The organism is Porticoccus sp. (genome assembly GCA_023261185.1).
GTDB lineage: Bacteria > Pseudomonadota > Gammaproteobacteria > Pseudomonadales > Porticoccaceae > Porticoccus > Porticoccus litoralis.
Map to the genome: position 1 here is coordinate 1 of JALRJN010000062.1, position 41,531 is coordinate 41,531.

Sequence of the window (41,531 nt, forward strand, 5' to 3'; positions counted from 1 at the left end):
TAGGAGAAATCTGCCAGTCTGATAAAGTACTGTCGATTTTTTCAATCTGACTGTGGGTCAGGCGTTTCACTGGTTCATTTGTCCAGGCATTCATCTCGATGAAGGTCTGCACCATACGTTTTGGGTAGTATCGGCCAAGCACTGTGGAGAGCTGAGCATCTGGTGAATCCTTCTGCGCCTGTGTGAGATATTCTGCGGCGCTTTCCGTTGGCTGCAAATCAATATGTAGCGTGTCTCCTGGATGCCAGTATGAAGACACCTGTAACATGGAAGGACCACTCAGTCCGCGATGGGTAAACAGCATCGCCTCACGAAAGGATTTATCGTTACAGGTTGCTGAAGTATCGACAGCAATCCCGCTCAGTGCCTCCAGTGCCTGTTTATCACTATCGTGAAGAGTAAACGGCACCAGCCCGGCACGGGTTGGTAACACTTTCAGACCGAACTGTTCAGCAACCTTATAGCCGAACGGCGTAGCGCCGATTTTTGGCATGCTCAGGCCGCCGGTTGCGATGACCAGGGACTCGCAAGCATAGTCACCCAGAGACGTTTTCACTGTAAAACCGGTTTCCGTTTTCTCGACATTCAGGACTTCGCAGCGGGTGGTAATGATTGCGCCAGCTTTCTCACACTCGCTAACCAGCATATCGACGATATCCGAAGCACTGTTATCACAGAACAGCTGCCCCAGTGTTTTCTCGTGATAAGGAATGCCATGCTCGGCCACCAGCGCGATAAAATCCCACTGGGTATAGCGGCTCAGCGCCGACTTGCAGAAATGGGGGTTCTCGGACAGGAAGTTATCGGGCTCCGTATAGAGGTTTGTGAAATTACAGCGCCCGCCGCCGGACATCAGGATCTTCTTGCCCGGTTTATTGGCCCGCTCCAGCACCAGTACCCGGCGGCCGCGCTGTCCGGCCACCGCGGCACACATCAAGCCAGCCGCGCCTGCGCCAATGACAATCACATCCCAGGGTTTCACATCAGTGTCCACAAAAATCTCAAAGGGCGCATTCTATCGACCGCGCAGTGCGGGTACTATAGCGGCGCAATTTTTACCCAACCTGTTGAGAGCATCTGCATGTTTAAAATGAACGAATATTTTGATGGCGCGGTGGTTTCCATCGGCTTCCAGACCGAAACCCTGCCCGCCACCGTCGGCGTCATGGCACCGGGCGAATACGAATTCGGCACGAGCAAGAAAGAAGTGATGACCGTGGTGAGCGGTGCACTGACTGTGAAACTGCCCGGCCAAGACGACTGGCAGACGTTTAACGCCGGCGACAGCTTTGAAGTGGCCGCCAATCAATCGTTCCAGTTACAGGTGGCAGTGGATACGGCTTATCTTTGTACTTATGAGTAAACCCCAACAGCCTGTCTGAAAGCGTTTTCGAGGCAGGCGATACAAGGCAAGAAAAACGGAAAAGGCGGAGTTTAGCGGGACTCTTCAACAGACCTATTGAGCACATTGAGGTTTTTCTTAACGCCGTAGCGGCCACGCAGAAAGCTTTTCAGCGGGCTGTTAAAGAAATTTCTGCACATACCAGCAGGTTGCTCTCACACTGAGCCCTTGCTGGTTTGCCCAGTTCAGTCCGGCGCGCACCAGTTTTTCCGCTAAGCCATGATTGCGGTACTCCCCCGGCACATAGGTACGGGAAAAATTTACCGTATTATCAGGCAATAACTGGTACTCCAGCACTGCCCGCCCCTGTTCAAGCTCAATCAGGAAACACCCTTGCTGGTCATCGTGAACAATTTCAGCATCCATCTTTCGAGCCCTCCGAAATCAGTGCCAGCTTTTGCTGTCGCCCCAATTGCTTGATAGCCGCTTCCCGTTTCGAAGCCATGCTACGATCCTCTGCGGGTTCAACGTACACCACCTTTTTTGGCTGGCGCCCATTGAAGTAACGGGCACCCAGCTTGCCATCCCGATGCTCCGCAAAGCGGCGCGTCACATCGGTGGTAATACCGGTATAGAGAGAGCCGTCGCTGGCCTCGATCATATACACAAACCAACTCATTCAGGCCACCACCAAGTGGTTACCGCACTGACGGCAGAGATAACGGGCCTCGCCACGTTGAATCTTTAAGTGACGTCGCGTACCTAAACGGTGAGGCTGGCATCCACAGTGGTAATCAAACTGCCTCTCCCGACGCACCGGGATACCCTCCAGGTCAAATCGGGCGGTGGCGCGGCCATCGACGCCAAAGGCATCCATAATTTTGCGCCACTCGGGGCCGTGAGGTTTGACCCGACGAATGCCGTAGACGCAGTCCACCAGATAATGGGCCACCTCATGGGGCACAGTCACGTGCAGCCCGTCTTCGAAATACTTGGCAAAAATCCAGGGGTTGTAACGAATTAGCCGTTGCCGACCCTTAACGCGATACATGCCAGCGGTACGCCCTCTGAGGTCGAAAGCCACTGGCACATCGGCAAAACGACGGTCCAGCAACTCGCTTCCTAGCCCGATAAAGTGTCGGGTCTGTTCCAGTACTTGCTGTTGACGCTCTTTACCAATGGGGGTGATCGTTTCCATGACCGCAGTATAGCGGCTCGCGCCCAGCGGCCATACCAGCTCCCGGGACTACACGCATCCAACACCGACCTTGGAAGGCGCTATAATGTCCCGTTGTTCCCCACAACGGCCCACAATGGATTGCCACATGCTTTATGACCTGCACTGCCACAGCACCTGCTCCGACGGTTCCCTCGAGCCGGAACAACTGGTGCAGCGGGCAACCGATGCAGGGGTGGAGGTGCTGGCCATCACCGATCACGACACCACCGCAGCCTTCGGCCGATTACCGCCATGCACAAACTCACCCATACAGGTGATTCCCGCCATCGAGTTCTCCACCACCTGGCGGAAAATTGGCGTGCATATCGTCGGCCTGAATATCGATCCCGACAGCGACGCCATGCGAGCCGGCTGCCACTACCAGCAACAGGCCCGCAAACAACGTGCCGAGCAGATTGCCGAAAAGCTTCACCATCTTGGCCTACCCGACACTTTAGAAGGAGCAAAGGCACAGGCTGGCAGTGATATTGTGGGGCGCCCGCACTTTGCCCAGCACCTGATAGAGATCGGGGTGGTCAGCAATATGCGTCAGGCCTTCAAGAAATACCTCGGCTCCGGCAAGCCCGGCGATGTCAAACAACTGTGGGCCACGCTGCCACAAATCATTCAGTGGATTCGCGATGCCGGCGGCACCGCCGTGCTGGCTCACCCAGACAAATACAATCTCACCCGAACCAAGCTACTCGCCCTGGCAGATGACTTTATGGCAGTGGGAGGTCAAGGCATGGAGGTGGTCTCGGGTCGGCAACCCCCACCACTGACCCGCGATCTGGCCAAGATCTGTGAGCAAAAAGCACTGCTGGCTTCCTGTGGTTCAGACTTCCATCAACCGGGTCAGCCCTGGGCAGAACTGGGCCAGTTCCCCGGTTTACCGGATATCTGCCGCCCGGTATGGGATCACTGGTAGAATGGCTTATGACCATGGCAAATAAACCACCCTTGAAAAAACCACCAGATAAGTCCCAGCTACGCAGAGAACTGCAGCAGCAGATACAGGACTACCTGACCCATGGAGGGGAAATTCACAAAATCCCTCGCGGTGTCAGTGGCCGGGACAACCCCCTTGAGGGTTTGCCCATGGCCTTTTTCAACCAACCAAAAGCCGAGCGCACGCCTATCCCTGAAGTGGTCGCTGCATTGGATGCCCGACGCCAGAAAACATCCACGTCGGGAAAAACAACGCCCAGTAAACCGAAAGAAAAAATTATCTACGACGACTTCGGAGAACCCATCCGCAAAATCTGGGTGGAGGAATAACTACCGGGCCTTGCTCGCCTCACCACCTGGGCTATGATCAAATAATCTGACATGCGCTTGATTGGCTGCATGTGCGATGTGAACTGATAGCGGGTTTTTCGGGACTGGCGATGAAAATAACAAAGAAAAACCTGGATGCCGCGGTTCAGGAAAACATTATCAGTAGCGAACAGGCAGAGAAATTATTCCTGTTCCTGAAGGATAACCCCTCCTCTGGCCCCCGATTTGATTTTACCCATGTGCTCTATTACCTGGGCGGACTCATTGCCATCAACGCGATGACCCTTTTTATGACCCTGGGGTGGGAAATGTTTGGGGGCTGGGGAATCCTGGCAATGTCTCTGGCTTATGCCGTTCTAGCACTCAAATTGACCCACACGTTTCAGCAAAAAGGTTACCCGGTTCCTGCGGGAATCTGCGCCACGTTTGTAGTAGCCCTCACCCCACTGGCTATTTATGGCCTGCAGCAAGGGCTGGGCATATGGCCTGATGATACTGCTTACCGTGAATACCACCGCCTGATCAAATGGCACTGGCTCTATATGGAGTTAGGCACGCTGGCCGTGGGTGTTATCGTGGCATGGAAATACAAGTATCCGTTTCTGATCATGCCGATCGCGGTCACCCTGTGGTATATGTCGATGGATATTGCCGCCATGCTCGCTGCTGGCAGCCCGGACTTTGAGCTCAGAGCGATCGTATCCATGTACTTCGGCCTGGCTTTTGTTTGCCTCGCCTTCTGGGTGGATATCCGTGCCAGAAATACCGCAGATTATGCCTTCTGGCTTTATATCTTCGGGGTGATGACGTTTTGGGGCGGCATGACCCTGCAATATTCCGACAGCGAACTCGCCAAGTTTTTCTATTTCTGTATCAATATTTTCATGCTGGGCATTGGAGTGGCATTGGTGCGTCGTGTTTTTGTGGTATTTGGTGCAATTGGCTGCTGTATCTATCTGGGACACCTGGCCTACAGAGTCTTTGAAGACAGTTGGCTATTTCCGATCATGCTAACGGTTCTGGGATTCACCATCATTTATCTGGGCGTGCTGTGGCAGAAAAATGAACCTCGGATTACCACGAAAATGCACAGTGTTTTACCCCTACCGCTAAGAGAGCTTCTGGAGGCAAGATCCCGATAATCGGGCATACAGCAGCCTGGAAAATCGCACCTCAAGACCTAATAGAATTTATCATCCCCCCCCCCGACAGCCCCCACTTCTAACCCATTTTCTCTGAAGACAGGCAGCCTGTTCTGTATTGTCAGCCTGCCCGGCGTTCAGCTTTGGCCTCTGCAGAGTTAAAGGACTTGGGGCTCTAGAACACCTGTCATATTGAAGGAAGGTTTTCGGCGTGGGAAAACCCCGGTGGAGAAACCTCTGCAAAAGACGCAAAGTGGGTACAGATCGTGTCTGGCAATCCGGGTGAAATCGACTAATATCAAAAAGTCACTTTCCACCAATACACCTAAAAACCGCCGTCCATAATAAAAAAGGGGACACACCATGGAAGAGCAGCAGAAGCTCCAGTACCTGAAAACCGCCCTGCTAATATTTGGCATTGTGTTTGTCGTTGGCGTACCGGCCATGATGATGTGGGTCTGGCCCTCCGGGTGGAGCTGGACACCACGGCAACCGGAATACGAACAAATGATCATGGGAATTTATGCCACCCTCGGGGTATTCCTGATTCGTGCCGCCAAAAACCCCCTCGCCCATGCCAGCCTTATCTGGTTCACCATCTGGTCGAGTATTGTTCACGCCGGCATTATGTTGGCCCAGGCCCTGGCCGATCATTCCGAACACGCCAATATGATCGGTGATATTCCCGCATTATTCCTGGTGGCAGCCGTACTCTGGTTCCTGATGCCAAAAAACATTCCGGCCCAGTGATGGACTTTGGGAATTAACGCCCTCGTTAACCCATAAATGTTGGGGTACCATCTGTGGTTTCTAAATTCTGAGGAGCTGCCACCGTGAACTTCCGGTTAACATTGATCCTGCTGAGTCTGCTGGTCACCAGCGTTTCCCGAGCCGAACAGACCGCCATGGCGGATATTAAAGCACCCACCGACCTCGACAATATTCACGTGGTGAAGCTTTACAGCGACAAACACGCCTCGGACTTTATTGTCTTTGTGAAGAAATCAGTCCCATTGCACAAGCATGCCTTTCACTCCGAGACCATCTACATTCTCGAAGGCACCGGCATCATGCGACTGGGTGATGAGACGTTTGAAGTCAAACCCGGCGACTTTATCAAGGTTCCTGAGAGCACTCCCCACGCAGTTAAAACAACGTCCGAGATGCCTCTGAAAGCACTTTCTATTCAGGCTCCCGAGTTCTTCGGCAAAGACCGGATACCTGTCAAATAACACAAGCCATACAGACTGTTTACCCGCAGCGGTCATCGACATTGTTCGCATTGCGGCAGTCTGCAAAGGTATACTCTGGCGAAACAATAATCACAAACCATTAAGGGGTGGATAAAGCGTGTTAAACACTTTGAAGGGCGTCTTTGCGCGCCAAAACTATACGGCCGGTCTGCTACAACTTTTTATTGCACCACTGCTGATCTGTCTGGCGAGCCCGTCATTGGCAGGGTTGAAGCTGGAACACAGTGACACCCTTTGGATTAGCGTGGGTGGCGGCACACGCCTGCAACAAACCTCCCGGAACAATGATGCCGACGGCAGTGACGAGTTCACTATCAACAGCCTGCGGACTTACTGGGCTGGCCAGATACACGAATACATAAAGTGGAGTATTAACACGGAGAAATATGAAGGCGACTCCGTGATGATGATTGATGCCATTCTGCAATTTGAACTCGATCCTGCATTCAAACTCTGGGTAGGCCGCACCCTGGTCCCCACCGACAGACCGGGACTGAATGGCCCCTACACGGGCATGAGCTGGAACCAATACCGTCAGCCACTATTTCCCGCAGACTACGATGGTCCTGCAGGGCGACTCGGCCGCAGCGAAGGTGCTGTGGTATTTGGCCAACTGGATAAACTGCAATACCTGGCAGGGATCTTTGAAGGCACCGACGATTATGGCAACGACGATGACAACCTGCTGTATGCCGCACGCTTTGCCTACAATTTCAAGAATGTTGAGCCGCTGGTGGGTTACTACACTGCCGCCACACACTTTGGTAAGGCTGGCGATATTCTGACAGCCGCCGTCACGGTGCAAAGTCAGAAGGATAGCAGTGGCAGTGAAATTGACCCCGGTGATTTCTTTGGCTATGCCTTCGATGTGTTTTCCGAAACCGTGCTGGATAACAATGCTGTACTGACACTGGAGACGGGTTACAAGAATATGGATGGCGACCGAACGTGGGCCTCGCCACCCACAGATGGGCTGGAGGAGTGCTTCTGTCTGTTTGAAGGGGACTCGTACTATGCTACCGCTGGCTACCTGTTTGCCAAGAAAATCGGTCCGGGGCAATTCCAACCCTATGTCCGCTATATGAAAAATGACCCAGTGGATGCGGACACCAGCGACACCACTGAGTGGGGACTGAACTACGTGATCAACGGTTATAAAGCCAGCGTCAACCTGCATTACGTAACCGGCGATGCCAATGCACTGGGTTATCCGGGTAGTGATACCGACATTGTTTCAATGGGTGTCATTCTACAGTACTACTAAAACGCAAAACGGGGGTTGAGCCTGCCGCTCAACCCCCGCCATTTCCGGCACCAGTGCCGTTATTTTTTCACTTCCCGCAGCCCTTGTCCCCATGAACATGGCCGTGGTCGCGCTCTTCCTGCGTTGATTCACGCACATCCACAATTTCCACCTCAAAGGTCAGAGTCTTACCCGCTAAAGGGTGGTTGATGTCGATATCCGCATTGAACTTGCCTACCTTGAGGATAGTCACCGGGCGCAAACCTTCTTTGGTACGCAGGGGAACCGTCATGCCAGGCTCCAGCTTGCCTTCATAATGCAGGTTTTTCAGCCCCACACGCATTTCGTTGTCAGTCAACAATCTTCCATAGGCCATTTCAGGCGGCAGGGTAATGCTGTACTTGTCTCCCGGCTCCTTGCCCAGCATGGAGGCTTCGAGCGGTTCAATCATATTCCGGTAGCCGCAAATAAAGGTCGCAGCTTCCTCATTCTGGGAAGTCTCGACGACTTCGCCATTTTCGTCAGTCATGGTGTAGTGGAAAGCCACCACAGCATTGTCTTGTACTTTCATAACGTCAGTAATCCTGGATCGGCAAATCGGCGCACATTATGGTGGCCTGTGACTAGGCTGGCAAGACCTGGTAAAAACCGTTAGAGATACTGACGGTCAACGGCATATCAAACAGCGACGACAGATGATTGTCAGTCAGCAGGTCGGCTTTGTAGCCATCGGCCACCACACTGCCATTGGCGATAAAGACCACACGCTCAATTTCAGGGGGAATCTCGTGAATATGATGGGTAGCGAGAAGAATGGTTTTTCCACGCTGTAACAGTTCGCGGATGCCATTGAGATAATGATAGGTGGCATTCAGATCAAGCCCGCTGGTGGGCTCATCGAGAATCAGATGCTCAGGATTGTGAATTAGAGCGCGACCGAGCAAACAGCGGCGCTGCTGACCCGTGGACATCTGCTTGTAGGGTCGTCCCGCCAAGTCGGAGATTCCCAACTCTTCCAGCACCGCCCTGCCCCGGGTCAATTGCTCGTCCGTTACATCCTGATAATGAAACAGGCCAATGGAGTTGTGCAGACCAGACACCACCACACCGAGCCCACTAACATCCGGCACAAAACCCTGTTGCAGGTCGGCGGACACCAGGCCGATTTTTTCCCTCAATTCCCAGAGTATGGGGCGATCATGGCCCAGGATTCGCACGTGGGACTCATCATTTACCACCGGGTACAGCTCACGGGTCAGCAGTTTAAGTAAGGTGCTTTTACCGGCGCCATTGGGCCCGATAATGGCCGTGCTCTGCCCCTGCTCTACCGACAGTGAAAAGCCATCGAAGACTTTTTTATTGTCGCGGTAAACCGTGGCGTTATGAATATCAAGAAGCCTGGGTATTTTCATTTATTCTGATCCAGCGCTATACAGCAAAAGACTGCCGGCTATTTAACCTGTTCGCCCTTTGCCTGTTTGTCGGCATGGTAGGAAGACCGTACCAGCGGACCTGAAGCGACTTGGCTGAAACCGATACTGTGGCCATATTCCGCATACTCGGCAAATTCATCCGGGTGCACGAAGCGGTCTACGGGCAGATGGTTTTTGGAGGGCTGCAGGTACTGCCCAACGGTCAACATATCGACATCGTGGGCGCGCAGATCATCCAGCGTGCGCATCAGCTCGTCCTTGGTTTCACCAAGCCCCACCATCAGTCCTGACTTGGTAGGTACATTGGGGTTCAGGCGCTTGTATTCCTGTAGCAGTTTCAGGGACCAGGCATAGTTGGCACCCGGACGCGCCTCTCGGTACAGCCTTGGCACGGTTTCCATATTGTGGTTGAAAACATCCGGTGGCGTGGCGGTAAGAATCTCCAGAGCAGGGTCCATACGACCACGAAAATCCGGTACCAGAATTTCGAGTTTCAGCGCCGGGCTGAGGAGTCGGGCTTCCCGAATACAATCGGCAAAATGCTGGGCACCACCATCGCGCAGATCATCACGGTCGACAGAAGTGATCACCACGTAGCTTAACTGCATTTCGTGGATGGCCTTTGCCAGATGTGCCGGCTCTTCTGCATCCAGGGGGTTGGGTTTACCATGACCCACATCGCAGAACGGGCAGCGACGGGTACAGATTTCCCCCATAATCATGAAAGTTGCCGTACCGTGACTGAAACACTCGCTGAGATTGGGACAGGCTGCCTCTTCACATACCGTCGCCAGCTTGTTCTTGCGCAGTATGTTTTTGATTTCCTGTACCTTGGGGGACGATGAGACCCGGATACGCATCCAGTCGGGCTTGCGCTGGATTTCCTCTGTGGGGATCACCTTCACTGGGATCCGTTCCACCTTGTCCGCACTGCGTAGTTTCTCGCCCTGCTGAAGGCGGCGAGTGCGTTTTGGCGGAACTACGTTGGTATCAGTCATGACAGCGGCATGCCTCAAAGATTCGTTTCAGGATGCAGGCGCCTGCTGCGAATGCAGCAGTGGATGGTCGCCTTCCACACGGTGCGTATTATACCCCAGCTTGCTGGTCAAAATATCAGCAAGGTACTCTGACACCTCTTGCAGGGTGACCTTGTTCTGTAACAGATCGTTCATCTGGGTCATGGGCACGCCGAGCCCGCAGGGATTGATGCGAGCCCAGGGACTGAGATCCATATCAACGTTGAAATTGAGCCCGTGGTAACTGCAACCGCGACGCACCCGCAGTCCCAGAGAACCGATCTTGGCACCATTTTCAACGTAAACACCAGGGGCATCAGGCCTTGGGGCGGCTGTAATGCCCCAGTGTGCGAGTGTTTCCACCAGCGCAGCTTCAATGAGCGAGACCAGATCGCGCACCGTGATACCCAGTCGTTTCAGGTCAATGAGCAGGTACCCGGTAATCTGGCCCGGGCCGTGATAGGTCACATGGCCACCGCGATCACTCTGAACCACCGGAATGTCACCAGGCATCAGGATGTACTCCTGTTTCCCCGCCTGCCCCTGGGTAAACACCGGCTCGTGCTCAAGCAACCAGATTTCATCCGGTGTCTCGGCATTGCGTGTAGAAGTGAGCGTTTTCATCGCTTCGAAGGTATCGGCATAGGCACGACACCTCAGGTAGCGGATGATTAGAGGCAAGTCAGGTACTGTCGACATATAAACGGGTTGGATTCCAGCTCTTACAAGACCATCTGTACCAGCGGGTGATCTTTCAGGTCGGCAAAGATGGCCTGAAGCTGTGTTTCCCCGGTTGCAGTAATCGTGACAGTGATGGATTGAAAATTGCCTTTACGGCTGTCCCTTACAGTTATCGTCGCCTGATCAAATCCCGGCGAGTGGCGCTCCATAGTTTCAATCACCAGGTTGTGCAGTTCGCCACCGGCACTACCAACCACCTTGATGGGGTAATCACAGGGAAATTCAATTTTCGGTGCTTCTGGTGTCGACATCAGGAAAAGATACCTATGAAGAATCGCTTAATGGCATCCCAGAGACGGGAGAAAATTCCCGCTTCCTCCACTGACCTGTCTGCCACCAGCGCTGTTTCCAGCAGGGGTTCCCCCTCAAAGCTAATGGTCAGACTACCCAGCGACTGGCCCCCAGTAAGCGGCGCTTCGATGTCCTCATCGGACACCACCTGGGCTTCCAGTTGATCTTTTGAGCCGCGGGGGATCGTCAGGTACAGATCCTCAGGCACAACCAGGTTGACGCTGTCTTCTACGCCGTACCAGACCCGGGCGCTTTCTTTCAGAATGTCGCCAGCACTGTAGACTTTGCCGGTTTCATAGTAGCGAAAGCCAAATGACAGCAGTTTTTGTGACTCCCTGGCACGGGCCTCTTCACTGCTGGTTCCCATCACCACTGATATCAGGCGCATGTTATTGCGCACGGCCGAAGCCACCAGGCAAAACCCTGCCTCTTCGGTATGGCCGGTTTTCAGGCCATCCACCGAGCTATCCCGCCACAACAGGCGGTTGCGGTTGGGTTGTTTGATATCGTTGTACTCGAAATATTTCTCAGCATAGATATCGTAGTGTTCCGGGTAATCCTGTATCAAGGCACGTGCCAGCAGAGACAAATCGCGAGCCGTTGTTAGGTGGCCGTCTGAGGGCCAGCCAGTGGCATTGTGAAAGGTTGTGTTTTTCATACCCAGCAACTGGGCCTGCTGGTTCATGACATCGGCAAAAGCACTTTCACTACCTGCCAGGTACTCCGCCAGAGCCACAGATGCATCGTTACCGGACTGAATGACCACACCACGCAGTAAGTCCATCAGCGGCACCTGTGTCCCCTCACGGACAAACATTTTTGAACCACCCATTTTCCAAGCTGTGACGCTGATGGGGACCATGTCCTGTTCCTTGATTTTGCCGTTGTGCAATTCAGCGGCAACGATGTAACTGGTCATCATCTTGGTCAGGCTGGCGGGGGGCAATTGCTGATCTGCGTTGTGCTCCACCAGGACTTTCCCGGTGTTGGCATCCATCAGTATCCAGGCGGAAGCAGCCAGTTCCGGTGGAGCCGGAATAAGAATTTTGGCTTGAGAGAAAGCCGGTAACAGGGACAGTAACAACCCGATGGAAAGAATTTTCTTCAGCATAAGCAACAGTTTTTTAATTGGTGTAACGATGGATGGATGAACCGGAAAGGAATACGGAAATTCTAGCACGAGGCCCGCCGGTCTTTCAGGTAAAGTTATTCGTAGACCACAAAGGGACTGATATTCTCCCGCTGCTGCAGCAAATTGCGCAGATTCAACAGCGTGTCATTATCGCTTAACGGTCCCACCAACACCTTGTACAGGGTTGTTGGTTGGCTTTGCTGCCTTACCACCACGGGAACCTCCGTTAGGCTCTGCACTTTCTGCGACAACGTCGAGGCGGCCGTGTGTGTGGAAAAAGCGCCCACTTGGAGGTAAGTATTACCCGGCAGACTATAGTCATCGGCACTGGCCACCGGCTGCGCCGAAGGAATCACGCTGGGCTGACTGTAGATATGCGGCTGTTCCACAGAATTTTTCTGGTACTTAAGCGGATCGATCGCTTCCACAATTACCTTTGCCGTACCCCTGTCTGAATACCCCAGCTTCTTTGCGGCAACATAAGAGAGATCAATAATGCGGTCGCCGTGGAAGGGACCGCGATCATTGACCCGGACAATCACACTGCGACCATTTTCGACATTAGTGACACGTACATAGCAGGGTATCGGCAAGGTTTTATGTGCCGCTGTCATTTCGTACATGCTGTAAGGCTCACCATTTGAGGTATTGCGGCCGTGGAACTTGTTGCCATACCAGGAGGCCATACCCTGCTGCCTGAAACCAAGACTGGAAGGTAGCACTTCGTAGGTTTTACCAAACACGGTGTAGGGGCTTTTGTTACCAGCCTTGGTAACCGGCTCTACCTTCGGCACAGCATCGGGAATATGTGCGACGTCCACATCCTTAGGCGGAGGACCATCACCATACCCGTACCCGCCTTTACTACTGCCGCTACCGCCGCAACCCTGAAACAGGAGCACAGTGACGGCCAGCACAGCCCACGGAGTAAAACGTCTAGAGATTGCTTTCACCAACACGCTCCAGAATCAGCTGACTCAGCTGGTGTACCGCCATGGCATACATGGTACTGCGATTATAACGGGTGATAACGTAAAAATTATTCAGCCCCAGCCACAGCTGCTCACCGTCCTCAGCTTCCAGCGTAAAAGGCAGGGCTTTGCTGTCTGCGGGCAACTTATCTTCGACCTGTATTCCCAACTGCGACCATTCAGCCAGGGTTTTATCCAGCGCCAGCTTATTCAATAACGTGTTATCCAGGTCACCCTCGGCGCGCGCACGGGCTACTACGGGCTCATTCATGACCCAGCCATGTTTGGCAAAATAATTGGCGACACTGCCGATGGCATCGGAGCGATTATCCCAGATGTCAGCGAAGCCATCGCCGTCAAAATCCACAGCGAAACTGCGATAGCTGCTGGGTATGAACTGACCATAACCCATGGCGCCAGCATAGGAACCGGTCAATTTGAGGGGATCCTGGCGCTGCTCACGGGCCAGCAGCAGAAACTCTTCCAGCTGACGGGTAAAAAAGGCGCTGCGAGGCGGGTAATCAAATGACAATGTCGACAGGGCATCAATAACCCGGAACCCGCCCTTGATCCGCCCATAAAAAGTTTCCACGCCGATAATGGCAACAATCACTTCCGGTGCCACATTGTACTGTCGCGACGCCAATTTAAGGGCTTCACGGTTGTGACGCCAGAAATCAACCCCTTCCGTAATACGTTTCTCGGTGATAAAAATTTTGCGGTAGTCCTTCCAGGGTTTGACCTTTTCTGCCGGCCTCTCCATGGCATCAATAATGGACTGTTTCTTTTCTGCATTATCGAGCAGCGCATCGATTTCACCGCGATCAAAACCGTGTTCTGCCACCATACGATCAGCAAAGGCTTTGGCCTTGGGAGAATCCAGATAACCGGCTTGCACCGAAACAGACAACAATACAGCTAACGCAAAAACCACTCTTTTTTTCATATTTTCATCAAGGGCTAGGCCCTTACCCCTCACCAGCCTCAATTATCAAATGGATCGTTTTTTCTCTGTACTAACCGCCATCAGCATACCAAACCCTAACATCAGGGTCACAATGGAAGTGCCACCATAGCTCACCAGAGGCAAGGGCACCCCCACCACGGGCAAAATGCCGGAAACCATTCCCATATTCACAAACACATAGACAAAGAAAGTCAGCGTAACACTCCCCGCCAACAAGCGTCCAAACATGCTCTGGGCCCTCAAGCAGATGATGATACAACGGACAATGATCAGCAGATACAGTCCCATCAATAGCATCACACCCACCAGCCCAAACTCTTCCGCCAGCACCGCAATAATAAAATCCGTATGGCTTTCCGGCAGGAAATCCAGTTGCGACTGGGTTCCCAGCATCCAGCCTTTGCCGTGTACACCACCCGAACCAATGGCAATGGTCGACTGAATAATGTTCCAGCCGGCACCCAGTTTGTCTGCTTCTGGATTAAACATCGTCAGAATACGCTGACGCTGGTAATCGTGTAGAACGTAATACCACATTACCGGCAGCAGGGCTGTCGCCGCCACACCCGCAAATGCAAGATACCGCTTTGGCAGCCCCGCCAGGAACAGTGCAAAAAAACCCGAAGCGGCAATCAAAATGGCGGTGCCCAGGTCTGGCTGTAATATCACCAGGACCGGCGGCAGGGCAATGAATATCAGCGCCGCTATCACATGCATGAAACGTGGCGGAATTGCTCTCTGTCCAAGGTAGCTGGCAAGCATCAAGGGCACCGCCGCCTTGAGGATTTCCGATGGCTGAAAGCGAATGCCACCAATTTCCAGCCAGCGCTGGGCTCCTTTTGCGCCGACCCCCATAAACAACACCGCCAGTAGCAACAACACACCACCGAAGTAGGGCAAAAAAGCCCATCGGGCCATCAGTCTTGGCGGCACCTGAGCGGTCGCCACCATGACAGCGCAACCCACCGCGTAGTTCACCAGCTGGTGCTGAACATAATAGAGACTCTGACCACTGGCACTGTAGAGAATAAATAAACCAACCGCTGCCAATAGGGTTAACAACAGGAACAGCGGCACATCCAGATGCACCCTCTGCCATTGGCTAGGCGCACCATAAATGGCGGCCCCGCCGGAACCCATACGGCGAACAAAATCACCCTGACTCATCGGCCACCTCTTTCACCAGAGCATCCGGGTAATAGGCCATGTAGGCGTCGATTAACTTGCGCGCTACCGGGGCTGCAGTACTGCTGCCGTGCTCACCATTTTCCACCAGTACGGACACGGCAATTCGTGGATTTTCAACAGGTGCAAAGGCGATGAACAGGGCGTGATCGCGATTGCGTTTGGCCACTTTTTCCGCATCGTATTCCTCATCCTGCTTGATACCGATCACCTGGGCCGTACCTGTCTTGCCAGCAATATGATAGTTCAGGCCCTTATTGATGCCCTTGGCTGTTCCCCGCAAACCGTGCACCACTTCCTGCATAGCCGTGTGCACGTAGTTCCAGTTATTTTCCGAGGCCTTAATGATCCCCGCGGGTGGGGGAATGCTGTGCTGTTTTCTCACCAGTTGCGGAGAGCGAATCTCGCCGCGACTGGCCAGACGTGAGGTAGCCACGGCCAACTGCATGGGTGTCGCCAAGGTATACCCCTGCCCAATGCTGGTATTGACCGTATCGCCGGGATACCAGGCAATCCCCTTGGCAGCCCTCTTCCAGGGCCGGGATGGCATGATACCCGCGCGCTCTGAGGGCATATCCAGACCCGTTTTCTGGCCCAGCCCAAAGCGTGTGCCGTACAACGCCAGGGTATCAATAGTCATTTTGACACCCACATCGTAAAAAAAGGTATCGCAGGACTGGATGATGGCATCACTAAGATAAATGCGGCTGCCATGCCCACCCTTTTTCCAGTCCCGGTATTTTCTTTCATCGTTTTTAAGTTGGTAAAAACCGGGGTCATAGATGCGGTAATCCTGGCTGATGGTGCCACTCTGCAATGCCGCCAACCCGTAGATAGGCTTGACCGTTGATCCAGGCGGGTATTGACCCTGTAGCACACGGTCAAACAGCGGACGATCAGGGGAATCCAACAGGGCACGATAACTCTCGACACTAATCCCGGTAACAAACTCATTGGCATCAAAACTCGGGGCACTGGCCATGGCGAGGACGCCACCTGTGGCCACTTCAATGGCCACCACCGCCCCTCGCTCACCCTCCAGGCTCTCGAAGGCAACGTGCTGAAGGCGACTATCCAGATAGAGGTGAAGGTCCTTGCCGGGCTCGGGAGCAGTCTGCTCCAGTTGTCGCATCACCCTGCCCCGGGCGTTGGTTTCAACCGTCTGGTAACCCACTTGTCCCAGCAACTCATCTTCGTAGAATTTTTCCAGACCGGTTTTACCCACCACTAAGGTGCCACTGTAACGCACAGGGTCCAGGTCCTGGATTTCCTGGTCATTGATACGCCCCACGTATCCCAATACGTGAGACATCTCCGGTCCCAGGGGATAGTGGCGCAGCAACTGTACGGTCACCTCCACTCCGGGCAGGCGATACTCGTTTACCGCGAGCACACCCTGTTCCCGTTCATCCAGATTAACCTTAAGGGGCACTGGTTCGTAGGGGCGTCGACGGCGTTGCATTTGTTTCTGGAAACGTTCCAGTTCGACCTCGGACACACCCACCAGCTGATCCAGCTCAGCAATCAGGGTATCGAGATCCCCGGCACGCTCCTTGACGATGGACAGGTTGAAACTGGGACGATTGTCCGCCAGCAGAACACCGTTGCGGTCATAGATGAGGCCTCGGGTCGGCGGCATGGGCTCCACGAGAACCCGGTTTCGATCTGACAGGGTCACCAGACCTTCGTGTTCCAGCACTTGAAGATGGTAATAGCGCCAGAGTAATACCCCGGCCATGATCAACACCACCAGCAGAGTAAACAGCAACCGTCCCACGTACAGGCGGTATTCCTGTATCGGGTTCTTGATGGCGCGATCTTCATTCATGGACAGTGATTGTACCCGCAAGTTGTCATCTATCGACAACAGAGATAGCACTGAGTGCCTACGCTTTTGTCGGCGCACAAAAAAACGGGGCACAAGCCCCGTTTTTTATCGCTATTGAAGGTATTACTCGTTGGGCTGAGCAGCATCTTCAGCCGACACCTCGGCAGCGGTTTCCCCTTCATCCTCGAGGAGTTCTTTCATGGACAGTTTGATTCGGCCACGGGCATCAACATCGAGCACCTTAACGCGAACCTGCTGACCTTCCTTGAGGTAGTCAGAGACATTTTCCACACGCTCTTTGGCAATCTGGGAAATGTGCAGCAAGCCATCGGTTCCCGGCATGATGGTCACAAAGGCACCGAAGTCGACAATGCGCGCCACAGTTCCTTCGTAGACCTTGCCCACTTCCGCTTCGGCAGTGATTTCCTCAATGCGGTAGATCGCATCCTTGAGGCTATCACCGTCGTCACTGTAAATACGGATCGTGCCGCTGTCATCGATATCGATAGTGGCGCCGGTTTCCTCAGTCAATGCACGGATTGTTGCACCACCTTTACCGATCACATCGCGGATTTTATCGGGATCAATTTTCATGGTGTGGTAGCGAGGTGCAGACTCAGCCACTTCCTCGCGGGCTTTATCAATCACCTTGTTCATCTCACCCAGGATATGCAGTCGGGCCTGCAGAGCCTGACCCAGGGCGATATCCATGATCTCTTCAGTAATACCCTCGATCTTGATATCCATCTGCAGTGCGGTCACGCCTTGGGCAGTACCGGCCACTTTAAAGTCCATATCGCCGAGGTGGTCTTCATCACCGAGAATGTCGGTGAGAACTGCAAAGCCGTCGGGCTCTTTGACCAGGCCCATGGCGATACCAGCAACAGGTGCTTTCAGGGGCACGCCAGCATCCATCAATGCCAGGCTGGAGCCACACACGGAAGCCATGGAGCTGGAGCCATTGGATTCAGTGATTTCAGACACGACGCGGATGGAGTAGGGAAACTCTTCCGTGTTAGGCAGCACTGCGGCGATACCACGGCGAGCCAGACGACCATGACCGATTTCCCGGCGACCGGTGGCACCCATGCGACCGCACTCGCCCACCGAATAGGGAGGGAAATTGTAGTGCAGCATGAACGGGTCTTCACGACGACCTTCCAGGGCATCAATCATCTGTGCATCACGCATGGAACCAAGGGTGGCAACGACCAGCGCCTGGGTTTCACCGCGGGTGAACAAGGCCGTACCGTGGGCTCGGGCCAGAACACCAACTTCAACATCAATACCGCGAACGGTTTTGCCATCACGGCCATCAATACGGGGTTCACCACGAATAATGCGACCACGAACAATTTTCTTTTCGAGCTTTTTGAACGCATCGCGCACGTCTTCTTCAGACACACCAGACTCTTCATTGGCCAGTGAAGCGATAGCTTGGCTACGCAGGCTGTCGAGTTGTGCAACACGCTGTTGTTTATCAGTAGTCCGATAGGCTGCATCCAGCGCTTCACCAATCTGTGCCTTGAGAGCATCGGCCAAAGCTTCGTTGACAGGCGCTGCCTGCCACTCCCAGCGGGGTTTGCCTACTTCGAGGGCCAGTTCGTCGATGACTTGAATTACGGCCTGCATTTCCTGGTGAGCGTAGAGCACAGCGCCCAACATGATATCTTCGGGCAACTCGCGGGCTTCGGACTCAACCATCAGCACAGCTTCGCGGGTACCGGCTACCACCATATCCAAATCGGAGTCTTCCAATTCAGAATAGGTCGGGTTCAGCAGGTAACCTTTTTCACGGTTGTAGCCCACTCGGGCACCACCGATGGGGCCGTTGAAAGGCACACCGGAAATCGCCAGCGCAGCAGATGTACCGATCATGGCCACAATATCGGGATCGACATTTTTTTCCGCTGACATCACGGTACAAACAACCTGCACCTCATTTTTGAAGCCATCGGGGAACAGCGGGCGAATCGGACGATCGATGAGGCGAGAGGTCAGGGTTTCTTTTTCAGTCGGACGACCTTCACGCTTGAAAAAACCGCCGGGGATCTTACCGGCCGCATAGGCTTTTTCCTGGTAATGCACACTGAGAGGGAAGAAATCCTGCCCCTCTTTTGCGTCTTTGGCACCAACAACGGTGCAGAGTACTGCTGTCTTGTCCATGGTACACATCACTGCACCTGTGGCCTGGCGTGCAATCCGCCCGGTCTCCAGCGTCACAGTATGGTTACCGTATTCAAATGTTTTAATTACGGGATTCACTATTTTCACCTATTCCTTACGCATGAACGGCTCCCGTAGGAGCCGTCAGCAATTCTATTAACGACGCAGTCCAAGCTTTCCAATCAGCTGAGTGTAGCGGTTTGCGTCCTTACTTTTGAGGTAGTCCAGCAGTTTACGACGCTGGTTTACCATGCGGATCAAACCACGACGAGAGTGGTGATCCTTTTTATGATCACCGAAGTGACCTTGCAGTTTGTTGATATTGGCAGTCAGTAGCGCCACTTGTACTTCCGGCGAACCGGTATCGCCCTCAGCCTGGGCGTGTTCTTTAACAATGGCTTCTTTTTCAGCTGCAGTTAACATGGTTTTTTCTCCAATATGCGGGTTTCGATTCGGGGTGCCCGTGCATATTTACAGGTACCCTAGTAATAAAGGCGGGTGTCAATCACTGCTCCCCGCCCAACAATTGCTCTCAATGAGCAAATTCCACCGTTGTCGTCCCCAAAGGGCTCAATAACTAAAATACGACCAGTCGTTTGGGCGCCACTCGCCCGTCGTCGGTGACCTCCGCCACCCCCAGAAACAGGGCACTGGTATCACCCGGGGATATGCCCCCATTTTCGTCCCTGTTTTCAAAGACGCGCACTATATCGCCTTCTTCGGTCTGTTGATAGACCTGCGGCACCATTACCGCTTGCCCCTGACGGAAGTAAAAGGCTGCATCTTCTGACAGCCCGATCGCCGTCAAGTGCCTAATGCCAGCGTCCATGGTGAGCAACCGTGTATCCAGGGCCTGTTCACCCTCACTCTCGCGCAAAGCCTCAAGGTCCGGCAGACTGATGGCCTGGGATTCATCAAAAGGACCGGCTGCCGAGCGATGTAAGCTGGAAACGTAGGCTCCACAGCCAAGCCGCCGCCCAATATCTTCTGCCAGTGTGCGCACATAGGTGCCCTTACTGCAGTGAATCTCTACGTCCGCTTCGGGAAACTCACCTTCCCTGAACGACTTGAGGTCTAGCGAGAAAATAGTTACCGGCCTCGCCTTGCGTTCAATCTCAACGCCCTCGCGGGCCAGCTTGTAAAGCGGTTGCCCATTATGCTTCAGCGCTGAATACATGGACGGCACCTGTTCGATGTCGCCCCGAAATTCGGGTAGCACGGCCAACAGCTGTTCTTCTGTCAAATCAGGTGCGCCATCCTCACTCACCACAGCACCATCTGCGTCACCACTGGCAGTGGCAATGCCAAACCGGAACGTTGCCCGATAACACTTATCTGCATCCAGCAGAAACTGGGTAAACTTTGTGGCTTCACCCAGACACACAGGCAATACCCCGGTGGCCAGGGGGTCAAGACTCCCCGTGTGTCCTGCTTTTGCCGCACCAAACAGGCGACGGACTTTTTGCAGCGCACTATTGGATGATAGTCCCAACGGCTTATCCAACAGCAAAATGCCGTTAACCGGCCTGCCCTTACGACGACCCAATGGTTATTCCTCCCCGGAAGAATCCGGGTCGCGGTGTCGTTGTTTATCGCTGTTCACGGCGTACTCAATCAGTGCCGATAATTCCTGGCCGCGTTTACCGCTGAGGTCATAGATAAAACGCAATCGCGGGGTCACCCGCAACTGCATACGCTTGGCGATTTGGGAACGCAAGAAACCGGCTGCACCGTTGAGCAACTCGGCGGCTGCCTCGCTCTCTTGTGCTGACTCGGCACCCACCAGATTCACAAACACTTTGGCACTGGACAGGTCACGACTGACCTCGACGGCAGTGATGTTGACCATCCCCAACCTCGGGTCGCGCATTTCATCGCGAATCAGCTGTGCCAACTCCCGTTGAAGCGCATCGGCAACCCTGTCATTACGGGTAAATTCTCTGGGCATAAAATCAGTCGACCTGAAGTTACCGGTTAGCGACTACGGCAACCGTTAAAGTTGGCGCGCCACTTCCTTGATGTCATAGACCTCAATCTGGTCGCCATTCTTGATATCGTTGTAATCTTTAACACCGATACCACACTCCATGCCGTTACGTACTTCGTTCACATCGTCTTTAAAGCGGCGTAGAGACTCGAGTTCACCTTCATAAATGACCACGTTATCCCGCAACACACGGATTGGCTTGTTGCGATAGACAGTGCCCTCGATCACCATACAGCCAGCCACGGAGCCAAACTTGGGCGAACGGAATACATCGCGCACTTCTGCAATACCGACAATCTCTTCCCGTTTCTCCGGAGCCAACAGACCACTCAACGCCTGCTTCACATCATCGAGCAGGTTGTAGATAACACTGTAGTAACGAAGGTCAACATCTTCTTCTTCCGCCAGCTGACGGGCAGCGTTATCAGCACGCACGTTAAAGCCAATCACGGCGGCGCCTGTTGTAATCGCCAGGTTAATGTCGGATTCATTGATTCCACCAACACCTGAACCGACCACATTGACTTCCACTTCGTCAGTGCCGATATCGGCCAACGCTGAGAGAATCGCCTCCAGGGAACCACGCACATCGGTCTTCACCAGCACCTGCATGACACCTTTTTCTTGCGCTTCGAAGGTGGCAAACATGTTTTCCAGTTTCGATGCCTGCTGACGTGTCACTTTTTCCTGGCGCGCTTTTTCCTGGCGCATTTGCGCCAGTTCGCGGGCCTTGCGCTCATCTTCAACCACCAGGAATTCCTCACCGGCGGCGGGAGGCACATCCAGACCGAGAATTTCCACCGGGATAGATGGTCCGGCTTCCGTAGCAGGGCGGCCAGCTTCATCAGACATCGCACGAATTCTGCCAACACTCTCACCAGCCAACACCAGATCACCCTTGCGCAGGGTTCCCGCCTGAACCAGCGCCGTTGCCACCGCGCCGCGGCCTTTTTCAAGGCGAGACTCAACGATCACACCTTTACCCGGGCCGCTTCTCTGGGCGGTCAATTCCAGCAGTTCTGCCTGCAGCAATACCGCATCCAGCAAGTCGTCAATGCCCTCACCGGTGTGGGCAGAGACTTTCACAAACTGTACGTCACCGCCCCACTCTTCAGGGATCACATCTTTAGTAGCCAGCTCATTGATGACCCGATCAGGATCAGCGGCTTCCTTATCAATCTTGTTAATCGCCACCACAATAGGCACACCGGCAGCCCGGGAATGCTGAATGGCTTCCTCGGTTTGTGGCATCACACCATCATCGGCGGCCACTACCAGGATGACTACGTCGGTGCTCTTGGCACCACGGGCACGCATGGCCGTAAAAGCGGCGTGGCCAGGGGTGTCGAGGAATGTCACGGTACCCTTGGGAGTATCTACGTGGTAGGCACCGATGTGCTGGGTAATCCCCCCCGCTTCCCCAGAGGCCACTCGGCTTTCACGGATGTGGTCCAGCAATGAGGTCTTACCATGGTCGACGTGTCCCATGACCGTTACCACAGGTGGGCGAGGCTCAAGATTTTCTTCTACTTCCGCCTGCAGGGCCCTGATCATCTTCAGCTCAGCCTCTTCCTCAGAGACTGCTACCGGGGTGTGACCCAGCTCTTCAACCACCAGAATAGCGGTATCCTGATCAATCGCCTGATTGATCGTGGCCATGGTGCCCATCTTCATCAATTCTTTTACGACAACAGCGGCTTTCACATTCATGCGCTGCGCCAGTTCACCCACCGATATTTCTTCTGGCACCTCTACTTCGTGGATGATTTTGTCTGTGGGCTTCTTGAATTTGTGCTTGTTCTCAACCCTGATAGGAACCGGTGTCGCAGAGCGCAGGCGTGGTTTTTTCTGGTCGGCGGTGTCGTCAGACTCGTCCACCACAGCCTTCAGGATATCTTCTTTCTTGCGTTTCGGGTCCTTGATAGCGCCCCGCTTCTTGGCCTTTTTGGGCGCCTCCTCAGAATCGTCGGCTTCGTCACCTTCTCTGACGTGCTTTTTAACGTGCTTGTGGGCGTCAGTAACCACAGGTTCTACCGCGGGCTCAACGGCCTCAGGCTTCGACTTCCCTTCCTGCTTTTCTTCCACAGCAGCTGCTTCCTGCTGTTTGCGTGCAGCTTCTTCCTCAGCCTTCTGGCGCGCTTCTTCCTCTGCCTTGCGACGGGCTTCGATAGCAGCCTGACGCTGCAGTTCCACATCATCAACAACGCGGCTGACAGGGGCCTCTACAGCCGCCGGTGCTTCCTGCCCTGCATCTGTTTCGGATTTTTCTTCTGCAACCTCTTCCATATCACGTTTCACGTAGGTGCGTTTTTTGCGCACTTCTACATTCACGGTCTTGCGTCCCGCACCGGTTTTCAGGGTACTTACGGTCTTACGCTTTAACGTGATTTTTTTCGGTTCGCGGGTTTGCTCGCCGTGCAACCCTTTCAGGTATGCCAGCAACTTCTGTTTTTCCTCATCGCTGACAGGTGCGTCAGGAGAGTTGTGGGGCAAACCTGCCTCCTGCATTTGACTCAGCAGGCGGTCGACGGATGCTCCGACAACCTTGGCAAGTTCGCTTACAGTGACTTCAGCCATCAGTGTTCCTCGATTTTCCGCCGTATCGTTTAGTGGTCGCCCTCATCGGCGAACCAGGGTGCCCGTGCTGTCATAATCAGTTCAGCGGCGCGTGCCTCATCGATATCAGCAATATCCAGCAGGTCTTCTACTCCCTGCTCAGCCAGATCTTCCATGGTCACCACACCCCGGGCAGCCAGTGTGTGAGCCAATTCATCATCCATCCCTTCCATGGAAAGCAGGTCTTCTGCCGGCTCCGAAACCTCTTCCTCAGAGGCCAGCGCCATAGTCAGCAGTGCATCTTTGGCGCGGGCACGAAGCTCTTCGGCAACGTCCTCATCAAAACCTTCGATGCCCGCCAGCTCTTCCAACGGGACATAGGCCACTTCTTCTACGGAAGTAAAGCCTTCTTCCACAAGCACCATACCCACGTCTTCATCCACATCGAGACGCTTCATGAAGGTAGATACCAGTGAACTGGATTCTTCCTGTTGCTTGCTTTCCGCTTCGTCGGTGGTCATCACGTTGATTTTCCAACCAGTCAGCTCGGATGCAAGACGGACATTCTGTCCATTGCGGCCAATGGCCATGGCCAAGGATTCTTCTGCCACGGCTACATCCATGGAGCGGGTTTCCTCGTCCACAATAATGGACTCGACTTCTGCCGGGGCCATAGCGTTAATCACCAGCTGTGCCGGGTTGTCGTCCCACAGCACAATATCGATTCGCTCGCCGTCGAGCTCATTGGATACCGCCTGAACACGCGCACCGCGCATACCCACACAGGCTCCCACGGGATCGATGCGGCCATCATTGGTCTTCACCGCAATCTTGGCACGGGAACCGGGGTCACGAGCTGCCCCACGAATCTCAATCACCTGCTCGGCCACTTCCGGCACTTCGATGCTGAACAGTTCAATCAGCATTTCCTTGCACTTACGGCTCAGATAAAGCTGCGGACCACGACTCTCGGAATTGATTTCCTTGAGAATGGCGCGAACCCTGTCGTTGATACGAAAGACTTCGCGGCCAACCAGTTCTTCGCGGGGCATCACTGCCTCGGCATTGTTGCCAAGATCCACAATAATGTTTTCACGGGTCACTTTTTTGACAGTGCCGCTAATCAGGCTACCCACCTGGTCGCGGTATTGCTCCACCACCAGAGCACGCTCGGCATCGCGAACTTTCTGCACGATGACCTGCTTGGCCGTTTGGGCAGCGATGCGACCAAAACCGATGTTCTCCACCTGCTCTTCAAAAACGTCACCAGCTTTGAGTGCCGGGTCTTTTTCGTGAGCCTCTTCCAAGGTGAACTGGGTGCCTAATTCCGCGAGGGTGTCGTCATCCATCACTTCCCACCAACGGAAAGATTCGTAATCGCCGGTATCGCGGTCGATGACGACACGGATGTTTGCATCTTCGTCATAGCGCTTTTTGGTCGCCGTGGCCAGGGCCTGTTCGATGGCCTCAAAAATCACGTCCCGGGAAACACCTTTCTCATTGGAAACGGCTTCCACTACCATCAAAATTTCTTTGTTCATTCAGTCAGCCTCACAATCGCCCTCAAAATCGGGGTACGACATTTGCCTTTTCAACGCTATCCACAGGAAACAGGTACTCGTGATCATCGACGACCAACAGAATATACTCTCCCTCAACACCATTCAGGCGACCCTTGAATTTTCGCCTGCCTTCGTAGGGGAAGCGCAGCTTAAGTGCCACCTCTTCACCGACATACCTTTGGAACTGCTCCAAATTGTAAAGGGGCCGCTCCAGACCCGGGGATGAAACCTCCAGGGTATATTCTCCACTGATGGGATCTTCAACATCCATTAGACTGCTGACCTGGCGACTGACTTTTTCACAGTCCTCAACCGTCACGCCTTCCTCAGCCCGATCAATGTAAATACGCAGCAGTGCCGAGCGCCCTGACGACAAGTATTCCAACCCCCAAAACTCACAGCCCAGGGCTTCCACCACCGGGGCGATCATTGCTTTGAGCGTTTCCTCTTTTGTCGCCACGGCAACCTCATGATTTCACAATCAAAAAATGGGCACACGGCCCACTTCATACTGCTTTTTTGGTACCTAACAAAAGGCCCCTAAGAAGGGGCCTTTTGACAGCGCCTAAAGCTGGCGCCCGGTATCAGCAACATTCGCTGACACCCATAATTGGTAGCGGGGGCAGGATTTGAACCTACGACCTTCGGGTTATGAGCCCGACGAGCTACCAGGCTGCTCCACCCCGCATCAAACTGCATGGCTTTTCAGCCGTGGAGACTGAGCAAGTCTCCTGCACCCACCAGGTCATAACTCCTAGTTTCGCCCGAAGCCTCCAATTGGCTGCTTCAAGGGCCGTGAATTATAGGGATGCCCCCACATGCGGTCAAGGACAATCACGCCTATCAAGCCTCTTTACTTAAGATTGTGTTAAGAGTGCGTTCGTATAGTGGGCTGCAAATCTGACAGACCTTTGGATTCAGCCATGCGACACGTTGCGACCAAACATCCCATACTCTGGGCTTACCTGTTTGTAGCCTTATTTTCTCTCAGCTACCAACTCCCGATCTATGCAACCGGCATGTCCGGATTCCCCGGTTTACGTGACGTGTTTTTAGCCAGCTTTGCCTGGCTGATACCGATGTTTCTGGTGCCCCGCTATAGCCGCATATGGCTGGCACTGGCGGGGCTCATCATCTGGCCGGCAGCCCTGGTCTCGTTATTTTACTTTGTCATTTACGGGCAGGAGTTTTCCCAGAGCGCCATCTTTATTGCTTTTGAGTCCAATGTCGCTGAAGGCAGCGAGTTCATTCTTTCCTACTGGAAATGGTGGTTCACCCTCTTGCTGATCGGCTTTAGCGCCATTCCCGTTTGGATGTGGCGACAGACCCAACCCCTTCAGATGAGCCGCCGTGCACGTATGACCTACGCAATAGTGTTCACCCTGATCGCTTTCTGGCCGTTTATTGGCACCGTGCTGTTTGATCCCGGCAAAACAGTACACAACGCCCTGGAGCATCAGCTGGCCAGGGTCGAACCATCCGCCCCCTGGAACCTGGTTGTGGGTTACACCAAATACCGAGAACAGATGGCTGGTATGGAAGAACTGCTGGCCCAGAACCGGGAGGTGAAACCACTGCAGCACCTAGCCACTGATAGTGACAAAGTGTTGCCGGAAACAGTGGTACTGGTTATTGGTGAATCCACCAACCGCCAGCGTATGAGTCTATATGGCTATGAGCGCCAGACCACACCACGTCTCGACGCCCTACGCAATGCCGGTGATTTGCTGGTGTACCAGGATATTGTCACCCCCCGTCCCTATACCATTGAAGCGCTTCAGCAAATTCTTTCATTTGCCGACTCAAAGCACCCGGAACGCTTTTTTACCCAACCGACACTTATCAATATGATGAAACAGGCGGGCTACGACATCACCTGGATCACCAACCAGCAGACTCAAACCCGCCGCAACACCATGCTCACCACCTTTTCCCAGCTGGCAGATCACCAGGTATACCTGAACAACAACCGGGAACAGAATGCCAGCCAGTATGACAGCGCAGTGCTGGAGCCCTTTACCGAAGCACTCAACACGTCTGCCGCGAAGAAGTTAATCATTGTGCATTTGCTCGGCACCCACCGCGCATACCACTACCGCTACCCGCAGGAAGAAGCGGTATTCAGCGGCCGGGAAGATGTCCCCGAATGGATTACCCCGGAACTGATGGATGAGTACAACAGTTATGACGACGCCATTCTCTTTAACGACAAGGTGGTCTCGACGCTGATCGACGATACCCGCCAGAAAGGTGGCAACAGCCTGCTGGTGTATTTTTCCGATCACGGCGAAGAGGTCTACGATAACCCGGACGAACTGTTTACCGGCCGCAATGAAGGTGATCCTTCCTCGGCTATGTACACTGTTCCTTTTATTGTCTGGGCCTCCCCGGAGTTCAGACAACAGCGGGATATGGCATCATGGCGGGCAGCTGAAAACCGCCCCTACTCCAACGCCTACTTCATCAACACCTTTGCAGAAATGGTGGGGCTGAGCTTTGACGAACTCGATCACAGTGCCAGCCTGATTTCTGATCATTACCGGCCAATGCCTCGATGGATTGGCGATCCGAACGATCCCGGCTCGCTGCGTGATTACAGCAGTATCGAAGACAGCGAGAACCAGCTACAGGTGGTTAAAAGACATGAAGAGGAGTCTATCAAAGCGCTCTAATGGCGCTTTGATCAGGAAGAGATGAATAAAGTGACTGAGATTGAGTATCAGGGCGCAGGCTTGGCCGGCAATTCGTAACTGACCTGATACTCATTGAAAAGCGGCGCCATCTGTCCACCATCGATCATGGCCATCACCGCGTCATCCACTTTGTTGGTCAGCTCCGGAAAGGTAGCTTTAACAGCAATGCCGATATCCCAGGCGCGGCGGGGCCAGCTAACGATGCTTTCATCGGAGATAGCAAACTTCTGGCTATCCATCTGCCTATCTAAGTCGTCACCCGAAGCCTTTACAGACCATTCCACCTGACTGCGCATACCGGCAACCGCATCAATCTCGCCCTTTTTCAAGGCGCTCACCGCCTCATCGATGGATAAAAAGTGCGTCACCTGCTCGACCAGGCGGCCGCGCAGTGCTGTGGTGAGGGTCAGGTCTGGAACACTGTCTACTTCAACGCCAACCTTGTGGTACATAAATGGTGCCAGGTTGACCAGCTCAGCCAGTTTTTCCGTGTTCCGCGCTACCGTCCATCGCTCTTTGTGATAGGGGGCAACAATACTGACCTTGTCATTATCGTAATTGATGTCGTAGGGAACGCGCAGCATGATATCTGCAACGCCACCACCCATGTAATGACCCTTCCACACGGCATTGCGCAGGTCATCATCCAGGGTTTCATCCGCGGTCAGCCAAAACCAGGCTGGCTGCACACCCAACTGCTCAGCAATCTTTTTGCCGACTTCAACGTCGATCCCCGCTGGCGAGCCTTTTTCCAGATAGGAATAGGGCGGAAAGTCCCGGTACACGGCGATACGTAGAAAACCAGTTTCCTGGATATCCTCCAGTGATCTCGCCTCAACAGAAACTACCGCAAATAGCAGAAGAAAAACCGCTAACAGGGACTTCATAGCCACCCCTTACAAGTCAGGATCGTATTGGGTTTCCAACCAGGCACGGATGGCCCAGAGCGCTTCCTGACTGAGGACTCCCTCAAAGGACGGCATATAGGGAATACCATTGCGGGTGGCACCGTGGCGTACCCTGTAGGTAAACCACTCGTCGCCATCGATACCGGGCTCCAACTTGCGCAGATCCGGGGCGATGCCACCGGAAATGGCTTCAAGGCCATGACAACGAGCACAGTTCTGGTTATAGCCAGAAGCGCCAATCTCGATGGCAAGATCATTGCCGGAATATGGATTTTCCTCTCGCCACTCCTCTCCCAGAGGCTCCAGGCCACTGGCATCAACAGCCTGCGGGGTCACATCACCGTGGGCAAAGACAGAACTGCTTGCAGACATCAGCAAGCCCCAGGCCCCGACGGCCAGGGCAAATGATTTGTAACTCATAACTCGTACCCTCAAAAATGATTCTGGCCTTTTTATACAGGCTCAAATTAACTATAGGAGACTCTGATAGCAAAGATAATAGATTCACCTTTTGCGGGATATCTGACTTAGGTATGAGTCCGTTAGGCATTTCGTTCCATACTTTCGATGGAGATCGCTAGACTAAAGTAGGTCAAACAAACCATTGCCCTATTGCTCTCAGTCGGAGACCATTTATCTGTGCTTGTGGGCATGCTGTCGATACCATGCCCACATGCTAGACTTATGGGCAAACAGGCCACTTTAGGCGGGCATAAAAATGTATGAAATACTTGTAGCAGATGATCACCCCCTCTACCGGGAAGCCATCATCAGCGTCATTCAACATTCATTTCCCGATGCGATAACCCACGAAGCTGAAGATTTTGATGCGGCGCTGAAAATTGTCGAACAAAACGATCAGCTGGACCTGATCCTGCTCGACCTGAACATGCCGGGAATGACAGACCTCAATGGGCTCATTCACCTACGCAATGAAGCGCCCGATATTCCCGTGGCGATCATTTCGGCAGAAGACAACCGGGATGTCGTGCTGCGCTCTGTTACCTATGGCGCGGTGGGGTTTATCAGCAAAGTTGCCAGTGGTGAAAACATTGGCGATGCCATTAAAAAGATCATGGCCGGACAGGTTTATCTGCCATCCGACATTGTTCGCAATACCAAAGCCACTTCACGGCCTGCACCGGAAGAACCCCAGGCATTTGACACCAAGCAAATTTCTTCCCTGACCCGACGCCAACTGCTAGTGCTGGAAAGACTGTCCAAAGGTGAATCCAACAAGCAGATTGCCTATGAGCTGAATATTGCTGAAACCACGGTAAAAACCCATGTGTCAGCTATTCTCAGCAAGCTGAATGTGCACAACCGCATGCAGGCCGTTCTCTGTGCCAGCAAGATCAACTTTGATCAATACCTGCATCGCCAGCACTGAGCCTCGAAATAACTTCCGAACTAAATGGATTTTTTGGGAGCGCCCTGAAACAGGTGCTGCAACATCACTTTTAACTTGTGAAGCTTGATGGGTTTGTTCAGCAGATGGTACCCGGACTTCCTGACCTTCTGTTTCAATTCCTGTGAGTAGTTCGCGGTAATCATCAGCGTGGGAACCGCCTGCCCTAACTGCTGGTGCAGGGCCTCCACCGCATCAATACCCGTTGCGCCATCATCTAAGTGATAGTCGGCAATAAACAGGTCAGGCATAGCCTCGCGCAACGCTTCCACATCTATATCATCGAGACCGGTGGCCGTCATTACCTCACACCCCCACCCCTGCAACAGCACTTCCATACCCTGGCAAATACTGACATCGTTATCGATAACAAGAATGCGCTTACCCTGGAGGGCACTGCCCTGCTCTTCCGGGTGAGTGGATACCCTGGCAGGCGTTGGAACCTGACGTTCGCCATAGGGCACCAGAATAGAGAACACGGACCCCCGCCCAGGCTCGGAATGGACATCTACCGGGTGCCCGAGAATGCGAGAAATCTTATCGACAATCGCCAGCCCCAACCCAAGGCCATTAGTGCTTCGACGTTTGTTGGAAGGCAGCCGCTTGAACTCCAGAAAAATTTCTTCCAGCTGCTCTGCGGGAATGCCAATACCGGAATCCCAGACCTGCATCAGCAACCCCTCGGGGCGACGCCGACAACCCAGCAGGATATCGCCGCTGTCGGTGTAGCGGATGGCATTAGAAAGGAAGTTTCTCAATATCCGCGCCAGCAGCTGACGGTCGGTGAGAATGGTCACTGACGAAGGCACAAAACGGAAATTAAGCTGACTTCTCTCCGCCTGCTGGTGGAATTCATTGGCCAGATTCTCCAGCATCACACCACAGTCAAAGGGTGCCAGGTCTGGCGTGACCACACCGGCATCCAGCTTGGAAATATCAATCAGGGTGCTGACCAGGCTCTCCACATCTGCCATGGAGTAATTCAGAGATTCCAATAACTTGCTGGCGCCGTCTGGCAACTGGTATTCCTGTAGGGCACTGGCAAATAATTTAGCGGCACTCATGGGCTGCAGCAGATCATGGCTGACGGCCGCCAGGAATTTAGTCTTGGCAATATTGGCAATTTCCGCCTCACGCTTGGCCTCAAACAGCCGGGTTTCAGCCTCTTGACGCTCCGTCACCTCCAGGCGCAACTGCTGGTTCAGCTCGGTCAATTCCTTGGTGCGTTCAAGCACCCGCTTTTCCATGTGTCGATACGCCTGATTGAGTGCCTCGGAGGTCAGTCGTTGCTGGGTGACGTCCTGCTCCAGGGCAAAGAAACCGGCCACCTGACCATTGCTGTCAAAATTGGGCACATAGGTTTTCAGAACGTATTTACTGCCACCAGGCAATTGCTGCTCAATTTCAAACACCACGCGCTGGCCGCCCAAGGTTCGCTCCAGGTATTCCCTGTGGCGTGCAAACTCTTCCGGGCCCAGCAATTGCGCCATGGATTTCTGATCAATCTCATCCCGGGATTGCTTGAACCATTCCTCAAAGGCACGGTTGGTAAAGTTGTAATTGAGGTCCCTGTCGATATAGGAAATCAGCGCCGGCATGGCATCGGTCACCAGGCGAATGCGATGCTCACTGGCCCGCAGTGCCTCTTCATACTGGCGCTGTTCGGTGATATCCGTATAGGTCACTACGATCGCCCCGGTACCGGTATTGTGGCTTTCGATTTCCATAATGGTGCCGTTATCCAGCGCCTGTTCGAGACGGATATCCACCTGCCTCAAGGCGAGCCGTTGTACGGTTCTTGGGTCCACACGCCCCAGAGCCAACAGCGTTTGCAATGAGACGCCCTGCTCTGCCAAGTCAGGGGATATGCCTGCCAGAGATATAAACTGCTCATTCCAGGCTTCCAATTGGTGTTCGCTGTTGAACAGCGCCACACCCTGCGACAGGTGGTCCAGGGTTGACTGGAGAATTTTTGATTTTTCTGCCAGCGCTCTTTCCCGCTTGGCTTCTTCACTGCGTTTAATGGCCGTGATATCGGTGAAAATCATCACCAGGCCACCCTCGCGGGACGGCCGCTCGGTGGCCTGCATCCAGCGACCATCCGTGAGACGGAAAATACCCAAGGTGGAAATCTCACTGCGACTGGTGAGTTTTTCTGATTGCGAGGTGGAGTAATCGATAATGCCTGACTTGAAGATTTTCTTCTGCATTTCCGGCATAGACATGCCATCAATACCTGCTAGCCCTGCGTTTTCCCAGAGCTGATAAAACGCGGTATTGGCCAGCACGAAAATCCGCTGTTGATCGAACAGCACAAAGGCATCGGAGATACTTTCAATAGCATCGATCAGCAGCTGGTGTTTCTGCTCGGCCTCATTCTTCGCATGGAACAGATCCTGATTGACCCGCTCCAGATCTTTCAACGCCTGTTGTAACTGCTGGGTGCGTTCTTTGACCTTTTCAGACAGCACCACGGCACTTTCAAAGCTGGCATAGGCGCCGTTGTCATTTGCCAGGCCCCGCTCAATTCGCTCAATCAAAACCCGGTTAATTTTCTTTAATTTTTCATTTTCGCGCAGCAGCGATTCCATACTCGGCGGATCATCGCTACCGGCTCTCACAGACACAGGAGGCTGCTGGGCCTGTATTTGCATTTTTCCGGAACGGTTAGCCATTGGGCATACCTATCGCCACACCGGAAAAGGTCTGATTCACATGCCGGCCGTTATATTGCTCGCCGTAAGCATCAAAACCGATCACGTTGTAATCCTTGAGGAGAGCGGAAATATCATCGCGAATATCCAGCTGATCAATTTCAAGCTGGCGAAAAATACATTCGCAGGCAATCACCAGCTGCGGCTGTCCGACCTTTTTTTTCAGCTCTTCCAGAGTTTGCTTCAGGTGTTCGACAATATTTCCCCGCTGACAGGTAGACAGCACTACCCCCTCATCAATAGCACAGAAAAATGACAGGCTGAGGTCGTCGTTCACCTTCTGCAGGGAACGAACATGGAACTGATCGTGCAATTTCACCCCGATGGGGTTTAGGGCGAAGGTGTTGATACTCAAATCTTCAATCGGCACACCCACCACCTGGGAGTATTCCAGGGCAGCAGGTTCGGCGTTGAGCTCAAGTACGACTCTCTCCTCCGCATCGGCTGCGGTCACCACCAGTTTATTGTCTTCCGGCGTGAGGTGATGGGTGGAGTACACCTCAAAGGGGCAATCGGTGTTGACCAGAATAATCACGGCCGCATTGCGGTAGAAACGGTCACCGCAGAACACCTGGGTATCCTTGAAAAACAGATCATCCCCGGCAGAGCCTCCCACTAGTGGAATATCCCCCAGGGAATCATTGAGGCTCTTGAGTACCAACTCTTCCCGGATGGAAAGACCATCGAGTAGCGAAAAAGCAAAGCTGTGCCCCTGCACAGGAAGCAATGCCTTTTGATTAAAGTTGAGCATCACCTGCTGTAACAGGGCGCTGGTGTCTGAAAAGGAAAAATGGTGCAGATTTTCGATCAGCGCCGCTTCCACGGCAAAGTGGGCTTTGGGGAGACTGAACCCGGTAATGCTGCCCTTGCAGGTACCCAGGGGCGTAATTTCTCCGGCGGTGGTACAGCCAATCAACATGGTGTCGCCAAAACGTCTCTTTAACGCCTCAGCCAGAGCCGGCAGATCGTATTCCACAGAACAGAAGAAAATTACACACTCGGTCTGCTCCTGATAGAGGCCTTCATACAGCTCGTCGGCCACCACCTCCGGGTCATGGCTCAACGAATAGTGCCTGCGAATGACGTCGGCATTCGTCATGGATTTACTCCACAGATGCTCTAATAGTTATCACCCCCAGTCTAATTCATCAGTCCCCTTGAAGCATAGGCAGCATCCACCCGATACAGTTCACAAATAAAAAGTGCTTAAACCCTCGCGAGAGGATTTAAGCACCAAGAGGTGGAAGAAAATCAACAGCTTAGAAAAAACCTAGGGGATTAATATCGTAACTCACTAACAAATTCTTGGTTTGCTGGTAGTGATCCAGCATCATCTTGTGGTTCTCGCGACCCACACCGGACTTCTTGTAACCGCCGAAAGCAGCGTGTGCGGGATACATGTGATAACAGTTGGTCCACACACGGCCCGCCTGAATACCACGCCCCATGCGGTAAGCGCGATTGATGTCGCGGGTCCAGACACCTGCTCCCAGACCAAACTCGGTGTCATTGGCAATGGCCAGTGCTTCCGCTTCGTCTTTAAAGGTAGTGATACCGAGGGTGGGTCCAAAAATTTCTTCCTGGAACACACGCATGGTGTTGTCACCTTTCAACAGCGTGGGCTGAACGTAATAGCCGCCTGCAAGGTCACCACCGAGCATGTTGCGTTTGCCGCCCATCAGGAACTCTGCATTTTCTGACTTGGCGACATCCATATAGGAGAGGACCTTATCCAATTGCTCCTGGGATGCCTGGGCACCAACCATGGTATCGGTATCCAACGGGTTGCCCTGGATAATCTGTCCGGCACGGGCTAGCACACGCTCGATAAACTCTTCGTAAATGCTCTCTTGCACCAGAACACGTGACGGGCAGGTACAGACTTCACCCTGGTTGAAGAAGCCCAGCAACAGACCTTCAACGCACTTGCTGATAAAGCTCTCTTCCTGCTGCAGTACGTCTTCAAAATAGATGTTGGGGGATTTGCCGCCCAGCTCGACTGTGGAAGGAATAATGTTTTTCGCCGCATATTCCATGATCTTGGCACCGACCGGGGTAGAACCGGTGAAAGCGATCTTGGCAATGCGGGTATTGGTCGCCAATGCGGCACCGGCTTCGGCACCGAAACCGTTGACCACGTTGACCACGCCGGGTGGCAGCAGGTCACCAATGGTTTCCATCAGTACCAGAATAGAAGCAGGGGTTTGCTCTGCGGGCTTCATCACTACGCAGTTACCAGCTGCCAGTGCAGGTGCCAGTTTCCAGGCTGCCATCAACAGCGGGAAATTCCAGGGAATGATCTGGCCAACTACACCCAGCGGCTCGTGGAAATGGTACGCCGCAGTATGCTCATCCAACTCAGCAGCAGTACCTTCCTGCGCACGGATACAGGCCGCAAAGTAGCGGAAATGATCCACCACCAGGGGAATGTCGGCGTTCAGCGTTTCACGCACGCTCTTGCCATTATCCCAGGTTTCAGCCACAGCCAGTTTGTCCAGGTTCTGCTCGATACGGTCAGCGATTTTCAGCAGAAGATTGGAGCGCACAGTAACAGAGGATTTTCCCCAGGCGTCTTTTGCTGCGTGAGCGGCATCCAGTGCCGTTTCAATGTCCGCAGCTGAGGAGCGTGCGACTTCACAAAATACCTTACCCGTGACTGGCGAGGCATTTTCAAAATATTTGCCTTCTTTGGGCGCTACCCACTCACCCCCAATATAGTTCTCGTAACGAGACTTAAAAGAGACTGCAGCACCTTCGGTTCCCGGTTGCGCATAAATCATGACTCACTCCTAACCATGTTCGTTTAATCTGTGTTTATCAGCGGCGTTCCAGAATGGAACAAATTGTGCCGGTTATTATCTGCGGGCTTTATCAGTGCCTGTGTTGCTAAATCGCTTTTTCAGAATCGCCCTTAGTGACCAATAATAGACTCGGGTGGAAAACTTAATATTCTACTTTGGGGTCGAGAAAGCAGGTCTTTAGTAGGAGGCCTGAAGCAACGCCTTAACAGCTAATTTTTCGAGGCTTTTCGGGCGCCCTGGAGAACTCGGTTTTATTGTTTTAAATCAATAACCTGAACAATATTCTCGGTTGACTGGCCACGTTTTTTTTGGTTGATCAACGGGGGACACAAATCATCATTGTTGTAATAAACAATGCACTCCAGGCACTGTATACATTCGTTGTAATCCACCTTGCCCTGCGGGGTGATCGCAGCAATTTCACATTTGTGTTTACAGAGCTGACAGGGACTGCCGCACTCACTGCGTCGGGTCAGCCATTCAAAGCGATGGAACCACCCCAGTATTGCCAGCCCAGCACCCAGGGGACACAGGTAGCGGCAGTAGGCCTTGTGCACAAATAGGCTCAGCACCAGCAAACCCACGGCGTAAAGAACGAACGGCCAGGAACGAACGAACACCAGGGTAATCGCTGTTTTGAACGGCTCCACTTCTGACAGTATTTCCGCCGCCGTCAACGAGTAGAAGGAGATACCCACCAGAAGTATCAGCACCACATATTTCACCAACCACAAACGGGTATGTACGCGGTAGGAAATTTTCCACTGGCGTATATTGAGTTTTTTGGCGATACAGCTGGCCATTTCCTGCAACACACCGAACGGGCAGAGCCAGCCGCAAAACAGACCACGGCCAATGATGAAGAGAGAAATAAAGACATAGATCCAGAGAATGAACAGCATCGGATCGATCAGATAATCTGACCAGCGGAAGCCGGAAATCATCGCCTGGAATATGGTGAAAATATTCACCACCGACAGCTGCCCCTGGGCGTACCACCCGATGAAAATCAGGGTAAACCAGAGAAAGCCCCAACGCAGGCGGTGAAAGAGTTTCGGGTAACGGCTGAGTCGGTGCTGGAAGACCATAATAGCCGTCAACAACACCAGGCTCAGAGACAACACTACCACCTCCCAGAAACGCCCCTTCCAGATAATCACCCAGGGCGCATCACGCTTCAGCTCATCGTCGACATTCTCGTTGTAGACAAAGAATGTGGCTGGCAACTGGTAGTTGGAGGGAAATGAAGCACTCAACGTTTCAAATAACATGCCCCGGGAACGGCTGACAACCAGTGACAGCTCCCACGGTGCGCCGGGATCAAAGTCCGACTGGGATTTGATGCGGAAAATTTTGCTGGTGTCGAAGTTGCCCATATAGGGAGAGTTGACTTCGTCATAGTCATAGAAATTCATATCGCGAATTTCGATGGGCAGTTCCTGCTGGTGAACCGCGAGACGATCCGGCACAGAACCGGGCACAAAGTCCTCGCCGACAAAGCTGTAATCACCGTCGGCCATCACTGCTACCGCGTGATTGCCCGGCCCCAGCTCCCTAAGCAACCGCGCGTAGTCGGTTTCCCCGAGCAGGTTCTTGCCAATATCGGGCACGTTCAGGTAGCAGTAATAAAATTCGATAAAGATGCCATCGCCATTTTCATCAGCGACGTCGTTGAGGTTTTCGACGGCGGTGCCAGCAAATGCGGCGGCCACCTCATCGTGAGCAATACGTACATGCTGGATATAGCCGCGCTGCAACATCTCGTCCCAACTCAGGGGATGAAATTCCCCGGTTTTGACGGTGGCAATCGCCCTCGGCTCGAAACCTTCCAGGGTTTCACGGGCCACCTTCAGCGCGGACAGCAAAACTGTTTCGTTAACGGCAACCACAGAGGCGGTCGCCTTGGTAATGCCATCGATATAAACATTGGCCCCCGCCCGCTGTTTACCGACCTTGATATTGTCGGCCACAGAAAGCCCTTTGTACTGCTGCAAAAATTCCAGCAGAGGCGGTTCGCCGAGGCCGTGGAGAAAGATGGGTTCATGGTGCTTGAGCAACTTGACCCCTTTGAAAATGCCCTGGGTATCGATACCCACGAGCACATTGACAACCTCACCGGAAAAACCGGGAATCGCCACAAAATCATTGGATTCGAAGAGATAGCCGAGTAATGCCGCACCGCGGAACACCGGCCAGATACCCAGTGCGGTGTCTTTTTCACCCAGTTCACTGGCGGTGGGAAATAAGTCTCGCCAGCTTTCTGTCGCCTGCCAATTGGCACGCAATTCCTGGCTTTCCTCGTCGGGTGCCGCATGTACTGTAAACGCTGACAGAAGGGCGAAGATCAACAGCCCGGTCAGCCATAGTGTGTGTGCCAACCCATTTTTCGCGAACATCCGTTCAATCCTTACCATCGCAGCAACCAGCGTGCGTATTTATTATCGGAATTCAGGTGGTAATGATTCGGCTTCTTAAGCCGTCAGGCAGACATCGGCCCGATGCACAAAGTACACCGGGCCTTTGCCACTACTGCTACGGAGAATCAGGATTTAGGCAGTTTAAAGGCCCAAACAGTGCCGCCCTGGTTCAGGTAGTTGACGCGTTTGGCCACATCACCACCCCACAGAGGTACAGCACCACCCCAACCGGAGATAACGGCTACATACTGCTCACCGTCCTGTTCCCAGGTGATCGGGGAGCCAACGATGCCGGAACCAGTCTGGAACTTGTACAGCACCTTACCGGAGTTGGCGTCGAGGCCATACAGGTAACCCTCAGGCGTACCGGTGAACACCAGACCACCGGCAGTGGTCAGCACACCACCCCAAAGAGGCGCGTTGTTTTTGAATTCCCACTTGATCTCACCGGTTTTTGGATCAATGGCTTTCAGAGAACCAATGTGATCTTCAAAAATGGGCTTGATAGTGAAGCCGGCACCCAGGTAAGCGGCACCTTTCTTGTAGGAAATGGGCTCGTTCCAGATATCCATACCCCACTCGTTGGAGGGCACATAGAACAGGCCGGTGTCTTTGCTGAAGGCCATCGGCATCCAGTTTTTACCACCGAGGAAAGACGGAATGGCAAATACAGACTTACCTTTTTTGCCATCTTCGCTTTCAGCCGGGTTACCGGGACGATTTTCAGGCATCCAGATTGGCGCGCCTTTGTCATCCAGGCCGCTGGCCCAGTTGATGTTTTTCACGAAGGGAATACCGCGGATGAAGTCGCCATTGGTGCGATTCAGCACGTAGAAATAACCGTTGCGGTCAGCGGTAGCCGCAGCCTTCACAGTTTTTCCGCCATCCTTGTAGTCGAAAGGAATCAGCTCGTTGACGCCATCGTAGTCCCAGCCATCGTGGGGCGTGGTCTGGAAGTGCCAGGCGATTTTACCGGTATCGGCATCAATCGCGACGCGGGAAGACGTGTAGAGGTTGTTGCCTGGACGGGTGTGGGAGTTCCACGGTGCCGGGTTACCAGTACCCACATAAATCAGGTTGGTTTCCGGATCATAAGTACCACCGTTCCAGGTTGCACCACCGCCCTGCTTCCAGAGATCGCCAGGCCAGGTTTTACCGGCTTCACCACCGGTAATGCCGTTTTCCTTGCCGTTCAGGTAGCCCATGTGGCCTTCGATAACCGGGCGGGTCCAGACCAGCTCACCAGTTTTCGCGTTGCGGGCATCAACCTTACCGATGATACCGAATTCGCCACCGGAAACACCGGTAACCACCATGCCTTTAATGATCTGAGGTGCGGAGGTGAAAGAATAACCGGCTTTGTAGTCGGCAATTTTCTCTTTCCACACAACCTTGCCAGTTTTACGGTCCAAGGCCACCAGCTTGGCGTCCAGGGTGCCGAAAATCACCAGGTTGTCATACAGAGCAGCACCACGGTTAATCACGTCACAGCAGGGCATGATGTTGTCGGGAAGACGCGCATCGTACTGCCACAGCTCCTCACCAGTGACACTGTCAATGGCAAACAAACGGGAATAGGAACCGGTAATGTACATCACGCCGTCTTTCACCAGAGGCTGTGATTCCTGACCGCGCTGCTTCTCGCCACCGAGGGAAAATGCCCAGGCGGGACGCAATTCTTTAACGTTAGTTTTGTCGAGTTTTTTCAGCGGACTATAGCGCTGGGCTTTGGGGCCAAGGCCGTAGCTCACCACATCATTGGTGGTCGCCTGGTCATTAAGAATGTCGGCATCCGTTACCGGACTGAATGATGCAGCCTGAGCGCCAACTGCTACAGCACTGAACAGCGCCGCAGCCAGCGTTGAGTATGCGAACTGCTTATAGTTCGGTCTATGATTACGCAATTTCATCTCTAGAGCTCCTGTTTCTCTTATCTTTCTCAAATGCTTTTTATGCTTAGGCGCGATTATTTAAGTCCCCACACCATTTCTTATCTGGGAAACTAAATAATTTGAAAGTTAGGATTTCCCATACGACCAAGTATCTGCCTGCATATGGCTGCCAACAATGACACTTGGGAATGAACTAAGCTCGTCAATAAGTAGGACGACACCGACTGGATAAGAGGGTCAAATTTTTATCAAAACGAGTCGCCAGGCACCCATAATCACTCTTGACCGCAAAACTAAGCATAGCCCACCCACAGGAAAAGGACGGGTAAAACGAACCACCACAAAGACGGCGAATATGGTAGATTGCCGGCGTTTTCACGGAGATAAAGACCAGAGATGACCGCACCGAAAATTCGCTTGCCCGCGGAGTGGGAACCACAGGATGCCATCCAGCTTACCTGGCCCCACAAAGATACTGACTGGCAGCCCTTGCTGCCGGAAGTCATTCCCGTTTACGAGCGACTGGTTCAGCTACTGACGACCAGGGGCCATGTGATTATTGGTGCCCCGGCAAATGAAATTGAGCCCATACAGCAGCGGCTTGCCGCCCTGGGCGTGCCTGAGGAAAAACTGCACCTCTACCCGGTAGTGTCTGATGACACCTGGGCCAGGGATCACGGCCCAATTACCGTTGCAGAAGGCGATACCCTCTGTTTGCTGGATTACCAGTTCAATGGCTGGGGTGAGAAATACGCCTTTCAGCAGGACAACCGCATTACCGGGGAATTGTTTCGCCAGGGAGCTTTCCCCGGTGCAACCCTGCAACCAAAAACCCTGGTATTAGAGGGCGGTTCCATCGAAAGCGATGGTGAGGGCACGTTGCTCACCACAGCTGCCTGTTTGCTGAACCCCAATCGTAATCCCTCTCTGAGCCGTGAGGAGATTGAGCAACAACTATGCGCTGATCTCGGCGTCCGCAAAATCAACTGGCTGCACCACGGTGCCATGGAAGGTGACGACACCGATTGCCATATCGACACCCTCGCCCGGCTCTGCCCGAACAACGTCATTGTTTATCAAGCCTGCGATGATGAATCCGACAGTCACTATGCTCAACTGCAACAGATGGCCGAAGAGCTGCAAGCCCTGACCTGCGCCAGCGGACAACCCTACCAACTGGTGCCCATGCCATGGCCCTCGGCAAAATACGACGAGGATGGTCACCGATTGCCAGCCACATACGCCAACTTCCTGATTTTCAACGGCATGGTGATCGTTCCCACCTACCGGGATGCCAATGACGAAGCAGCCTTGGCACAAATGGCAACTGCCTTCCCGGGCTACGACATTCAGGGGCTTGATTGCCTGCCCATAATCCACCAGCAT

Annotated in this window: 38 protein-coding genes and 1 tRNA gene; 10 read left to right on the plus strand and 29 right to left on the minus strand. The window is 53.4% G+C overall.

Annotation, left to right across the window (positions count from 1 at the left end):
* On the minus strand, positions 1 to 994 hold a 994-nt coding region (locus ACYZYZ_RS05575; protein ID WP_461483549.1), incomplete at its 3' end, for a BaiN/RdsA family NAD(P)/FAD-dependent oxidoreductase.
* A gap of 87 nt (positions 995 to 1,081) precedes the next feature.
* On the opposite strand from ACYZYZ_RS05575, the gene ppnP reads away from it, so the two are divergent.
* Entirely contained in the window at positions 1,082 to 1,363 is a 282-nt protein-coding gene (gene ppnP, locus ACYZYZ_RS05580) for a pyrimidine/purine nucleoside phosphorylase (protein ID WP_461483550.1), read from the plus strand.
* A 159-nt stretch (positions 1,364 to 1,522) separates the two neighbouring features.
* Here the strand turns inward: ppnP and ACYZYZ_RS05585 are convergent, their stop codons facing one another.
* The 3 genes from ACYZYZ_RS05585 to ACYZYZ_RS05595 are packed head-to-tail and all read right to left on the minus strand — an operon-like array spanning position 1,523 to position 2,540.
* The gene (locus ACYZYZ_RS05585; RefSeq protein WP_461483551.1) at positions 1,523 to 1,768 is read right to left on the minus strand and encodes a GNAT family N-acetyltransferase; all 246 of its coding nucleotides are present in this window, start codon (positions 1,766 to 1,768) and stop codon (positions 1,523 to 1,525) included.
* Entirely contained in the window at positions 1,758 to 2,021 is a 264-nt protein-coding gene (locus ACYZYZ_RS05590) for a GIY-YIG nuclease family protein (protein ID WP_461483552.1), read from the minus strand. Before ACYZYZ_RS05590 ends, ACYZYZ_RS05585 begins: the two co-directional genes overlap by 11 nt.
* Positions 2,022 to 2,540, minus strand: coding sequence for a SprT family zinc-dependent metalloprotease (locus tag ACYZYZ_RS05595; RefSeq protein ID WP_461483553.1), 519 nt, complete (start codon positions 2,538 to 2,540; stop codon positions 2,022 to 2,024). It lies immediately after the preceding gene.
* Positions 2,541 to 2,667: 127 nt separating this feature from the next.
* Here ACYZYZ_RS05595 and ACYZYZ_RS05600 point away from each other — a divergent pair, with 127 nt between their 5' ends.
* The 6 genes from ACYZYZ_RS05600 (at position 2,668) to ACYZYZ_RS05625 (ending at position 7,498) form a co-directional block, all read left to right on the plus strand.
* Positions 2,668 to 3,489 (plus strand): PHP domain-containing protein, encoded by an 822-nt coding sequence (locus ACYZYZ_RS05600; protein ID WP_461483554.1) that lies wholly within the window; start codon positions 2,668 to 2,670, stop codon positions 3,487 to 3,489.
* A gap of 14 nt (positions 3,490 to 3,503) precedes the next feature.
* Positions 3,504 to 3,839: a hypothetical protein gene (locus ACYZYZ_RS05605; RefSeq protein ID WP_461483555.1), complete on the plus strand. Its 336-nt coding sequence runs from the start codon at positions 3,504 to 3,506 to the stop codon at positions 3,837 to 3,839.
* A gap of 110 nt (positions 3,840 to 3,949) precedes the next feature.
* Positions 3,950 to 4,981, plus strand: a complete 1,032-nt coding sequence (locus ACYZYZ_RS05610; protein WP_461483556.1) for a DUF2157 domain-containing protein — start codon at positions 3,950 to 3,952, stop codon at positions 4,979 to 4,981.
* Positions 4,982 to 5,344: 363 nt separating this feature from the next.
* Positions 5,345 to 5,731 carry a DUF6632 domain-containing protein gene (locus tag ACYZYZ_RS05615; RefSeq protein ID WP_461483557.1) on the plus strand — a complete coding sequence of 129 codons (387 nt, stop codon included), beginning with the start codon at positions 5,345 to 5,347 and terminating at the stop codon, positions 5,729 to 5,731.
* Between the two features lie 83 nt (positions 5,732 to 5,814).
* Positions 5,815 to 6,213: a cupin domain-containing protein gene (locus ACYZYZ_RS05620; protein ID WP_461483558.1), complete on the plus strand. Its 399-nt coding sequence runs from the start codon at positions 5,815 to 5,817 to the stop codon at positions 6,211 to 6,213.
* A 118-nt stretch (positions 6,214 to 6,331) separates the two neighbouring features.
* On the plus strand, positions 6,332 to 7,498 hold the full coding sequence (locus ACYZYZ_RS05625) for a hypothetical protein (protein WP_461483559.1): 1,167 nt from the start codon (positions 6,332 to 6,334) through the stop codon (positions 7,496 to 7,498).
* Between the two features lie 67 nt (positions 7,499 to 7,565).
* Here the strand turns inward: ACYZYZ_RS05625 and ACYZYZ_RS05630 are convergent, their stop codons facing one another.
* From ACYZYZ_RS05630 to ACYZYZ_RS05715, 18 genes are all read right to left on the minus strand, one after another.
* On the minus strand, positions 7,566 to 8,048 hold the full coding sequence (locus ACYZYZ_RS05630; RefSeq protein WP_461483560.1) for an FKBP-type peptidyl-prolyl cis-trans isomerase: 483 nt from the start codon (positions 8,046 to 8,048) through the stop codon (positions 7,566 to 7,568).
* A 52-nt stretch (positions 8,049 to 8,100) separates the two neighbouring features.
* The gene (locus ACYZYZ_RS05635; RefSeq protein WP_461483561.1) at positions 8,101 to 8,889 is read right to left on the minus strand and encodes an ABC transporter ATP-binding protein; all 789 of its coding nucleotides are present in this window, start codon (positions 8,887 to 8,889) and stop codon (positions 8,101 to 8,103) included.
* Positions 8,890 to 8,927: 38 nt separating this feature from the next.
* The gene (lipA, locus tag ACYZYZ_RS05640) at positions 8,928 to 9,908 is read right to left on the minus strand and encodes a lipoyl synthase (protein WP_461483562.1); all 981 of its coding nucleotides are present in this window, start codon (positions 9,906 to 9,908) and stop codon (positions 8,928 to 8,930) included.
* A 27-nt stretch (positions 9,909 to 9,935) separates the two neighbouring features.
* The gene (gene lipB / locus ACYZYZ_RS05645; protein WP_461483563.1) at positions 9,936 to 10,625 is read right to left on the minus strand and encodes a lipoyl(octanoyl) transferase LipB; all 690 of its coding nucleotides are present in this window, start codon (positions 10,623 to 10,625) and stop codon (positions 9,936 to 9,938) included.
* 23 nt (positions 10,626 to 10,648) lie between these two features.
* Complete coding sequence (locus ACYZYZ_RS05650; RefSeq protein WP_461483564.1) at positions 10,649 to 10,918, minus strand: HP0495 family protein; 270 nt, start codon at positions 10,916 to 10,918, stop codon at positions 10,649 to 10,651.
* Entirely contained in the window at positions 10,918 to 12,069 is a 1,152-nt protein-coding gene (locus tag ACYZYZ_RS05655; protein WP_461483565.1) for a D-alanyl-D-alanine carboxypeptidase family protein, read from the minus strand. The genes ACYZYZ_RS05650 and ACYZYZ_RS05655 overlap by 1 nt, the downstream gene beginning before the upstream one ends.
* 95 nt (positions 12,070 to 12,164) lie before the next feature.
* Positions 12,165 to 13,043 carry a septal ring lytic transglycosylase RlpA family protein gene (locus ACYZYZ_RS05660; protein WP_305171071.1) on the minus strand — a complete coding sequence of 293 codons (879 nt, stop codon included), beginning with the start codon at positions 13,041 to 13,043 and terminating at the stop codon, positions 12,165 to 12,167.
* Positions 13,027 to 14,007, minus strand: a complete 981-nt coding sequence (gene mltB, locus ACYZYZ_RS05665; RefSeq protein ID WP_461483566.1) for a lytic murein transglycosylase B — start codon at positions 14,005 to 14,007, stop codon at positions 13,027 to 13,029. The genes ACYZYZ_RS05660 and mltB overlap by 17 nt, the downstream gene beginning before the upstream one ends.
* 45 nt (positions 14,008 to 14,052) lie before the next feature.
* Positions 14,053 to 15,195, minus strand: coding sequence for a rod shape-determining protein RodA (rodA, locus tag ACYZYZ_RS05670; RefSeq protein ID WP_461483567.1), 1,143 nt, complete (start codon positions 15,193 to 15,195; stop codon positions 14,053 to 14,055).
* The gene (mrdA, locus tag ACYZYZ_RS05675) at positions 15,182 to 17,041 is read right to left on the minus strand and encodes a penicillin-binding protein 2 (RefSeq protein ID WP_461483568.1); all 1,860 of its coding nucleotides are present in this window, start codon (positions 17,039 to 17,041) and stop codon (positions 15,182 to 15,184) included. Before mrdA ends, rodA begins: the two co-directional genes overlap by 14 nt.
* A 123-nt stretch (positions 17,042 to 17,164) precedes the next feature.
* A complete protein-coding gene (pnp, locus tag ACYZYZ_RS05680; RefSeq protein ID WP_461483569.1) occupies positions 17,165 to 19,306 on the minus strand; it encodes a polyribonucleotide nucleotidyltransferase in 2,142 nt (713 codons plus the stop codon).
* 57 nt (positions 19,307 to 19,363) lie between these two features.
* Positions 19,364 to 19,630: a 30S ribosomal protein S15 gene (gene rpsO / locus ACYZYZ_RS05685; protein WP_305171067.1), complete on the minus strand. Its 267-nt coding sequence runs from the start codon at positions 19,628 to 19,630 to the stop codon at positions 19,364 to 19,366.
* Between the two features lie 154 nt (positions 19,631 to 19,784).
* Complete coding sequence (gene truB / locus ACYZYZ_RS05690) at positions 19,785 to 20,753, minus strand: tRNA pseudouridine(55) synthase TruB (protein WP_461483570.1); 969 nt, start codon at positions 20,751 to 20,753, stop codon at positions 19,785 to 19,787.
* Between the two features lie 3 nt (positions 20,754 to 20,756).
* Entirely contained in the window at positions 20,757 to 21,155 is a 399-nt protein-coding gene (gene rbfA, locus ACYZYZ_RS05695) for a 30S ribosome-binding factor RbfA (protein WP_305171065.1), read from the minus strand.
* Positions 21,156 to 21,200: 45 nt separating this feature from the next.
* Complete coding sequence (gene infB, locus ACYZYZ_RS05700) at positions 21,201 to 23,771, minus strand: translation initiation factor IF-2 (RefSeq protein WP_461483571.1); 2,571 nt, start codon at positions 23,769 to 23,771, stop codon at positions 21,201 to 21,203.
* Between the two features lie 29 nt (positions 23,772 to 23,800).
* A complete protein-coding gene (nusA, locus tag ACYZYZ_RS05705) occupies positions 23,801 to 25,291 on the minus strand; it encodes a transcription termination factor NusA (protein WP_305171063.1) in 1,491 nt (496 codons plus the stop codon).
* Positions 25,292 to 25,313: 22 nt separating this feature from the next.
* The gene (rimP, locus tag ACYZYZ_RS05710; protein WP_461483572.1) at positions 25,314 to 25,772 is read right to left on the minus strand and encodes a ribosome maturation factor RimP; all 459 of its coding nucleotides are present in this window, start codon (positions 25,770 to 25,772) and stop codon (positions 25,314 to 25,316) included.
* Between the two features lie 151 nt (positions 25,773 to 25,923).
* Positions 25,924 to 26,000, minus strand: a tRNA-Met gene (locus tag ACYZYZ_RS05715).
* A 235-nt stretch (positions 26,001 to 26,235) separates the two neighbouring features.
* On the opposite strand from ACYZYZ_RS05715, the gene cptA reads away from it, so the two are divergent.
* Positions 26,236 to 27,984, plus strand: coding sequence for a phosphoethanolamine transferase CptA (gene cptA / locus ACYZYZ_RS05720; protein WP_461483573.1), 1,749 nt, complete (start codon positions 26,236 to 26,238; stop codon positions 27,982 to 27,984).
* A 47-nt stretch (positions 27,985 to 28,031) separates the two neighbouring features.
* On the opposite strand, the gene ACYZYZ_RS05725 is transcribed toward cptA, so the two are convergent.
* A complete protein-coding gene (locus tag ACYZYZ_RS05725) occupies positions 28,032 to 28,892 on the minus strand; it encodes a substrate-binding periplasmic protein (RefSeq protein WP_461483574.1) in 861 nt (286 codons plus the stop codon).
* 9 nt (positions 28,893 to 28,901) lie between these two features.
* Positions 28,902 to 29,333 carry a cytochrome c-550 PedF gene (pedF, locus tag ACYZYZ_RS05730; protein WP_461483575.1) on the minus strand — a complete coding sequence of 144 codons (432 nt, stop codon included), beginning with the start codon at positions 29,331 to 29,333 and terminating at the stop codon, positions 28,902 to 28,904.
* Positions 29,334 to 29,631: 298 nt separating this feature from the next.
* On the opposite strand from pedF, the gene ACYZYZ_RS05735 reads away from it, so the two are divergent.
* Positions 29,632 to 30,303, plus strand: coding sequence for a LuxR C-terminal-related transcriptional regulator (locus ACYZYZ_RS05735; RefSeq protein WP_461483576.1), 672 nt, complete (start codon positions 29,632 to 29,634; stop codon positions 30,301 to 30,303).
* A gap of 20 nt (positions 30,304 to 30,323) precedes the next feature.
* Here the strand turns inward: ACYZYZ_RS05735 and ACYZYZ_RS05740 are convergent, their stop codons facing one another.
* The 5 genes from ACYZYZ_RS05740 to ACYZYZ_RS05760 all read right to left on the minus strand — a co-directional run bounded on the left by ACYZYZ_RS05740 (position 30,324) and on the right by ACYZYZ_RS05760 (position 40,163).
* Positions 30,324 to 32,996: a NahK/ErcS family hybrid sensor histidine kinase/response regulator gene (locus ACYZYZ_RS05740; RefSeq protein ID WP_461483577.1), complete on the minus strand. Its 2,673-nt coding sequence runs from the start codon at positions 32,994 to 32,996 to the stop codon at positions 30,324 to 30,326.
* The gene (nosP, locus tag ACYZYZ_RS05745; protein WP_461483578.1) at positions 32,989 to 34,134 is read right to left on the minus strand and encodes a nitric oxide-sensing protein NosP; all 1,146 of its coding nucleotides are present in this window, start codon (positions 34,132 to 34,134) and stop codon (positions 32,989 to 32,991) included. The genes ACYZYZ_RS05740 and nosP overlap by 8 nt, the downstream gene beginning before the upstream one ends.
* Positions 34,135 to 34,294: 160 nt before the next feature.
* Entirely contained in the window at positions 34,295 to 35,815 is a 1,521-nt protein-coding gene (exaC, locus tag ACYZYZ_RS05750) for an acetaldehyde dehydrogenase ExaC (RefSeq protein WP_461483579.1), read from the minus strand.
* A 272-nt stretch (positions 35,816 to 36,087) separates the two neighbouring features.
* The gene (locus tag ACYZYZ_RS05755; RefSeq protein WP_461483580.1) at positions 36,088 to 38,232 is read right to left on the minus strand and encodes a 4Fe-4S binding protein; all 2,145 of its coding nucleotides are present in this window, start codon (positions 38,230 to 38,232) and stop codon (positions 36,088 to 36,090) included.
* Between the two features lie 146 nt (positions 38,233 to 38,378).
* Positions 38,379 to 40,163 carry a PQQ-dependent methanol/ethanol family dehydrogenase gene (locus ACYZYZ_RS05760; RefSeq protein ID WP_461483581.1) on the minus strand — a complete coding sequence of 595 codons (1,785 nt, stop codon included), beginning with the start codon at positions 40,161 to 40,163 and terminating at the stop codon, positions 38,379 to 38,381.
* Positions 40,164 to 40,541: 378 nt separating this feature from the next.
* On the opposite strand from ACYZYZ_RS05760, the gene ACYZYZ_RS05765 reads away from it, so the two are divergent.
* A partial coding sequence (locus ACYZYZ_RS05765) for an agmatine deiminase family protein (protein ID WP_461483582.1) occupies positions 40,542 to 41,531 on the plus strand: 990 nt, incomplete at its 3' end.

Bases quoted from the DNA above. Each gene is read 5' to 3' on its own strand.
- ppnP (WP_461483550.1), top strand. From the start codon at position 1,082: ATGTTTAAAATGAACGAATATTTTGATGGCGCGGTGGTTTCCATCGGC.
- ACYZYZ_RS05585 (WP_461483551.1), bottom strand. From the start codon at position 1,768: ATGGATGCTGAAATTGTTCACGATGACCAGCAAGGGTGTTTCCTGATT.
- ACYZYZ_RS05590 (WP_461483552.1), bottom strand. From the start codon at position 2,021: ATGAGTTGGTTTGTGTATATGATCGAGGCCAGCGACGGCTCTCTCTAT.
- ACYZYZ_RS05595 (WP_461483553.1), bottom strand. From the start codon at position 2,540: ATGGAAACGATCACCCCCATTGGTAAAGAGCGTCAACAGCAAGTACTG.
- ACYZYZ_RS05600 (WP_461483554.1), top strand. From the start codon at position 2,668: ATGCTTTATGACCTGCACTGCCACAGCACCTGCTCCGACGGTTCCCTC.
- ACYZYZ_RS05605 (WP_461483555.1), top strand. From the start codon at position 3,504: ATGGCAAATAAACCACCCTTGAAAAAACCACCAGATAAGTCCCAGCTA.
- ACYZYZ_RS05610 (WP_461483556.1), top strand. From the start codon at position 3,950: ATGAAAATAACAAAGAAAAACCTGGATGCCGCGGTTCAGGAAAACATT.
- ACYZYZ_RS05615 (WP_461483557.1), top strand. From the start codon at position 5,345: ATGGAAGAGCAGCAGAAGCTCCAGTACCTGAAAACCGCCCTGCTAATA.
- ACYZYZ_RS05630 (WP_461483560.1), bottom strand. From the start codon at position 8,048: ATGAAAGTACAAGACAATGCTGTGGTGGCTTTCCACTACACCATGACT.
- ACYZYZ_RS05635 (WP_461483561.1), bottom strand. From the start codon at position 8,889: ATGAAAATACCCAGGCTTCTTGATATTCATAACGCCACGGTTTACCGC.
- lipA (WP_461483562.1), bottom strand. From the start codon at position 9,908: ATGACTGATACCAACGTAGTTCCGCCAAAACGCACTCGCCGCCTTCAG.
- lipB (WP_461483563.1), bottom strand. From the start codon at position 10,625: ATGTCGACAGTACCTGACTTGCCTCTAATCATCCGCTACCTGAGGTGT.
- ACYZYZ_RS05650 (WP_461483564.1), bottom strand. From the start codon at position 10,918: ATGTCGACACCAGAAGCACCGAAAATTGAATTTCCCTGTGATTACCCC.
- ACYZYZ_RS05655 (WP_461483565.1), bottom strand. From the start codon at position 12,069: ATGCTGAAGAAAATTCTTTCCATCGGGTTGTTACTGTCCCTGTTACCG.
- mltB (WP_461483566.1), bottom strand. From the start codon at position 14,007: ATGAAAAAAAGAGTGGTTTTTGCGTTAGCTGTATTGTTGTCTGTTTCG.
- rodA (WP_461483567.1), bottom strand. From the start codon at position 15,195: ATGAGTCAGGGTGATTTTGTTCGCCGTATGGGTTCCGGCGGGGCCGCC.
- mrdA (WP_461483568.1), bottom strand. From the start codon at position 17,041: ATGAATGAAGATCGCGCCATCAAGAACCCGATACAGGAATACCGCCTG.
- rpsO (WP_305171067.1), bottom strand. From the start codon at position 19,630: ATGTTAACTGCAGCTGAAAAAGAAGCCATTGTTAAAGAACACGCCCAG.
- rbfA (WP_305171065.1), bottom strand. From the start codon at position 21,155: ATGCCCAGAGAATTTACCCGTAATGACAGGGTTGCCGATGCGCTTCAA.
- infB (WP_461483571.1), bottom strand. From the start codon at position 23,771: ATGGCTGAAGTCACTGTAAGCGAACTTGCCAAGGTTGTCGGAGCATCC.
- nusA (WP_305171063.1), bottom strand. From the start codon at position 25,291: ATGAACAAAGAAATTTTGATGGTAGTGGAAGCCGTTTCCAATGAGAAA.
- cptA (WP_461483573.1), top strand. From the start codon at position 26,236: ATGCGACACGTTGCGACCAAACATCCCATACTCTGGGCTTACCTGTTT.
- ACYZYZ_RS05725 (WP_461483574.1), bottom strand. From the start codon at position 28,892: ATGAAGTCCCTGTTAGCGGTTTTTCTTCTGCTATTTGCGGTAGTTTCT.
- pedF (WP_461483575.1), bottom strand. From the start codon at position 29,333: ATGAGTTACAAATCATTTGCCCTGGCCGTCGGGGCCTGGGGCTTGCTG.
- ACYZYZ_RS05735 (WP_461483576.1), top strand. From the start codon at position 29,632: ATGTATGAAATACTTGTAGCAGATGATCACCCCCTCTACCGGGAAGCC.
- ACYZYZ_RS05740 (WP_461483577.1), bottom strand. From the start codon at position 32,996: ATGGCTAACCGTTCCGGAAAAATGCAAATACAGGCCCAGCAGCCTCCT.
- nosP (WP_461483578.1), bottom strand. From the start codon at position 34,134: ATGACGAATGCCGACGTCATTCGCAGGCACTATTCGTTGAGCCATGAC.
- exaC (WP_461483579.1), bottom strand. From the start codon at position 35,815: ATGATTTATGCGCAACCGGGAACCGAAGGTGCTGCAGTCTCTTTTAAG.
- ACYZYZ_RS05755 (WP_461483580.1), bottom strand. From the start codon at position 38,232: ATGTTCGCGAAAAATGGGTTGGCACACACACTATGGCTGACCGGGCTG.
- ACYZYZ_RS05760 (WP_461483581.1), bottom strand. From the start codon at position 40,163: ATGAAATTGCGTAATCATAGACCGAACTATAAGCAGTTCGCATACTCA.